This is a genomic window from Sphingobacterium griseoflavum (genome assembly GCF_014653155.1).
Lineage (GTDB): Bacteria > Bacteroidota > Bacteroidia > Sphingobacteriales > Sphingobacteriaceae > Sphingobacterium > Sphingobacterium griseoflavum.
Map to the genome: position 1 here is coordinate 57672 of NZ_BNAF01000006.1, position 57671 is coordinate 115342.

A 57671-nucleotide genomic window follows, 5' to 3' on the forward strand; every position below is an offset into this window, starting at 1 on the left:
TGGCTCAAAATAATTTATAGGATATTGTTTGCTAAAATATTTTAGCTATTTTTGTTGTGTAAAATTTATATAATATGGTTTTGTTAAGGAAAGAAGATGGGAGTGTGATAGGGGTTGACAAAAATCTTATATCAATGGTTCAACCAGGTGATAACGTTACAGAGGTTGATTTTTACGATGGCAGGATAATGACGGTTAAAGAAGATTGTGAAGTTGTTATCAAGGTAATTAAAGGTTGTTTAGATCAGGAATTGACATTATTAATGGAGCCAATGAGGTATAAACGGACAAAGTAATTTAATTTTCATAATTTAGGTTAATAATTGGTTAGTTAGTAGAAAGCTCCGTATCTCCCCGATGCGGGGCTTTTCTTTTTTTAAGCACCTAACTTTCCAAAATATATTTGATAAGCTAAAATGTTTAGCTAGATTTGTGAAAAAGTTTAGCAATTTTAGCTTATGGCATTGACAGATAAACAGCAAAGATTCGTAGATGAATACATGGTAGACCTAAACGCTACCCAAGCTGCTATTCGTGCCGGATATAGCCCAGATACCGCTAGGCAGATGGCTAGTGAGAACCTTTCAAAACCTGACATTCAAGAGGCGATCCAAATAAAGAAACAAAAGATATCCGAAGCCACCGGGATCACTGCTGAGCGCGTCCTTGCTGAGTATGCAAAGATCGCATTCAGCGACGTTCGTAACGTGCTTACTGTCGATGGTGGATTAAAGGATGCTAGCGAATGGGGTGATGATGCTGCAGGAGCGGTTGCTGCTGTTAAATCTTTCGAGGTCACTTCATCAGACGGGGAAAAGCTTGGTACCAACCGAGAAGTGAAGATGTACGATAAACTTAGGGCTTTAGAGGCTATTGGTAAGCATATCGGGTTATTTGAGAAGGATAATAAGCAAAAGCAAGCCGAGGTTATCAATCACATCAATCTTGGATCAGGCGTTAAACCACCGGAGGATGAATGATAAAGCTACTTCCGAAACAAGAGCATGCGGTTTGGTATCTCAACGATGATATAACAAACGAATTACTATACGGTGGCGCGGCCGGTGGAGGCAAATCTGCATTAGGGTGCATGTGGCTTATTGAGCAATGTCAAAAGTATGCCGGTTCTCGTTGGTTGATGGGCCGGTCGAAGCTTAAGACATTAAAAGAAACCACGCTAAACACGTTCTTTGATATATCTGCAAAATTAGGAGTCTCCGATCAGTTCACGTATAACGAAAAGGATAGCGCAATATACTGGCATAATGGGAGTGAGATCATTTTAAAGGATCTTTTCCTGTATCCGTCGGATAAGAACTTTGATAGTCTTGGTTCCTTGGAGATCACCGGCGCATTCATCGATGAGTGTAACCAGATCGTGTACAAGGCTTGGCAGATAGTTAAGTCTCGTATCCGGTATAAGCTTAACGAGTTTGGGTTGATGCCCAAAATGATGGGCAGCTGTAACCCTGCAAAGAATTGGGTGTACAGTAAGTTCTACCATCCGAGCCGCAAAAAGGAATTGCCATCTAACCGAAAATTTATCCAAGCCCTCCCAACCGATAACCCCAATCTTCCTAAATCATACCTGCAGTCATTGCTTGAGCTGGATGAAAACAGTAAGCAACGTCTTTACTACGGTAATTGGGAATATGACGACGATCCAGCGTCGCTAATCGACTTTAAGAAGATAAACGACATATTCTCTAATAAGTTCGTGTTGGGCGGTGAGCGCTTTATCACAGCCGATATCGCGCGTTTTGGTCGAGATAAAACAGTTATCGGTGTTTGGGATAGTTTCCGGCTTATAAAGATCGTCGAGTTCGAAAAAAACAAGGTCACCGAAGCAGCTGCCAAGATTGAAGAATTGTGCGAATACTATCAAGTTCCCATGTCCAATGTGGTGGTTGATGATGACGGTGTAGGTGGTGGGGTAGTGGATATACTTGGATGCAATGGATTCGTGAATAATAGCCGGCCGCTGGATAATCCGGAAACCAAGGAGCCCGAAAACTACATGAACTTGAAAAGCCAAATGTATTATGCGCTGGCTAAGCTTGTCAATGATTCAGGATTGTACATAGATTGCGAGGATGGCGGTATTCGCGATATCATCATTCAAGAAATGGAGCAAATCAAGCAGCACAATATGGATAAGGATGGTAAAAAGCAGGTGCTGCCTAAAGATCTTGTTAAAGAGTTGCTAGGGCGATCTCCCGATTATGCAGATATGATAATGATGCGGATGTGGTTTGAGTATAGGTTTAAATTTCAATTTTCAGTAGGATAATATGAATAAGGATTTATTAATAGTTTTTGCAATCAGGTTTGTCGCGGTATTGATCTGCGTTTACCTGATTTTATCCTTTGTGCTGGCCTCGTTTAGCATTTTGGATTGGGGCATATGGGGGCGATTGTCTGCTGTAGTTCTAACATCATCAATTATGGTACTATTTCACAAAATAATAGACAATGGCTAATTACATCACCAAGGCATTAGGATTGGCTCTAAGAACCGAGAAACGCCACGTAGACAATGTTCTTAACACGATCCTATACAGTAACCTAGTAGGGTTTAATAACGTTGTGTTCTACAACTACACGTGCGCCGACTACATCGTCAAGGGATACAAAGAAAGCCCAGAGATTTATACCATCGTCAACAAGATTGTGCGTAAGGCTTCGGTTGCTCCTGTTTACCTGTATGAAGAAAAACCCGACCAAAAGGCCGCTCCATACCGGAACAGCAAGAAGTCTCGTGATAAAATGGAGATCAAAAAGCACAAGATCTACGTTACTAAGGCTCTTGAGTTCGTCGATGGCGAAAACGATCTACAGAAACTACTTGACCAACCTAACAGCAAGCAAACATGGAGAGAACTGACCGAAATGGCGCGACTGTTCTATAATACCCAAGGTGAGACATTCTTTTACCGTGATACGCCTTTAGATAGCGATATAGCGATGCATTTGTATTGTGCCCCGGCCAACCTTATGATGCCGGTGTATGGTGGTGGAGACGTAAACGAGCCTATTGTGGGCTGGCAATTGAATCTACTAAACGGGAACACGCTTACACTTGATGCAAAGGACGTTCTCCAGATCAAGATGGCGAACCCTGAATACAACTCAATGGGTAGCCAAGACCGCGGAATGTCGCCTATTCAAGTTGGGCAACGGCACCTACAGCTGAATGAAGCTGCTTTAAAGTCGTGGATAAACAGCGAGGAAAACGAAGGTGCCAAGGGATTGATAAGTCCGAACCATCCGGATCCTAAGCTTTGGCTTAATCCCGAGCAAAGGCTAGAGGTTGCTAAATCAGTGGAAGATAAGATACACGGCACCGAGAACAAGAATAAAGTCGTTGTTTCAGGAATGCCGCTCCAGTACACAAGCATGGCCTTAAGCCCTGCTGCGCTCGGTACACTCGAAGCATTGAAATTCACAGGATACAAGCTGCCTTGGCTATGGGGCATAAACCCTGTGTTGTTCAGCGAAAATCCCATCCAGCATAACCTTGAAGAAGCTAAACTATCTTTCGTTACTGATGTGGTCATTCCTTATCTGTCATTAGAGGAAGATGCACTCAATAGATGGCTTGTGAAGCCGTTCAGTGATCGAGATGGCCGTGACTACAAGATCGATTATGATGTATCGGTGTACGACGAGCTGAAGCTATCTACTGACGAGGTAGACGCGCTGCTTAAGGTATGTTCAATAAATGAGGTTCGAGTAATGCTAGGTTACGACGAGCGCGACGAAGAAATGGCAAATGAGATATTTATCGACCAGGGCAAGGTGCCGCTCAGTGATTATGGTATTCCGTTAGATCTACAATCATGACACCAAAACAAAAGCTACATCGCGCACGATTACAGGAAAACCGTAAGATACTCGCCTACGAGCGCCGATACACCAAGATCATCCTTACGGCCCTAAATGAGCAGGTAAAGCAAGCCATCGATAGCCGTGGAAGCATGAGCGACCAGCCTATGTACGATGCGCTGGCCGGACTGTACCGCGTTGTAGCTTTTGATTTCGTTAAGCACCAATATAACTTGCTAGACAGGCGGCTGAAAACAAAGAACGTTTCTTTCTTCATCAACACATGGCGAACTTGGATAGAAGCATACGTATTCACAGAGCTGGCAAAAAAGGTTGCGGATATCAACGAGACCACCCGAAACAAAGTACGAGAAGCCATAAGCATAGGCTTAGATCAAGGCTTGGAATGGGATAAAATAGCCAAGTTGATACAGGATAAAGTTGGAACATTGGGAAAATCATACAGGGCATTGATGATCGCTCGCACCGAGGTTTCCCAGGCCATCAACATGGCAAAAACCAAAAGTAGCGACGATTGGGAGCAGGAGACCGGAGAACGGATGTATAAGATATGGATTCACCGATACGCCAACAGTCCGCGTGACTGGCACCTTGCCCTAGATAACAACATTGCCATTCCAAAAGAGCAAGACTTCGAAGTTGTGAACCCTAAAACAGGCACAAGAGAAATGATGGCGTTTCCCCATTCCCCAAGGGCAAGCAGAGAGAACACAATCAACTGTTCATGCACTGTAATGTACATGTCGTACAGATTTGCTAAATATTTAGCAAATAATAGCTAAAAATATGCTAAAATAACTTGCAGGTATTGCTAAAAGTATTTAGCTTTGACTAAATTTGTTAGCATGGATGAATTAGTATATAAAAACGCACCTGTATCATTCAAAGATATGGACGATTCCACCGGATTTCTGGGTGGTTATGCTAACGTGTATAACGAAAAGGATTTATCGGGAGATATTAGTAATCCAACAAGTTTTGTTAAGACGGTTGCCGAGCGAAAGGCAAAGATTAAGGTCTACAAAAACCATGATAAAAACATTCTTGTAGGAGTTCCATCTGAGTTAAACGCTCAGGATCCTTACGGCTTGTGGATGGGTGCTAAGATGATCATGAGTACTGAACATGGCCGTAACGCATACCATGAATCAAAGTTTCTTGTTGATAACGGGTTTGAAAGCGGCTTTTCAATAGGTGGAGTTATTAGGCGAAGAAACCCGAATCGTCGCCATGAGGTGATGGAGTACAAGCTTGATGAAATCTCTGTGCTCACTAAGGAGCAAGCTAATTCCGGATCAATGGTTTCCGTTATCAAATCAGTCCAAGAGATGGAAGAGGTTACTCAAGAATCTTTTTGGAAACTGATAACGAAAGCTTACGACAATCACAATTTCAGTGATAATGTCCTCAAATCATTAGAATCATTTTTAAAACTGTCACTCGAAGAAGAGCCGGGCGATATCTCTATCGAAACCACTCAGAAATCAGAGCCGACACAGATAATCAAATCTATTTATTCACAGTATTTACCATAGTCATGGCAGAACAAACAGAAGAAGAAATCAAAAAAGCGGCTCAGGAACACGTAGAGACAATTGCGAAATCGGTTGCTGAAAAGACAGCTGAAGAAAAAGCAAATGAAGCCGTAGAGAAATCCGTAAAGGACAAGAACCTTATCAGCAAGGAAGATGCTGAAAAGTTGACCGAAGAAGCTGTAACAAAAGCTTTAAAAGATCGCGAGGGAGAAGATCAAAAGAAATTTGATACTCTTTCGGCTCAGGTCAAAAAAATGGCGCAAACATCAAAAGTCGAAGAAAAAGTGGAGAAATCGTTTAATGAATATTTAGCGGAGGCTATTACAGAAAATGCTGATGCTATCCGAGGATTTAAAAAAGGTAGCCCTGAGCTTAGCATTGTGTTAAAGGCAGTAGGTGATATGTCAATCGCCAACAACTTCCCGGGCGCTACTCCGTGGGTGCAAGATGTTCGCACAGGCTTGATCGTTAACCCTTACAATCGAGTTTGGCTTTCCGATATCCTGCCTGGGGGATCGTCCTCTGGAAATTCAATCCTCTATCCAAAAGAGAATGGAGGCGAAGGTGCTCCAGGATTGTGGACTGACAAAAGTGTTGATAAGCCACAGTTCGACTATGACTTGTCAAGTCAGGCAGCATTTTTCAAATGGATCGCCGGTTATGTTGTTGTTGAGCGCGAAATGCTTGATGATATCTCTTGGTTGCAATCTTATTTGCAAGCGAAAATGTTGATCTCCTACAAGACAGCAGAGAATAACTTCATCTTGAACGGATCTACTGATGCAAACCCTGTTACAGGTATGCTAGATGCCGCTACTTCATACAATGGAGCATTCACAACTGCTGTAGATCGTGTGATCGATGCAGGTTGGGGGCAAATTGTTGAGGAGACGCACGAGTTTTATCAGCCTACGCACACAATCCTTAATCCAAGATCTGCAGTTTCGTTAGGCTTGAATAAAGCAGGTGGTTCTGGTGAATACGATTTGCCTAATGGATCTGTAGCGTTCAGCAACGGAAAGCTGTCTGTAGGCGGATTAGATGTAGTTACTACTACAGGTATGGCAGCAACAGACTTCTTGACTTTCGATAGAAATGCATTGTCATATGTCACAAGAATGGCTCCTGAGCTTCGCATGTTCGAAGATGCTGCGCTCGCTAAGCGTAACAAGGTTATGTTCCGTATCGAGGGTCGTGCTACACTAGCTATCTTCAATGATAACGCTTTGGTGTCCGGCACTTTACAAGGGGCATAAAGAGGTTTGCAATCTAGTTACTCATAGTTTTTAATATAAAAGGCGGTTGACAAGTTCGCCGCCTTTTTAATACAAAGCAATATGTCAGAATTAAAGAAAGTTAGGCTACTTAAGGATCATCACAGCGGAGCAAAGAAAGGTACAGTATCGGATGTGGCTGCTGGTCGCGCTGATTACTTGGTAAGAACCAAGCAAGCTGAATATGTTCAAGATGAACCGTCGAAAGTGGCTAAGACTTATGCTAAGGTACCAGCAAAGAAAGTAAGTAAATCAAAGTCGGAACCTTGCCCTAGCTGCTAGATATGGTAACCCTTGATCAAGTAAAAGAAGCATTAAGCATAGATTATCCGGATCAGGACAACTATCTCGACGTATTACTGAAAGGGTCGGTTTCTCGAGCGGAAAAGATCACAGGTAGGAACTATACCAATCCACTGGCTGATAATTACGAAGCTATGCCCTTTGACGTTCAGAAAGCGGTCGTTCAATTGACTGCCACCGATTACGCTGTAAGGGATGATATCGGAGCTGAGGGAGCAAATAGTACAGCTGATAACGCGGCAATTTACACACTTCGTGCTCACTGCAAAACACCAATGTTTTAATATGCTTAGAGCTGGCAAATACGATCAAAAGATAGTTTTCCTTACGTTCGGAAGTATCTCGAATGGAGCAGGAGGATACATCCCAGATACCGAAGGAGCCGAGGTGTTATCAACTTTTGCCCGTGTTATGCAGATCAGGCAATCATGGAATATTGAGCAGGTGCAAAAGGGTCTGCCAACGACGTATCGAGTAGGCGTGCAGATAAGATCTGGATTTGAGCCTGCGGTTAATATGGTGGTCCGCTGGAAAGGCCAAGACTATCAAATGATCACATCTCCAACCGTGGAGGATGTGAGGATGGGCCAAGAGTGGGTATTTGACATAACGAAAAATGGCTAGACGAGGTGCTGTCATAAATACCGTTGGTGAGGAACTAGAAAGATACCGTCGGGATAAGGTAAAGCAGATAAGAGACCTTGTTGTTGATTCTGTCACTAAGATCGAATATTTAGCAAATAGGGATATGATCGCCAATAGTGGTCCTGAATTGAATTTGAACTTTATACACGTTGATAAAAAGATATCAAATGGAGGTTTAAAAGCAGAAGTCGGTGTAATGGGGAGTAACGATTTAGCGGCGTATGTTGAATTTGGTACCGGGCTAAGTGCGGCCGATATTCTAAGTAATTATCCACAATGGGTTAGAGATATAGCGATGCAGTTCTATGTCAACGGTCAAGGTACACTAGAAGGCAGACCATATTTGTATAACAACTTTTTGTCGGTTCAAGCAGAGTTTGAAAGGGAATTACAAAAGATAATTGACAAGTGATGGGTATTTCACAAGCGGTACGAACAGCGGTATATCAGGCTATATCCAATATAACGGTAATGCAAAAGGCCTATTTAGAGAACGCAAACATTGTTCTGCCTAATGGGTATAGCCTAGCCAACTCGCAAGGTGATGTTATTGTCGTTTCGGGGATATTCCAGCAAGGCCAAAGCGCAATTATTCCGGTATTCGATGGAGTTGTAAATCCAAACGTCACTATTCCGGTGATTGAAAAGGCAAGCGTCTACATCATTATCAATGATCAGCAGGCTGACCTTTCCCCATTGCAGAACATGTGCAACGAGCGCATTACCGCTAGCTTGACAATTAAGATAGTGTCAAAGTACAAAACGGCCAATGTAACGGACAGAACGCTTGTCGAGGCTATATCGGAGCAAGTCCAGAAAGCTATCCGGCCGACGAGATATCACGCCCTAGAATCGGTAAATGTCAATATCCAAGATGTAGGATATCCAATAACAAGGGACATGGATGAGTTTGCTGCTGGGCAAACAGCGTTTAGTAAGATTTTAATTTATTCAATAACAGTAAATCAATAAGAAAATGAATAAGAATATTAAAGGACATGAGGGCACGCTTGCTAGATGGGATGCAGCAGCCGGAACCGGAGGGGCTTGGAAGCCGGTAGGGTGTTTAACATCGTCAGCCTACCAAGCAACTATGAACATGCTTGAGAAGGTTAATATGTGTACCGAAGGTCAGACAGTGCAATCACCCCAATCCATGACAAGATCCGTACAGATCGAAGGAGAGGTGATTGATACTACTGATATTGGTGGAAGTTCTATCGATGAGAGCTTTGGAGAGTTGCGCGAGTTGCAGGAAACAGAGCATGAAACAGGCAACGCTGACGTATGGAGATTGTCCCGCGGGCCATTGGGATATCTTTACTTCCCAGGGTTTATATCCGATCTGTCTGACAGCTATGCCGCCGGAGAAGATGCTACTTTCAGCGCTACATTGACAGTAAACGCAAAACCTACAGAAACCGATCCAAACGCTTAATCATGAATAGAGTAGATATTACATTTAAAGGCCAGGTGGTAACGCTGGTGTTCGGAAGCTGGGTTATGGGGCAACTAATCAAAGGTGGTTACTCTTTAGCTTCTCTTCAAGAAAACATGAAAGATAATCCTTTCGATTTCTTCTCTAAGTTAGCTTATCTGGGGGCGGTTAATGCACTGCCATCGAAAGATTTGAATGCTTATGATCATAATGATTTTTATGACTGGCTAGATAGTGCCGGAGGTATTGCCTCAGATGAAGTTACTAGAGTTATTACTTGCTTCACAAACTCATTAGGAACCGATGTATCAAAAAAAAAGCCAGTAACGTCGAAACAGATCAAGAAGTAGAAATTAACTGGGAAGATGATCATGTAGCCTTTGCGGTGGGCGAGTTAGGGTTGAGGCTACATGATTTTTACGACATGCCATGGTGTGAATATCTAATTAAGAGCAAAGCTTGGCAGAGAATGGAAACAGATAAATACCGGCACACAAGGTTTATCGCTTTCCACGCGCTAATAGGCTCCCATATGGACGGGAAACGACTACCTAAAAGTTTAGATCAATTCATGCCGCTAGACGGCAAAAAAGAGATTAAGAAAGCTTCCGACCATCTACGCAGTATTTATACTGAGGAATATAAAGAGTATCTAGAAAAATCTAAGAAATGAGTTTTACTGCAGTAATAGAAGCGCAAATACAGAACTTCCTTAGGAATATCGATAGGGCACAGGCAAGGCTTGATGAGTTCGCTGATACTGTAGGTAAGAAGCTTGAAAAGATAGGAGAAAGTTTTGATAGAGTAGGAAAGAAGATTTCGATAGGAGTTACTTTACCTCTTACAGCTTTAGCGGTAGCAGCCTTAAAAGCATTTGCCAACCTTGAATCTCTTAAAAATGGATTAAACGCTCTAACGGGTTCTGCGGAAGAGACATCTAAGCAGATGGATCGGCTTATTGCGCTGACCAACATTCCAGGACTTTCTTTAGATGCTTTAGTCAAGGGAACCATAAATCTTCAAACTATTGGTTTCAGTGCAGAGAAAGCAGAAAAGAGCATGTCAGCTCTTGGTAATGCTATAGCTTTAGTTGGCGGTGGCCAACAAGATTTTGAAGGAGCTTTATACGGACTGCAACAACTTGCAAATACTGAGTTTCCGCTAGGTGAGGATTTGAATATACTAAAAGAGCGATTGCCGCAAATAACGCCCTTACTAAAGGAGGCTTTCGGTACGGCAAGAACTGAAGATCTTCAAAAATTAAAAATAACATCTCAGCAAGTTGTTGATACCATAATCAACGGCCTTAGTGAATTGCCTCCAGTGGTAACTGGATTGAGCGGCGCGTGGAGTATTTTGCAAAATGCAATATCACTATCATTAGCTGACTTGGGTGAGGTTATTAATGATGTTTTTGACATAACAGGAGTCATACAGAAGTTAACGGATACTCTTAAAAATGTCACCACTTGGTTCAAAAATCTTGATCCGTCCATACAACGAGTTATACTGGTTATGGCATCATTGGCAGCAGCTTTAGGGCCTGCTCTAGTAGCATTAGGTGCGGTGCTCAAATTAGCTCCATTAGTCGGCACTGCTTTCGCAACTATTACAGGGCCAATAGGTATTGCGGTAGCTGCTGTGGTGGCCGCAATAACCGTAATAGTGAAAAATTGGGATGCAATAAGGGCGTACTTCACAACTGGATCCGGATCTAAAGTTTGGGGGAGCGTTATTACTAAGGCGCAGGAACTCTTTCTTAGGCTATCGAAAATATTCGGGTATATTATGGATTCCATCATATACACATGGTCTTTGATAGACAACAACGTAATATCGATAGTTCGAGACACCTTCAATACTATACTTTCGGTAGTAGAAATTACATTCACTGTAATAAACGGAATTATCGAAACATTTGCAGCCTTGTTAAGAGGGGATTTTAGTGGAGCGCTAGATAGTATCAATAATCTTTTCAAAGATGTATTTGCATCTATACTAAATGTAGCTCGTAATACTTTAAGCTCAGTATCTCATCTGTTATCAATTTTCTTAAAGAGCATTGGAGCAGACGAACTTGGTAGATCTCTAGAAGATTGGGCAAACAGCTTGATACCAGTGACCGAAGGCAATAAAGATGTTGGTGAAAAAGTAGAACAGGTTACTAGAAAAGTAGAGAGGAACACTAATGTACTCAACGTTAACACCGACGCAACTAAGAAGGCTACTAAAACTCAAGCCGAGTACAGAGCAGAGTTGAACCAAACCCTAGCAATGTGGGGGATATACGAAGCTAAATTGGCCGTTATAAACAAAAGCTTCTTAGACATAAGTGTTATAGCGAAAAGAGCTGGCGCTAGCCTATTGGAGTTTCAGACCATTGCATCTCGAAAGTGGGCAGAAACTTTTTTACTTGAATATAGTAAAATACAAGACCTATTTACCCCAAAAAGCTTGAATGGCATTACTGATAGCACATTCACGATACCTGCACAGATCAAAGTTGATGCGGATTTTTCTGCTTTAAATGAGAAACTAGGTGCTGTGAAATCGAGCTTTCAATCCATGACAATAGAATTAGAATCAACAGTTGAGTCTGCCATAAGCGAAATGGCTTCATCAATCGGAAATGCTCTTGCTAGTGGTGAAAATGTATTCTCAGCGATAGGAAGCTCTCTTATTAAAGGATTGGGAAATTTGGCTAAATCTATAGGTGAACAAATGATAGCTTTTGGTATTGCAGGTATAGCCTTGAAAAAGTTAATGCTAAACCCATATTTAGCTGTTGCGGCAGGAGCGGCGCTTGTTGCCTTAGGGTCTTTCGCCGCATCTTCCGTAGGTAATCAAACTAGCAGCTATACTGGAGGATATTCTTTGTCCTCCGGAAGTTCTACATCCACAATTAGGGACTATAGCGATATGCGAGGTGCACTTTATAACAATCAGAAACAGGTGGTAGAATTTGAAATTGCAGGAAATAAGCTTAAGGGAGTAATGAACGTAAATGACGCAGAAAGAAAGAGATTAGGGTAATGGCATACAATACCAAATATTTATTAAAGTACTGTGATAGGTATGGAGTACCGTTGCGCATCGAGCTACAGCTAGAAAACTATGTAGGCAAAGCTTTTCTTGTTGTCAACCAAGGCAAATATGTGACCGATCAAGAAGGTAGGCACGTAACCGTAAATATCGACGGTGAATATGATCCTGACCGTGACATGAACAAGATAGAAGCCAGCACAAATCCTTTCTCTTTACAATATCGCAACGATATCGGAGAGAAGGGCGGCACTATCCGAGCTACATCCGCTACCATGTCATTCTACGAAGATAGGACGTTTAACATCGATGATTTACAAACTAGCGATGAAACCGGTATCCGCTGCTTGTTTTTTTACGATGATCAAATTGAATGGATAGGTTTCGTAACACCGGATTTCTTCAATGTGGAAATCACTTCCAATCCAGTGGTAAACCTTACGGCATCCGATCGTATTGGTATCCTAAAAGACGTGGATTATGTAGTTGAGGATCTATACACAGACGAGAGAGTCTCACTTTTAAGCATCCTCATAAAATGCCTAAAGGAAACAGGATTGGAGTTGAATTTGAATATCGCCTGCCGGATGTATTGCGATCAGTTTGCGGAAATACCAGCTGGCCCCGAGTATGCCGGTGGACCTGTATTCGAAGGGTACGAGTTCAACAACTTCTTGCAGGATACTTTTGTCAGCGAACTTCGCTTTGTATCCGATGAGGAATCCGAGGAAACGCTCGACTGCTACACTATAATCAAAAATATCATGGATATGGGCAACTGCGTTATTACACAACGTAGGGGCGAATGGTGGGTCGTGAACAAAAAAGATCTTGAGGTAGGGAACTCAATCGTGCATCACTATGATACGGGCGGTGTATATATTCCAAGAACTAACAGGCAGAACTTTGGGGAAACGTATTTCAACCTGATCGATGTCGGCGGCCAGCGAACTATTATTCCTGCAGGAGCAAAGAACACCTATTTACTTGACCATGGCGATAATAGGTTGTATCCTGTAAACAGGACGTTACGAGGTGGGTTAGTAGATGTTCAAGGATGGTCGAAAGGACCGGGATTCGGTGCTTCTGTAAATGTTGATACCGTGCCAACAGAGTATGATTCTCAAGGATCAATAATTGACTATGACATCGATAGTAGATCTTGGTTTCTAAATAGAAACACTATTTATGATATTGTTTCATGGACAGGCCTCCCCAGTACTGCAATGATAAACGATCAAGGTTATTATGTTTTGCAAAGTAAATTGTTTCCCGTGCCTACATTAGATCGTAAAAGGCTCAGCTTCGACCTAACTGTTAAAGCGGTAGGGAAACCCGGCACATCCGCAGTAATTATGGTCGGATTAGAGTTTTCTGATGGATTCAGGCGATATGCAGGTTTGAGATATTACCCAAACTCAAATCGGTATGATTTTACATTTTCAAAGGTGCCTGGCGACAACGGGCCATATGATAATATCAGTACGGGGCCAACGCTCAATACAATCAATCTTGGATTTGAAAACAAGTACAACAACATAAATTTAGCTTCAGAGCAGGAATTTAAAATTTCTGTTGACGCTGCGGGAGGGGTGAATCAAGGTAATTTAGATCTTACGACCGCAAAGATGTTTATCCGTATATACCCTAACAAAGCGCAAGGACCAGCTGACCAACCAGCAATATACACATCAACCACAATTAAGGAGGTGCGTATCGAATTTAAATCCGACGATCAGACCCCTAAAGGCACAGTTTACCAAACTATTTTACAAGAAAGGTACACCAAGCCCACCGAGCGTAGAACGGTGCTTTTTGGAGATTATCAGACGGTAGGACAAAATGGCTTCTTTTACAAGTATAGAGAGGATTCGCTGAGCATCCAGTACAACAATGCAGGAGATAGGCTCAAAGATTGGTGGACACCGTTCGACCAAGAGCGGAACCCTATGCTCATGCATTCGCTTAGACAGCTCACTCAATCATACGGACGTAGCCATGACGAGTTGTCTATCGGTTTCAATGCTCCACGGATAGACCCTCTTTCGCAGTTTGCAATCCGTTGCCATTCCATTGAAAGAGTAACGGTAAACGATGGCGACTATCTAGTAGATGACGAAAACCGGTACGTCACCGCGCGTATTGGTCGATACTTGAACAACAAGCGGTTTGTGCTAGTAGAGGGCGAAGTGGATTATCTTCGAGCACATTTCAGCGGCAAGCTGGCTCAGGTGATAAATTCGAATCCGGACACACAGGAGTACATCTACTCCCAATTTAGTAATGAAGATATAATTTAAAAAAGAAAATAATAGAGAGATATGGCTACAGTTGAATTTTGGAAAGGGATGCAAAAAGCGTCCGATGTCGCTGGTTCTGATAAAATGATGTTCGGGGAGGATGCCTCCGGAGAGGTAAAATACATTGACTTCAACCAAGCCAAGGACTACCTTACCATTACCGGACAATCCCTAGATCCTATACCTAGTGGAGCGTTACCTACTCCTGAAGCAGGACAGGTGAGGACAATGGAGGTAGTAGGCCCAGATGCCAATCCTGATGGAAGTCCAGCAACAGCTACGTGGACACATCCAACGTTGCCGGGAGGACAGGCTAGTTTGGTTACTGGACAGGCTGGCGTGTTTTATTTCAATGGTACAGCTTGGGCGCTTCGTAACGTTCGAAACGTAAAAGGGGAGCCGGGGGAAGACGGCGCAAGCTTGTTGGCTCCTTGGGTTAGTGGCTATGTAAATCCGAGCACAGGCTCCGCAGGTTATCCATTAAACGCTGCTGTTGTTTTGGACGATGGAAAAACTATTGTTCGTAATACTATCGAAAGTAATACAAGCAATCCAAATGCTGGAGGCGAGGGGTGGCTACTTGTAGGTGGGAATACTGAAAATCTAAACAGTATACTGAAGAGTTTTTTACAGGGTAATACAAACCCCGATCCTTTCTTTAATGCAGATTACACGTTCACATCTGCCATTAATGGAACTATCAAGCAAACAAGTAGTGGGGTACTAAAGAGCAACAACACATTTGAATTGATCAGTGAGCCAGGCGAGACCCTCCAAACTTGGCTCAATATCCCCACCCTACTCCCTGATGGGAATAGGATCGCAAAAATAAGATTCAAAGGATTCAAATATAATGTGGCCAATGGACAGTTGTCCAATCTTATTGGCGTATCTGAAAATGGAATTACTAACTTATTGCCGTCCGCTTCAGGGTCGTCACAGGTAATTCCGATAGATGAGGAATTCAGTCTTTTGCCTTATTCCGCATTCTCTTTGTCTTTCTCATTTAGTGATGCAAATAGAAACAATATAGGGGTTGAGTTATTCGATCTTAGCGGCGAGGTTGTGGAGGATGCTGTTTTAAAAGAGATAAACAACTCCCAACAGAACACGAAGCTTGTATTGAAGAGTTTTTTGGAGAATATAACTGAATCAAAGGAAATTTCTTTAGAAAATAGGCACTTCGGATACTTGACAACAGACAACGTCGTGCATTCCGAGCCGGAGTATAATTACACACTAAAAGATATCGATATAACGGGATGGGGAGCCTTAAAATATGATTTTCTACCAATACAGACTAATGTGCCGGGTATATGTGCGGCATTGCTCATAGATGATTCAGATAATAAAACCGTATTGATAAACTCTCAACCTCAAGGAACGAACACGCCTTTATCAGGCATAGTTGATATTAGTGGGTATACGAAGCTTTCGCTATGTTGGAGTGCTACATATACCGGTGAGACTAAATTCCTACTCACTGAAGATGTAAATTATGAGGAAGCTGAAGACAGGGTATTACGGAAAATACAAGATGCCACTGGATATGTTTTGTCATTCAAAGATTTCGGCGCCGCTTGCGATGGTGTTACGAACGATACCCAAGCATTCGTAGACGGGATCAACCACTTAATCGCGTTGGGCGGTGGTAAAATATTATTGCCCGCAGGAGAAATGCTGATAAACCAGACAGCTATACCGTTCGTTCCGTCAAGTTCTTGGATGACGATACAGATCGAAGGAGAGAGTGTCGCTACTGGTGTATTCGGGAGCATTGGCGCTTTTCCGGTGAATAAAAAGAATAGCGTTATAAAGTGTCTAGATACAGATTTCGACGTTAACAAAGGTGTTATCTATACTACGGCTGGATCGGGTTATGCAAATTTTAACTGGATGACTTTCGTGCTTCGTAATATGGTCATAAGAACCTCAAACCCTTCCTCGATAAACGGTTTGAATCTACACAACTTCCAACAAGCTGTAGTTGAAAATGTCAATATAGATAATGGGGTATATGCTGGACAAGTTGATGAGCCGATGTTGAGAACACATGGTATTAAAATGCCGTCAAGAGATAATGGAGCTTATTCGTACATGAAAAACGTATCTGTAAGCGGATACTGGGACGGCATGATATTACAGGAGCATGTCATGGGTGATAATCTGATTGTCAATGGTTGCAAAACATCTTACGTTATTCAAGGTGCCGGTCATCCGGTTTATGTAACAAGGGCGCTGTCGCAAAAATGCCATAGAGTCTTGGAGGTCATCAACGATGGATTTTCATCTATTTTTGAAATTGCTCAATTGGTAGTTGAAAAATCATCAACCGGAACAATCACCCCCGGTCATGAATGGCAATTACCAGACACGTATGATGTGTATGATGACGACGCTAGTAGCGCTGGAAATATAACATATACTTGTTCCGTGGGTGGCGAAGGGTTAGGCTTTACCATCAATAAAAGCCCCCTCGCTGAAAACATTAATGTCCGAAAAGTTGGTTTTACAAACTGGAATTAACCATGACACCAAAAGAAAGAATAAAAGAGATACAGAAGCTAGTAGGCGCTAATCGCGACGGAGTGATCGGTCGGGAGACGCTTACCAAGTTTGCAGCTACGTTCGGCCGGCCGCGCGTACAGGTGATTCACTTCTTTGCCAACATCCACCATGAGAGCGGAGGATTCAGCATTGCCCGCGAAAACATGAACTATTCAGCGGGCCGTATCATGGATATATTCGGAATAGGAAAGCATTCTGCGAAGGTAACAGCAGCCGAATCTCAAGCACTGGCCGGAAAGCCCTACGATCTTGCGGAGCGCGTGTATGGACTCGGAAACCCAACAAAGGCTAAGGAACTAGGCAACCTGAAGGTAGGCGACGGCTGGAAGTACCGCGGAGGCGGCGCAATACAGATCACCGGCGGCGATGCATTCACTCGCTTCGGTGGGCAAGAGCTTTACCTTAATCCGGATCTAGTTGGCACATCGGCATACTACTTTACCACGGCTCTGAATTACTTCAATGAGCGCAAAGTATGGGCGCTGGCCAAGGACTTGACAGAGGAAAGCATTCGCGCAGTGTGCCGCCGGATAAACGGAGGATTGAACGGTATTGATGACCGCCGGGCAAAGGTCAGATATTACGATAGTATTTGGAAATAGAATGGAATTGAAAGAGCAACCAAACCAACCGGCCAAGCAGCCGACATTCTTGCAGATCGTCAAGCATCCGGTAACCTATGCTCTTATGGTAGTAGTCTCTGTGTTTTGGTTTGTCCTTTATTACATAGCCGACAGCAAAGACAACCAGCTAGACAGGGAAGGGGTTTTATACGAAAGGATTATAGAAGAGGTGAGAAAGCAAAATAAGCAGGAAATATCGGATCAGATCAAGCCGATTGCAGCCAAAGTAGACACCATAAAGGAAAAGGCCGATTCGACATTTAAGAACATCAACGATAAGTTGCCATGAAAAGAAGATTAGTATTGATATCGATGTTGTCACTTGGAGTGGCGACATCATCATACAACAGCGAGCGCTACCGGAAGGTCTCCGACATTGATGTCGGTAACCCACAAGACGATTTGAGTAAAAGCGCTGATAGCTTGGTTTTTAGTTTAGACCACATTAACACGATCCTTGATGAAAAATGTAAGTAGAATTTTGGCATTGGTGGTCATGGTGACCGCATTTTCTTCCTGTGGGGTTCTTCGGAAGTCCAAGCAGAAACAGTCGCATAAGCTCGAGGAAATATCCAAGCGAGACAGTGTCGAAGTGTCTACGGCCACCTCTTCCGGTGAGGTAAAAGAAAAGACCATTGACAAAGGCACTGTTACTACCGAGCGAGAGGTCACTACAGTAACAACCAAACCAGGCGCAAAGGTTAATGTCAAAGTCAACAATAAAGACCTGAAGCACGGGGAAAACTTCATACGTGATAGTGCTGGCTTACTGGTAAACCTTATAATAGATACGCTAAAAGGCACACTGGCCGTGCAAGTAGATCAGCCGGATGAAACATCTACCAAGACCGAGCGCGAGACAATTACGGAACAGAAGGATGTCACGAAGGAGCGGGAAAAAAAACAAGAGCAGCAACAGGAAAAGCAAGTGGCTGTTACTGTTGAGCAGCGGAGGGGCGAGAAGTCTTCAAGTTCGGTTAGCGAATCCCGGCCAAGCGGATCGGGGATCCTGTGGAACTGGATAGGCGGGGCCGCTGCCGTGATACTGGTGGTAGTTGGACTGGCTTGGTGGTTTTTTGGCAGGGGGAAGAAGTAAACAAATCCCCCTGCCAAAAGACAGAGGGACAGGATGTAGAATTTGAGCTGGCCAATTTCACCCAATGGACGGGTGCCGTTTATCCAGTGGTCATAAAGTTAGAATGCATTCTCTTCAAATAAAAATGAGTTAGCATTTATTTTATTTTTCCACGCCATAATAAGAAAATACGTTCTAGCAGGTGGCTTTTTCGTAAAAAACAATCGCCTTACTTACGAAATCGGACTTATTATCTTTCGTATCGATTATTGCTTTGGCCTTATCGCTTATCTTGTAGGCTACTTTGTGTTTGCCATCCCCTTTTCTTCCGGCTCCAGGGATAGCGCCTTCCATTCCGTTTTTCCTAGCCATGCTGTGAATCCTCCCATTTAAGATAATTTTCAAGGTATGCCCAAGCTCGGTCAATAACTACTATAGGATCGTTGCTTGTAACCTCGCAATTGTTTTGGACAAATACACCTTTCCAAGCTTCCGGTTCATCGTCAAGGTATACATAGTCCTTACTGTATCCGGTGAACTCTAAGCTATCAACGTCATTCAAGCATACAAACTCGATAAGTGACAGGCTTGGTCGATGATAGACCCACATCCGGTTATCGTTGTATGAGCCATCTTTAACCGCGATGTCGCAGAATAGGTATTCCGGCTGTGTGTAGTTGAATTTTTCCATAAAAATAAAAGAGCCCCGTATCGTGGGGCTGACGCCTGCATGAACTTGCTGGAAACACACAAGGTTTTAAAAAACTTCCTCTTCGTGAACCACATCACCAGATTCGTTGTCTACAATCTGAACGACACCGCCTTTATAATCGGCAAAGTAAGATTCTTCAGTGCCGTTGTACTGCGCAACGTAAGCCTTAGCTTCTTCCAAAGATAATTCGAAACCTTTGTCGTTACTGTTTTCATAATCGTTGAATACTACATTATAATTTTTCATTTTGCAAGTTTTTACGTAATCCCCATTGATTACATAACAAATATACAAACTATTTTTAAATTGTCAATACTTTTTTAAAAATAGTTTTAAAGGCTAGCGAATAATGCTAGCCTTCTTCCAACCAATGTGTGAAAATCATTGTAAAATTACAATGGCTGAAATATGGCTTTAGGGGCGTACGACGTGTATTTTTAATTTCCATTGTAATTTTACAATTATGACAACACGTCCATTTTTACAGATTTGCGGCCAATAACTTTTAAAACAAATCTGCGATCGTTTCTTTTAACTACCTCAACTCTGTACCCTTGCATTTCTATTTCCCTAACCATCTTTTTAGATACTTTTTTGAGAAATACATGGTAACTGTAAGAGTCAGCCTGCGCGCGATTGTTTATACTGAACTTGCGCCTGATAATCTTGATCAGTTCTTTAGGCGTGTGTGGCTTGTTGTGTTGTCGTTGGTTCACAGCTTCACCTCCAATTCTTTACCGGTAAGCGCGAAGTAAATTACTCTTCGAATTTCCATATAAATCCCTTGTATGTTTTTAAACGACCTCTTTTTATGGCGCTAAATGCCGTTGGCAAGCCATTAACTGATTTAGCTGCTTCGGATAGAGAAGTAAAGCTTTCTATAAAATCACCTTTTAGGGTGTATTTTTTAACAGTAATCCTGTTATGAGCTGGTTTTCCTTTTCTTTTTTTAACAGACATGGTCACTAATTTTGACATATCTCTACCTTTTGCGGTATTTGACATTTTATTTTTAGTATCGGCAGAATGTTTTATCATCTTGCCAAGAACATGGTGAGAGTGTATTTCATTTTGAGAATACGTGCACCATTCTAAATTTTCAACCCGATTGTCTGTTTTGATACCGTTTTTATGGTTTACGCAAGGATTGTTTTCGGCATTTTGTATAAATCTTTCAGCCACTAAACGATGTACTAAAAATTTCTTCTTTACACCGTTGTTAGACAGGACAACCGATGAGTATCCTGTTGATTGATCCTGTTTTAATACTCTTCCTGTTTTATTGTTAGTCACTTCGCCATTCTCTGAAACAGTATAATTTTCTTTAAAATGTTTATCTAAACTCATACTCTCTTATTATAAATTTCGTTAGCTAATTTGATTGCGGCCTCGGTGGCTTCTTGGCGGTATTCGTATGCTTCTGTATCTACTCCTTCAAAATATATCTTAGGGAAATGTATATCAGATTTAACTAAGCAACCTTGCCATGAATTGGTATAAGCACAATAAACATATTCAATCATAATACCAACAGTATCTAGCCACTGAATGATAAGATTATTGATTACAAGACGATGATGAATGCCGTAACTCTTATCTATACTGTCTTTTAAGACCTCAAATCGGTAGTGATTAAAGTCTTTACGCGCTTTATCTGTTAGTATCATACCTTAACAAAAACTTGAGGGTTTAACCATGAATCATCCACCTCATTATCTTTAAGAAGCGATAGACCGGATTCGGTGGCGGAATTACATGAGAGATAGCCATGCTTGGCGTAATTCTCAAAACGATCGACCAATTGAACCGTATCGCCATGGGGAGTGTCTTTTACGGTTCCAACAATCCCCTTCCAATCTTCTTCTGTTAGTTGGGAGGGGTGGCCGGCATGATATAAATTCCATTCTTCGGGTAGATCAATTAAATAATCTTTCCCTTTTGACCAAAACCGAATATATCTACCAAAGTTGTTGATGAATATTGCCGATTCAATTTCTGATCCTATGGGCAAATCTACAACGACTATCGTTGCCTTGCCTGTGGTTATTGTTACTTGTTTCATTTTCAATAATTTTAAGATAGGGCGGCCATACAACCGCCCTTAGTGATTAATTAGGGATAGGGTTTTGCCAAGGCTTCCAGTCCCAAGGAGTAGGGCCTCCTGGATAAGGGTGTGTACCTGCCGGCGGCCTCGGTGGTCTAGGTTCGTGAAAATCTGTATCACCACCTTCAGGAACACCCGCCTTTACCTCTGTTGTCGTCAACGCTGCCATTCCTAGAACGACTGCGGACATGATTAAAAATTTACGCATTGTTTATTTATTGAAAATTTGTATTTTGCATTGTGATGCTTGCTCCATTGTTCATCGGGCTTCTATTGCTAGCCATAGGCATTATCTTCGTCAGACGAAGTAAGAATCTATTAATTAGGATCCTTTTTGCTCTGGTCTTAGCTGCCGGATTATTTATTGTTGTGACCTTTTTCCTTTGGATCTTCGTGTATATGGCGTAGTCGATTCTATTTTAAGCCGCCATCCTTACTATCTCCCTAATCTGCCATTCTGCCCAAGCCTGCACCACGTGCGGCACCACACTGTTCCCGATGAATTTTTTCTGATCAGATTGATTGCCGTATAGCTTGTACTCGGCCGGAAATCCTTGTATAAGCTTCAGTTCTGATACCTTTAGCATCCGCATTTTGATATCCGATATCCCATACATGGCCATGAACTCTTTGATCTTGATCATAGTCTCAGAATCATCCTCGTATATCTCAATGCGCACGTGCTCGGACATATCATACTGGATGAAGTAAAGCGGTGACTTGTCCTGTCTAGCGATGATCGTAGCGCACGGCTGCTCTATGTGCATCGTATGGCCCCCGTGGGATGGGTTGTAGATGAAGCCGGCAGTGACCAAGTTGGCTTTCGGTACTGTCATCAAAGAGCCCATAGGTCGATCAACAGAAACTACCTGCCCGCCGCCGGATGTGAAATCGCGATTTATCCAATTGACCTGAACCTTCGTAAACCGATCCTTAGTAGTTAGTGTACCGGCCGGCTCATTGACGGATTGCACATTGTCACCATTACCGTAGTATTTCGCAAGGAAAGCAGGAGCAACAACGTAATGATGCTTACGGCTTGCCAATACAGTCGGGCATGGTTCATCAACCGATTTCGATACGCCACCGTATGACGAAGTGATTATGTAGGGCTCTACGTTTACAACTGAATTGTGGTCAACACAGGTTATCGATGATAGTGGTTTCTCAATCGACGTAATTTGCCCGAAAGGATCACCACTAAAGTATTTGGCGATGAATGATGTCTGCACGATACCTAGCCTGTTTTGACAAGCAATTGTCGGCATAGGCTCATCAGTCGAAGGGGTGCGGATCTTGCCCTCGCTATTCATGGAGTTGTATTTGAGGATGAAATTGTTTTTTCCTCCGGCAACTTCCTTGATCAATCCTGCATAGATCCTTTTCAGTGAATTTTCAACCAGCGGCTTTTTCCGACCGAAAATGCTTTCCCCTTCATCGTCGAAGTCAAGAAGGTCGCGCACCGGCATCCATTTTTTTAGACCGCTGCCGAATAGATCCTGCTTTCCATTTGCGTTCTTAGCGTGCGTGGGCTCCGGCCATACGATTGGCAATCCTTCTTTTGCGAAGCATCCGAATAGGCGATTACGGGAAGTGTAGGCACCAAAGTCTGCAGAGTTCAGTTCACGCCATTCATCACGGTACCCGAACGAATTAATGTGATTGCGCCATCTCAACCAGTCTTGGCCGGACTTCATGCTTACAGGCTTGCCTTTGTCGTTAAGAGGCCCCCAGGACATGAACTCCACGACATTCTCGATCTGCACGTAGTCGGGATTTAATGCTGTAACGTACCTGTCCAAGTGATCGGCAAGCGTGCGGCTGTCCGCATCTCGAGATTGACCGCCTTTTGCCTTGCTGAAATTGGTGCATTCCAAGGAGGCCCACAGGACAATCTTTGCCCATGGATATAACTCACGGTATTTATCAACTATTGCAGCTAATGGCGTTAGATCAAGCGTACGGATATCCTCTTCAAAGTGGTATACTTCGGGATGGTTTTCCCAATGGCTCCGGATCGCTTTATGATCGTGGTTGACACAGGCGGCAACTAAGGCGATAGAATTCCCGTAGGCATCCCTAGCTTTGGCGAATCCTGTAGTAGTTCCCCCAGCGCCGCAGAATAGATCGATCACGATATAGCGTATAGCTTGTGGATTCGCGACAATCTGAGGCGTGAAGGGTTTATGTTGTAAAATGAATGCGTTTATCATTGGTTAATTAATTAGTGCAAAACCCAGCTTGACAACCCGATCCCGTACCAAATACGAAATCCAGCTGTATTCCCATTTTGCTAATATTTAATAGTGAATTTTTATCCTTGAATGTTCTCTCCCTTATTTCCTCCATGATAGCAGCCCAAAACATTATCGGAGGGTGATTGTCGAAATTCTTTCGCAGTTGCTGTTCTAGCTTCCAAAAACAGTTTAAGCAATTGCTATCGTCAGGAAATACGACATCTTTATCTTTCCAAAACTCTTGTATCTGATAATGTATTATTCGATCGTCAACTAAAGGGAATTCACCTGCACGCCAAGCGATCTCCGCCCAACGATGGATCCATGTTCCGGATTTTTCCCTATAATCGCAATGAGTAGCATATTTCCAAGTTTCCGTAAACCGCTCCGCTCGTTCTATTTCATCCCAGCGATATCCGATCCGCATCTGAACTGGAAGCGAGTGGTACATAAAGAGAAACTCAAATATTGGTTGAATCTTCATTATAGTTGTACAGAATCGCTTGCTCATGTTAGGGATAGCCTTTTTAACATCCATCATCTGTTCCCAGCCCATTCCGCGCACCCAAGTTATTTCTCGACCGATCATTTGTTCTAGATCGAACATCGTCCAAAGAATTTGTGGATCCTCGGAAGTCGCTACAAATTCCGGCCAATGCGAACTGTATTTCTGCAGCTTATCGTTCACCCTTTGCATCATTTTATCATCCTTGAATCGCTGCCGGAAATGGGAATTAGCGTTATGGTTATCGATACAACATAAAGCAAACACATCGATATCTGCTGGGTAATTAGCAGCGATGTAGCTAGATGTTTTACCGCCCGAAAGACTGTTTACTGTTAGCATATTTATCGTTAATTATTATCAATTAAGGTCATAAAGTCAGAAATCATCGATATCGACGATATCCCAGTTTTTGCTTTGGAGGGTAATGGAAAATCCCTCGCGGCCTCGATAGCCTAAGTATTCCATATACCACCTAGAAACTGCTGGGACAGAACATTTAAGCTTTGCAGCTGCTTCGGTCAGGGTTAACCCTTCATGCAATAGCTCGATAGCCTTAGCTCGTATTTCTAGGGGATGTTTTGGACGACTCATTATGCCATCAGTTTATACTGTCCAACATTTACTCTTTCAAAGTGTCGCTGTAGCGTTTGTCTGATCTTTTCCTTGAAGTGTTGATTCTTTTTTACCTTGTCATCAGCAACCAGTTCAGCCATTGAATAGATATCCCTTAGTGATGCCTCACCATTTAGACGGATTAGGCATATGGAAACTACATTGCGCCATGAAGGGCTTTGCTTGACGATTACAATCGGAACTGAATTGATTAAGACATGCTTTCCTTTGATTCCGGATTGCTCGATCATCATAGAATCGTATTCGCTGTAAGAGATCAATACAGAAGGTGCGCCTCCATTGGCTTTAGCTTTTACTCCTTTGTTGTCAAAGAAGGTTAGGCGGCCTTTAATGAATAGTATGCTTTCGGCGTATGGAAAAACCCATTCTTGGAAAGGCTTGGTTTCGGTGCGCGCGAACATCAACGTGATTCCATTTGCATGAACAGCCATTTTTGATAGAAACTGATCGATAACAGTTCTGTCATAAGGCGGATTCATCCATACTCTGCCTTCCCACGGCATGATCAAACCGTTATCCAATTCCGTATAATGTTTCTTGGCTGTGTCCCAAGGCTTATCAATGGGCGAGCAAGGGTCTAAATCGAACTCACCTAATGATTTTATAAGTTCAGGATCAGTAAGCCATGTTTGCGTGTATCCTACGGGGTTCTGTCCACGCCCCATTCCTTTACTCACTTTCAACCTCCTCTCTCTCCGGCGCAATGTCGAACACGCCCGGCTTTACTTCCAGAGCAGGCGCTTCTACCTGCTCTAGGGATTGGATTACTTCGGGGCTATTCACTGGAAACCTCCTTCTCGTGGATGTTGCCTATGACTTGCAACTCGTCAAACTGAGCGGTACGGTAATACCTATCGAGACCTAATTGATTTTTAAGTGCTAAAACCCAACAAGATTTTGGCAGAGCGATGGTTCCGGTAAAAACTAATTCCTTACGTCTAAGGTGGGCTAGTACAGTATCACCTTCGTATATATCTACGCCATGTTTATCTTTCAGACCTGTAAACTGCCCAACGGTTCCGGGGATGATTTCATTATACGAGTACTTGAAGCTATCAGACCCTTTATCAGTATAAATACCTTCGTTAAATATTGTAGTTTCTACAATCTTATTTCCGCCGAAGAAATCACCATACACCCAAGCTTTACCATCCTTGCGCAGACCGCGGAATTTGATAACTCTATTCATGTGATCCTCCTTCCAAAGTATTCATGTCAACAGCTAGGCCGGCAGCGATTAGGCCTTGAAAATCAAAGTGCAATTCACAAAGGATTTTTACTGTCATGTATGAAATATCGATTTCGATCAATGATTCGACATATGACATAATTTCATCTTCGCTCATTTTTGATACATTGAAGCAATAAGCCTCCAAAATCCGGTGTATCGGCACAAACCGTTCACCGTTATGATCTATCTCTTTGGTTAGGTCGGATAGGGGGCGAAGGATGGGTTTGACTTCATCAATAGAAGAGTACCCATTCCTATGACATCCTTCTATAAAAACCTTGTTTCCGATAATTCCAGTGATAGTATTAACTTCACCATTGTCGATAATTTTCAACCCATACGGCAAGTACGGCGCTAGGTGTTCTAGTGTTAGCTTATCCATTGGTTGCTGATTTTATTAGAGTTTCTATTTCTTTTGCCTTACGGATCATCTTGACGTGAGTTGCTGATCCATCACCGTAATTTTCTTTTTGCAGATCAACAACTGACTGTAGCATGTCTAACATCTCAGGTGCTTTGCTGATCAGTTGTGCGTTGGCTTTTCCTTCATCAGATTTGTGCTTATTGACTTGGCACACCAATTTTGATGGTTCTAAATTTTTAACATCTGAAACTAAATCTCCATCGTCGCTGATAGACATTCGCCATCTACCTTTTGTACCTTTAAATTCGGTTGCCTTGCGCTTCCCCTCCAACCTAATCCTCTTAGCCTCCAAGTATGCCGTTACTGCTTGGCTTGGGCTGGTTGCTTCCGTTAGCGAAAGGCCGTATTGCTCATTCACCACCGATATGTCGTTCGCCGGATCGTTGAATACCGCCGAGAACCGTATAATGCTCTCTAGTTGCTTTCTAGTCATTGTTAGTAATTTTTAAAGTGATACCATTCGGTTATTTTTTCGGTTTGAAACGCTAGGATTGCCATTCATGGGGTTAGATGATAGCTCCTTGATCTCCTTATCGTTCCTTTCTCGGAAGAAAGATCTAATCTCTTCGTCAGATCGAGTGTCAGATGATTTTACGAATACAACAGTCTTTTTTGAATCGTTTAGTGACACCGCGCGCTGCAGTGATTTATCGAAAGTTCTATTCTCGAATACTCTTTCGTTCTTCTTTAACTTGACTTCTCCTTTTTCCATTCTTGAGTGATCGATGGAATTGATATCTTTCTTCCTTTTGATGTCTGAATGTTTTTTTACCTTTCTCGGAGGCCTGTTGCTTTTGAACTGAGGACGTAAAGGATGTCTACAGGTCGTGTGATCGATGTATCGAGTTGTTTTTCCGTACTTGGCAGCCACTTCTTGGAGCGTCATGGTTAATCTGTCATTGGCTATGTCGGAGTAAAGCTTGTCTAGATCTTTGTTCCGTCGCTTGTTTCGTGGGCCAATGTTCTTGTGAATTATAGTTTTCACAGTGTGGTAACTAATGCCAGTTTTTTCGGATATACCCATGTTGGTAATACCTTGATTTACCAGTTCAAGTATCTGATCAATTTTATGTTGTGGTGTCTTTTTCATAAATTCTATGTGAATAGGTACATTTCGTCCTCCTTTTCAATTGTAGCCTGAAAAGGCAGTCCGTCTGGTGGAACCTGTTTTATTTGCTCGATAAGTTTTGATGATCCGGAAAAACAGATATGCTTGGTTCCGTTATATTCTATTTGAAGGGTTAAGCATTCATTTTTGAAGTGCTTCGATGGCCCAAGTTTAAAATCATGAATGATTATAGGCCTGTTGAGTATCTTTGCAATTTTAATCTTGTCGCCTGTGAATGTCGTTTGTGTGATCTGAATGTTGAATGCTGAGAATGATTTCATTAGGTAAAACTGTTTTGATTAGATTCCGGCAGTTAGCATGCTTCAACCATCCCATATAACTTGATATGGATTCCCTTTTCGCTCCACGCTTAACTTTTGCCGCGAATCTCTTCTTGATGCTTTTTCGTAAAAGTTTGTGCTTATGAAAATGGACGTATCCTAAAAAATCAATCCCTCTAGACGCAACCGGAAACACCTGATAGTTTCCTTTGACATCCAGCTTTAGATTGTCTTGCAAGTATCCTGATATCTGCCAAAGAACTCGATGCAAATGATCTTTGCTATCGGATAGAATTACGATATCATCAGCATACCGGTAGTAGTACTTTATTTTCAACACCTCCTTAATCCAGTGATCAAAGTATGTCAGGTAAAAATTTGCAAAGTACTGACTTAGATAATTCCCGATCGGCAGGCCGTCGGCGCTGTCAATTATCTCATCAAGCAAGTTTAGTAGATCCTTATCCTTTAATTTCCTACGTAGCATAGACTTTAATGTATCGTGATCAACATTAGGGTAAAACTTCTTAATGTCGATCTTTAAGCAATACTTAGTTGATGATTCATCTCTGAGATCTACTGATAAGCGTCTGGATGCTTTGTGTAGCCCCATGCCTTTGATGCAGGAATAAGTGTCCGTTGTGAATGTTGATACGAATAAAGGTTCTAGAACGTTCATAATTGCATGATGTACAATCCGGTCTGGAAAGTATGGAAGCCGGTACACCTCTCGCTCTTTTGGCTCGAAAACCTTAAACACCTTGTAAGGAGATGTTTTGAATTTCTTATCGAGCAGGTCTTTTTGCAATGCGTAAAGGTTCATGTCTTGGTTTTTCATGTGGTTTTTGACGCTTTGCTGCTTTAACTTACCCTTGGATGCTAATTGGTCGGCGAGATACAGGTTATTGATATCGACTATTTTGTCGAAAAGGTTAGCATGTCTTTTCATAAGCCTCTGTTTTAGTCGGTAGCTTTCGGATTGAATCCTACTAACAACCTTTGTAACATGTTATTTTTTGCAGTGCTTGCAAGGTCCCACCCACGAATATTTTACAGATTGGGAGCTGACATTCGAATTCGAATTATCGTAGTTGTAGTCGTTGAACGAAAAACTGGCTGACGAACCTACAGAAAGCCTATGGGTGGCGACCTATGTCTTTACTAATCGATGACCATTAGGTCACGGTAAATATCTATATGAGTTTGACCGACATATTTGGCAATTTCCCTCGTAGGATAAACGAGGCGGGAGCCGACAAACGAAGCCGAAGCATCGCAGCCGAAGTCGTCGAACGAAAAACCGGCCGACGAACCCACAGAGTTGAACCAAGGATAATACTTGTATACATCCTCATCGGTATAGTCCATGTGTTCTCCACCGTTCAATGCTTTGGAAATAACCTTTAGTTGCTCGTAAGCATAGGTGTCTGCAGATAGACTTTTTCTTGCTTCTGCAAAAGCTTTCGGGTCGATCCCTTGTGAATCGCATGCATCCTCGAAAGTCTTGATATCTTTGAAGGAATCGAACTTCTTTGGCTTCTTAATTGGGAAAGGAAGTTCCACTATATTTTCCTTTAGGTCTTGACCGTTGATGTAGCGGTTGTAAGTATCTAAGAACTGTTTGCCTAGGTACGTGGCCTTTTCCGAATTTTCTACGCAGAGGCGGGAGCCGACACGCGAACCCGAATAAGCGCAGACGAAGACGCGGAACGAAAAACCGGCCGACGAACGAGCGGAGTTAAACCATGGGTAATACCAACGGTCACCTTCATTGTGGCCTAATTGATTTCCTTCTCGAACTGCGAGAACAATTACCTCTAGTTCTTTTTGAGCACGCTGCACATCGTCATCGAATTGTGTGCGGTTGTTGAATGACTCCAAGGATTCACCAGTGTAATCTAGCGCGTCTTGAAGGGTTTTTATATCCGCGTAGGATACTGATTTTTTCTTAGCAAGAGCGATCTGGTCAGCTGTCAATTCGATCTCAACGTCTTTTCCGTTGAATTTAATGATTTGTTTCATTTGATTTTTTTTATGGGTTATTACTTAGTCTTGAAATAGAAAGACCCAGCTTTTTGGCTAGGTCGGGGTTTTGTTCTATGTGCTGATGATGCGGCCAGCATAAGGATTTAAAGAAACGCTTGTCCGTAAGAAATGATCCTAAACGCCCTCGCGCGTGATGCAGGGTCACCTCTCTGCTTTTGCATCCTGGATACATGCAGATAGGATTCTCTTTCAGGAAAACATCGCGTATATTTCGGTAGTGTTTTAGCTGATCGAGTGACTTCTTGGAAAACTGTTTGATCGGTTTCTTAGGCTTGGATATTGGTTTCTTTTTTCTCTGCTTATCGTAGCACCATCCGCACATATTCTTTGCGTATATCTGTCGTAAATTACCACATGATACGCAGGTAGATGTTTTACGTTTTATCATGGCGCGGTGGTAGTTCAGCTTCCTTTATGTAGACGACTGTTTTTGGAGTTCCTTCAGTGTAAACTTTAGCCGACATGACATGAGATATATAACTGTCGTCCTTCCAGAATATTCCGGTAAGAGCGTCGAAAACGAACTTTTCTAAGTTGTCAATGTCCGGCTTTGAAGTGTGGTAGTTGCCTACGTTCGGCTTTAGCTTGTTTGAATTCTTACCGGTTCCATAATGGTGTTTTGGTCGAGCAAAGTAGAATGTAATCTGTACGAATAATGCGACGTTAAGGGGAACTGTAGGAGCCTTGACTTGTGCAATCTGGGCAAACGTAGCCTTGTCGCCGGCTGATGGATCGTAGTTAAACCCGCGACCCATCCGGTGACGCTTTAATGCTTTAGGATCTCCTAATACTTCGAAGTCAATCATCGGAACCTCCTACAATTAATTCGATTAGCTGATTTAGGCTTACCTCGGTAGGATGATTAACCGGACAAGCAATCATCCCAAACTTGCCTTTACGGAAAACAAGGATATCGTTTCCGTTATCGTAATTCCGATGGTAATGATCCTCAATGGTCATACGTTCGCGCTCTATTCGCTTGACTGCCTCTTGTAGCATTTCGTGTCCGTAGATTGCTACATGTACGTTTTTGAATGTTTTTTGCATAAATAATTTTTAATCGGTTAGTAAATCTGTTATTTCCGCGTCCATTTCTATCAGTTCCTTGAACCAATTTGTAAGCGCTATCTGCAGTGATTCTTTGTAAACGAGCTTTACACCATCGCTACCTTTTTCCAGATTGTTTGCCTGATCCATAATCTTGGATATTCGCTTTCTTTCATTGGGCCGCTGTATCTGTTCGTTTTTCAACTTTTCGATAGCGATTATTTTTCCTTGCTCCAGGTATTCCTTTTGTCTTTCCGGCGACAACTCGAATAGATTGAGTTTTTTGGCCGCCACCTTGTACAGGTAGTTACCGTGATCCTCATATCTACCGGATGATTTGAACTTTTCAAAAGCGGATTTCAAAAGGATCTTATCTTGCTCTAAAACTTCGGATTCCGTAGGCTCTTTGATTTCATCATGTCTGACTATAGCTTGCTTTGCTAAATTTGCCCTGTTTTGGCTTGCGTAGTGAGTTTTTATGAAATTTGTGAACGTGACTACATTTAATCCAAAATAGTCGCCGTAATCGCCTAAAATTCCTTTTTCTATTGCTATCGGTATCTCACCTATCCGAATGAATGGGCAATGCTCCAAAACCATATCGATCAAGTTGTTTACAATATGATCCATGTCGCTAGGTATAACCATCTGCCCCTTATCCTTGAAAGCTTTGTTTACACAGGTCATCAGCACGGTGTCAAGATCAATTTTTTCAACTTGCCAAATCTGGGCTGACTTCATAGCTTCAATCTGCCTGTCTATCGAGGTGGCTGGGAGATTGCTTTTGTCGTATCTAGTTATTTGATTTTGCATACTTGTCGATTAATGATTGTTGCATAGCCTCTGTTGCGTTTACCTTTTGCTCTTTGTCCGGTGGCGGCTTTGTGATTGGTGTTCGTCCTCGCCTAATTTCCGATGCTATCCAGGATGCACAGTATCTTTTAAACTCCTGTTCCGTTTCCGAATCCTTTCCGGTGGCCGACATGTGTAAGCAGAATGCATCGAGCCATTCCAAAACCTCATCAGGTTTAAGGCTGTTTTTCATCCCAATGCTTTGCAACCACGTTGCGTGACCGGCGCAACCTTCCTTTAATTTTTCAATCGGAATTTTTTTAGTATAAAAATTTTGTGTGTGTGATCGCTTATTATCACTCACACTATCATTTACATTTACACTTACATTAACACTATCATTTACATTTACATTATCATTTACAGCGATTTCTGCGATGTTCTGCGATCGCAAAGTATCAGTATGCGATGTTCTGCGACGCTCTGCGATTTTTTCCGCTTGATCTAGTGTTACGTGGTTGTCTGAAACTGATTGCCAAAGATCATTATGCCAGCGCTTTAGGTTGCCCATTCTACCAGCAATCGACTTGTTTTCTTTTGATGTTTCCCACTTCTTAAGGTCTCGCTTTAGCGTGGTTTTTATTTGAATAAACAAGATGTTGACGATGGGATCGTCTGATTTTGGATCTTCGTCGTTGACGTAAGCGAATATGTGCTTGATAAGTTTACCTGCCTTATCGTCTGGTAAGCTTTCAAAAACATCTTTCCAGTCGGCGTAGGCAAGGAATGATTTTTTGCCTTCTGCCATACGCTACTCCTTTCTTTTAATATTTGAAGGTGGGTTGTAAGCCACGAGCTTTAGCTTTATGTCTACCGGATCGATGTACGAAAGTATTGCCTGATGGCCTTGATCGGATACTGATTCGAAGTATTTATCGGCTTCTTTTTTTGTTCTTAGCCTAGCAGGTTGTGAGCTGTGGCTAGGAGCAACTATGCGATAAGGATATGAATAATCCTCTTCGGACAATTTGTTTTTTGATTTACTCATTTTCTATTTCGGTTAGTTCCTGTTCTAGTTCTTTGATTTTGGATGTGATGACCTGGCGCTTGTGGTCTTTTGACATAATAGGCTTGATGATCGTTTCGATGATCTTGTTAATACCTTCGGTGATAATCGGTAGATGTTTTCCCTCGAAAAACAACCTAGTAGTTATCAAAGGATCTCCTTTCGAGATTACGAGCTCTAAGTGATCATCCGTGAAAAAGTGAGAGTCAAGATTTATTGTTTGCTTCCTGATTGTCAGCTTCGTTTCCTTGTCTATTGGCAGGAAAAGAGGAGTATCTATGTACTCTACCGCCGGAAAAACTTCATTCTTTAGAAGTTCAACTATTTTTTCTAGTTCCTTCATGGTATCTATTTCGTTAGGGTAGGGGATGTAAATTCCAAGGTGGGCGCCTATGCACCAGATCTCTTCTAGAAATTCTAAAAACTGTTTGTTAGTAAATGATCCGGCGCTGGGCCAACCTGTAAGGGTTTTTATTATTGAGTGAGTGTCGCTATCGGATAACACCTGAAACCCTACTGACATGTTAAGGACTGTTCTTATCATTGGCAAGCATACGCCACGGTAGTACTTATGAAGTTCCCATGATGCCATCGCAAAGCCTTAAAATTGTATTCAGGTAGACAGACTTGGAAACTTCATCCGTAGCGTTTTTTAGGCGAGTAGCGTAATCCTTGATTAGCTCTGCGGCCCTACTGTCGGATATTTTAAAATCTTCCATCCTAGATGTTGTATTGCGGTTTGTCGATTGGATAGATCCCGTTGTGACTTCGGTACTCGTAAGACTTTAGCCAGCTGTTAGTGGATAGACAATCTTCAAAGTCTCCGCAAAGCCTTTTGAATTCAGACTTTCCATATTCAATAAGTGACTTCATTAGAAGATGAACGGAAACGTTCCCTTTTTTGTCTACCGCGATGATGTAGTAGTCTTTATCCTGATCGATAGCTTCCAGATACATTCCTCCTTGAAGCCACAAGCATCTACTAAGTATTTCCCTTTGAACTTTCTTAGGATCAGCGTCTGGCATTGATTTGAGATCGACGACATAATCTTCTCCCTCCGCATCAAGAAAAGACAGGAACTTAAATCCGTGTCGCTCCCAGTCTACTCGCTTTTCCTTAAAAAGAGCCGAATCAAGTAACGCCTTGCTTTGTTCGTTTGATAAAACGGAAATAGCCATTTCTACAGCTGACGTGTAAATGCTGTTGCTAACAACTGTTTTGTCTTTTGAAGATTCCAGAAAAGCATTGTATGTAGCTTTTCCATCCTTTGTCCTGCGATCGCACTCTGGAGCGATGGCATAAGTTTTATCAAAGTTTTGAGGTTCCAGAACTAAGCAGTGCAGCACCTTGCCCAAAAGAATGCTATCGGTGTCATCGGTACCAAAAAGCTTGTAGTTAACAAAGTGTTTTGGAGACTTCCGAAAATTGGAAAGGGAAGAGTAGGACAAGTATAGCTCGCCACGCTGATACTTATCCTCCATGGTAGTTACATACGCTTCCTTGATAGCTATGTAATCAGGGTTTAATTCAAATACGTTCATAACTAAGATTTGGGTTTATAGTTCTTTTCAGCGGATTGTAGCACGGTAAGTTTTGCGGGTGGGATAAAAATGTTACTTCCTTGTATTTTGGAGATAACATCTTTTTCGCCTTTGTTTATTTTAAACAAAGCACTTTCAAACTGCTTATCATTAATCGTTTTAGGCTGATTGATATTAGTGGGCTCAGGTTCTTTCGGCTTCTTGTCATCCTGATCCGTAGAGAGTGGTTTACGCTCTGGATTATCGATGTCATCCTGATCCGTAGGGATGTGGAAGTATTTCAGAATAAAATAACGCTCCCCGTATGTCATAGCGGATCCTACGCCTTTATCCCAATCGTTTTGACCGTTGGCCCCAAAACTGTTCTCATCCTTTTCACCGGTGTCGACATCAACCCAGGTGAATTTCATCATCACTTTGGATAGGATCTCGGATTTAGGCTTTTCGTAGGTTGTACCGATGCCCGTCCTGTAGTCTATCCGCTCGTTTTCGATAGAAATGATCTCCTGCTTTAGAAGTACGCCAAGATCATCCATTTTAGCGCGCACAGTGGATAGAACTTTCTCTCCGGACACATAATCATATCCGTGGCCTTTCTTGTCTTTAGCGAAGCCGCGAACCGATTTCTGAATCTCGTGTAGTTTGTTGTATATTCCCATAGCTATACCGGATTAACAATATGTTGACCTAAAACATAGCAGGCAAATGCAGCGAAGAATATTATTACAACTGCTATTGACCCACCTATGAGCATCGAAGCAAACTCTTTTTCGGCATTGTCGAGGTACATCCACCAAAGCTCTACTCGTCTTTTTGCGTTTCTAAATTTCCTTTTCATTTCGTTTAATAAATTGGTGAAAACTCTTATTAGCTAATTCTATTACCTTTTTGTGATCGAAGTAGGTAGTGCTTCGCTTTCCGTTTTGGCAAGCGGGCCTGAGCATGCCGGCCGATATCCACTTTCTAGCGCGCTCCGCTCCGTAGTACTTGTAAAGCTCGGTTCGATTTATTTGGGGCTTAGCCAGGATATCATCTATACGCTGCTCTCGGACTATCAGCATTGCAAACTCCTTGAGCTTGTCAATGTTAGATACTGTTATTTCGTCATCCATATGCTGAATTATTTTGATGTCAATAGAAAAGCCCGACTGTTCGCCGGGCTGGACTTCGGTTTCTGGTCGTAGGCACGTCAAACCGAAAAAGGTTGCCTGTCAAGTTGTGGAGAGAGCAGGATTCGAACCTGAAGTTGCGTGCTATTCGGATACTATTCACACGTCACGGGCGTTTCAACTTATAACCCTCATTGCGTCTACCAATTCCGCCATCTCTCCGCTGTTTCATTGTTTCCAAATCATCAGTATAGGTACACACCTATATACAGCTTATTTGTGCCCGTACCACTATTTCAAGGTTGAGGGTTTGAGTCGATCCTAGTATCGTGATTGTACTTGCAACAATCTGGTCGGTGCTTTAAACCTGCACACGGTTTATAAAGAGCGAGTGTTTTGGGATTGGCTAGGGAGTCGAACCCCAACTAAGCCACCTAACGGCGCCAATCTTTTGCTAAATTTTAAGGCATAGCTATCGCCTGACAGGTAGTTTTTGAACCTGTAATTGATTGATATTTATGTGGTTTTGCTTTTTAAGTTAGGACTGATGGGACGTTGTTATGTCGGGTTGCCCACTCCCTGCGCATCATGGTTTTGAATTCGTCCCAAGACCTGACATACCCCTTTTCGATATCTCTGCATGCATCGCGCTCCAGCTGCTGTAGATCTTCCTGCTGCTCAGGGGTGGCTGAGTTACGACGGTCCCGTGCATGCTCGTTGAATACTACGAAGTTCAAAATCTTACCGACCTCGCGAAAGTCGGTTTCTTTGAATCTTCCAAGTAAGGAACATAGCTTGTTGTAGAAGTCGCCTGATAGTTTACGATGCTGGATAAGTTCGTCGTAAACGAATTTGATGACATGGTACTCGAATTTCGGATTAAGCCACATTGCAAACTTGATGAAAAGGTATGGGTGCATCCATGTACCGCCGTTTTTTCCGCGTGATTTTAAATAGGCGGAATTCCGCGTATTTAATTTTTCTTCATTTAGAAGAACTTCAATAAATTCTTTGGTTTGTTTGTTTTCGAAAAAGTGCTTTATCTCCTTTTTCATACCGCTGCTTTTATTCCATTGCTTAAGTAGAGTTGTGGCATCAAACATCGAATCTTTAGTGCGCTGCACTACATCGAAGTCGTTAAGTTTCCTTACTATGTTGGCGTTAGTTTTCATTATGCAGTCCTTCCAACAAAGGTTAGTAATTCGTTGTTTTCTCCCTTTTTTGTCCAAACCCTAAATCTTTTATTTGTATGAGATTTAAAGCGGTACTGCAGCTGTCTTGCGTATGAGGGCTTTGCATCAACCTTAAATGCTTCATTTATAGACATATCGTCCATTAGCTTATTAAGGCTTTGTTTTTCTTCAATTTTTGGCATGTGTACTCTCTCCATAATAATACTAATACGTTACAATTCTATGACAAACATTAGTAATACACTTTGTACATTTGCACCACATGATGGGAATAATGTTAGTGATTTACTATCTGAACAATACAAAATTACTAACTATTAGTAATCATCCAAAATTTTAGTGCTAATAATTAGTAATTATTTTTTATATGCTTGAATATCAGGGAGAAAAATTTAGTAGTTGGATCAAAAAACATCTAAAGGAAACTGGATTAACCGCTGTTGACGCAAGGGAAAAGCTAGGAATTAGCAATACAGCATACTACAGCCTGTTTAAAAGCAAAAATTTATCAAGAGAGAGTGTAAACCGGATTGTTTCCGCTTTCAAGGTGTCCGAAGAGGAGATTTGGGGAGATGATCTATCTAAGTCGAACGCTAAGCCAGCATTATTCAAGGGTACTGGGCAACCTAACATGTGGGTGGTGCCAGTGAAAGCCCAGGGAGGGTTTTTAGAAGGATATGGAGACAGTGTTATACTGGAGCAGAACATAGAAAAGGTTTACTTTCCGTTTGTTGGGCAAGAGTGCTTTGCGTTCGAGATCGATGGGCTGAGCATGGTTACCGAATACATGCCCGGAGAATATTTTGTAGGCAGCCCTATAGAAAACTTCAAACACATGGTAAAAGGGAAGGTCTACGTGTTTCAAACAGTAGACGGAATAATTCTAAAAGAATTTGTTAAAATAGAAGAAGATAATATCTATCTTAGATCACAGAACGAAGATTATAACCCTGTTAAGCCAATTTACTTGAAAGAGGTGAAGCGGGTATATCAACGCGAAATGATCATTAAAAACTAACCAATCTATTATGAAGAAAATGTTTTTTTACTTTATAGTATTGCTAGCGGTTTCGTATTCCTGCTCTAAGGGATGTACGTACAACGGCAAACCGCTTAAAGTGGGTCCGCAAGGCGGGTGTTACTATGTTACTGATAATGGTAATAAGGAATATGTTGATAGATCAGCTTGTAATTGTGATTAATCCAAATAAAATATGAGAATCTTAACAATATTGATTTGTAGTGTTCTTTTTTCTTGTTCTAAAGACGACAAAGACATTCAAGGAACTTGGCACACTATCAACTACGGTGAAGCTACATACCCCCATGTGGTTTTTGATAGCGGGGATGTAAAAATAATAACATCGGAATCAGGATCGGGATGGTCTGGAAGCTACTCGATATCAAACAACCAAATTCTAATGAAGCAAGAAGGGAGTAGCGGTAATTACAGATTTTCTTTTGATCTTAATGGAGATAAGCTATACATGAAAAATTTAGGCGAAGTAACACTAACTTTTCCGTACCACGAATTTAATCTAGGTAGATAAATCCTGGTTAAGATCAAAACTATTTAGGGATATTCTATAAAAATAGGATTGGGTAAAAAATACTGTTTTATAAAAGATTTACATGTTTTTACGCATAATTATAAAAAACTGTAAATAAGGTCTTTATATGCTTGTTGAAAAGGGTTCGAATCCCTCTCTCTCCGCTGAAAGCTTCAATTCAAAAGATTGGAGCTTTTTTTGTGTCCAGCGTTGTTCACATGTTCGCTGAGGGATGAGAACCCTGAGGTTCGATCCGAAGGAGGTTTAGGGCCTGGTGCGGGGTAGTGGGGCTAAACCAATCCCTCTCTCTCCGCTGAAAGCTTCAATTCAAAAGATTGGAGCTTTTTTTGTCCAGCGTTGTTCACATGTTCGCTGAGGGATGAGAACCTTTGGGTTCGATCCGAAGGAGGTTTAGGGCCTGGCGCGGGGTAGTGGGGCTAAACCAATCCCTTTCTCTCCGCGATCAACTAGAAGCGTTTAGCTAAAAAGTTAGAATTTTCTTTTTCTGCTACTTACAATCCGTAAGATAATAGAATAAATTAGAATTTAAAGTCAATTGGCAGCGTTTATGCCACAGCTTTGGCAGCGCTTTGAAACGCCAATATCATAGCTCTTACTACAGTGTAGTTTTTTGTTTTTTGTGGGGTTTTAGCATTAGGGTGTTAATTCTGCGCTGGCAGAGTTATTTAAGCTCCTATTTAAAGCAAGGTATTTAGTGGGGATTGATAAAAATAATTATGACGATGTGGCAGAGAAAAAATGAGAAGGGTTTATACTACAAGTACTTTTAGCGTTTTTTGATCGCGCCGTCTCCACAGCGATCAAAATCAAATTTTTCACTTTCCAGTTCCTGCGACTAAAGTGAAAATTCTTTACCTCACATAGAAGGAATTTTTTAAATGTCTCCATATCATGAGTTGCTGGTTTGGATTATCCTGCTTCCGATTACCGGGTAAAAGCCTCCTTTAAACATTATTACTCCTTTAAAAAACATTTGTAGCATTCTGTGGGAAGCAATACCACTACTTTTATCCTAGATTTTGGATACATCTAATTGGGTTCTGAATCTATTATAAACTGAAGTAAAGGTAAACCTATAAAATTCCGACGAATGATAAGAAACAAATGGATGTATGCTATTGTACTATTATTTATGTGCATCCATTCCGGGGCGCAGCATACGGCGACTCCAAACTTTATAAACATCCAGCCAAAGGAGGGAGACATTCCGCTTGTTAGCAATAGTGTAGCGACTGCCGTTCTGTTTGATTCTCACGACCATCAGGGAGTGTTGCGGGCGATAAAGACATTGCAGGAAGATTTTAGCCGTTTGGGCGCCTCGCCGGGCGATGTACATGCACCGCATCGTATTATAATAGGTACGCTGGGATCGTCAGCGTATATAGACAAATTGATAGCATTGAAGAAGATTGATGGTGGAGAATTATTTGGGGCTACCGAAAAGTTTATTATTCAACATGTTGCTGAACCTGGCGAAGGTATTGCTTCAGCGATTGTCATTGCAGGAAGCGACAAGCGAGGTACCATCTATGGGATATATGAGCTTTCCAGACAGATGGGAATATCGCCATGGTATTACTGGGCCGATGTGCCTGTCATAAAACAGGCTAACCTCTATTTCAATCCTGGCATCTATACGGCTGGTGAGCCGAAAGTCCGTTATCGTGGTATTTTTCTTAACGACGAAGCTCCGGCCTTATCAGGCTGGAGTAAAGCAACTTTCGGCGGCTTCAATAGTCAGTTTTACGAAAAGGTGTTTGAGTTGCTGTTGCGGCTGAAAGCCAATTTTTTATGGCCCGCTATGTGGGGTAGTGCATTTTATGACGATGATCCCGCGAATGGTGCGTTAGCCGATGAGATGGGCATTGTAATAAGTACCTCTCATCATGAGCCCATGGCGCGGGCGCAGCAGGAATGGAAACGTCATGGCAACGGCGGGAGCTGGGACTACACGAATAATTCGGATGGCCTAAGATCCTTTTGGCGAGGGGGTATGGAGCGAACTAAAAACTGGGAGACAGTCGTGACCCTTGCTATGCGGGGCGATGGCGACGAGCCGATGAGCGAAGAACAAGATGTAAAGCTATTGCAACAGATTGTTAAAGATCAGAGAAAAATTATTGCAGAGGTTACCGGAAAAAAAGCAGAGCAAAAACCACAGGTATGGGCGCTTTATAAAGAGGTGCAAGACTACTACGATAAAGGTATGCGCGTTCCTGAGGATGTTACGCTTTTATTTTGCGACGACAACTGGGGTAACGTCCGTAAGCTGCCCGCGCTGGATGCAAAACCAAGAAAAGGCGGCTATGGTATGTATTACCATTTCGATTACGTCGGCGCACCACGTAATTCGAAGTGGGTAAATGTCAGTCAAATACAACGTGTTTGGGAGCAGATGAACCTGACCTACAGACATGGGGTAAATCGCATATGGGTAGTCAACGTCGGCGACTTAAAACCGATGGAATTTCCCATCTCTTTCTTCTTGGACATGGCTTGGGATCCCGATCGCTTTCATGCAACAAATCTATTATCCTATACGAAAGATTGGGCCGAACAACAATTTGGAAAAGCGCATGCGCACGAGATTGCCCGGCTTTTGGATTTATATACGAAATATAACCATCGCGTTACGCCTGAATTGCTTGATCACAGAACATTTAGCCTCAACCATTACAACGAGTTTCAACAGGTGGTGGATGCTTATAAAGACCTCCTACTGGACGCGATGCGCCTGTATAACATGCTCCCGGATGCACAGCGCGATGCTTACGACCAATTGGTTCTTTTTCCGATAAACGCATGTGCGAATTTGTACGAAATGTACCTAGCAAAAGCAAAAAATGATTGGTATTACCAACAAAAAGACCTGCGTGCCAACTACTGGGCAGATCAAGTAAAATTAGCATTTGGTCGCGATTCTTTACTGACAGATCACTTCAACAATCGCATTGCCGGTGGTAAATGGAAACATATGATGGATCAAGTTCGCATTGGCTATACGAGCTGGAACGATCCCGCTCGAAGCATTATGCCAAAGATACATTACGTAGATAGTACCCTGCACACGCGTGACAAGATTTTCATAGAAAAAGACGGAGTGGTAGCTATCGAAGCCATGAATTTCCATGATGCGAAAACGTCCAACGGTATCGTATGGACAGAGATTCCGAATCTAGGGAAAACCCATTCTGCAGTAACTACCATGCCGGTTACCCATAAGCTTGGTGATGATACTTATCTCGAGTATAAAATGGCCATATCAACCATAGGAGAGGGTAAACTTATGGTATTGACATCGCCAACGCTAAACTATAATGCCAACCAAGGTCTCCGCTATGCTGTATCGATAAATGGGGGAGCGGAGCAGGTTATCAACATTAACGGACACTACCGGGGAGAGCTCGGACAATGGCAAGCAAGAAGAATTATAGAAAATCAGAGCACACATCAATTTTCGCAAGCCGGCGAGTACAGCGTTAGGATCCGTCCGCTAGAACAGGGAATTGTGATCCAAAAGATCATATTGGACATGGGCGGACGCAAACCCTCTTATTTAGGCCCGCCGGAAAGCAAACAAAAAGATACCTTATTGAACCCAGCTAAACCATGATAACAACAAAGAGCACACAAAAAGTATCTTTCGCAGAAAAAGTAGGATACAGTCTTGGAGACGGCGCTGCCAACCTCGTTTTTCAGATGATGATGATGTTTCAGCTCTTCTTTTATACCGATGTCTTCGGTATAAAAGCGACTGCTGCTGGTATGATCTTGCTGGTTGTCCGGTTATCGGATGCATTTATCGATCCGTTAGCCGGCATACTGGCCGACCGTACCCAAACAAAATGGGGTAAATATCGGCCATGGATTCTGTGGACCTCCCTTCCATTTTCCGTTTTTTTCGTGCTATCATTTACCACACCCGACATCAATGAAAAAGCGAAGATATGGTATGCCGGTATAAGCTATACGATATTAATGGCTATGTATTCGTTCAATAATACACCCTACGCATCATTAGGCGGTGTAATGAGCAGCGATATTCGCGAGCGAACCAGTATATCATCGATTAGATTTGTAACGGCAACTATAGCCACGTTTGTCGTTCAAGGGTTAACCTTACCGTTGGTTAGCAAATTTGGACAAGGAAATGCTGAAAAAGGTTGGTTTTGGACTATTACGCTTTACGCTACAGTTGGTTTGGTCCTACTTATGATTGCTTTCTTGTCCGCTCGCGAACGAATAGCGCCGCCACCCGGCCAAAAGCCATCGGTAAAGCAAGATTTTAAGGATATCGTATCCTGCCTGCCTTGGCGATCGATGTTTGTCCTCACTTTATTTCTCTTTGTTACACTTGCCATGTGGGGCAGTGCCATGTCTTACTATTTTAACTACTACGTGGATAAAGGTGCACTTTTCGACCTATTGTCTAAAATTGGATTGACGAGTTCCTTAAATACCACGGAAGGGAGCTGGCAAAAGCTTTTGGACGCGTTTGGTCTCATTGTGTACCGAGAAGAACAGGTGTTTGCTGTAGGATTCAGCTTGTTCAACATGATCGGACAGTTGGTAACACTGGTCGCTGTTGTTGCCCTTTCTCAATTTTTAGCAGGACTATTCGGTAAAAAAAAGGTTTTCATTATTTGTTTAGCACTCACCGCATTATTTACCGCGCTATTTTTCTTTATTCCTGCCCACCGAATCGACTGGATTTTTACCGTAAATATTTTAAAAAGCCTGGCCTATGCCCCGACCATACCTTTGTTATGGGCGATGATGGGCGACGTTGCCGACTATTCCGAATGGAAAAACGGCCGTCGTGCAACCGGTTTTGTGTTCGCAGGAATTGTTTTTGCGCTTAAAGCAGGACTGGGCATTGGGGGTGCTTTATGTGGCGGCCTCATCGATGCCTTTGGTTTTTTACCCAATGTGCCCCAAAGTGAAACAAGCCTTTACGGCATTCGGCTAGTTGCAAGTTTAGTGCCTGCTACAACGTTTTTAGTAGGAGTACTAGCCCTCCTTTTTTACCCGATATCGAAGAAGTTCAACGAAGATATACAAGTCGAATTGATGCTGCGCCGCTCATCCGAAACAACTGCCAAAACACGCTTAAATGAAAATTAATATATGAATCTATCTAAAACATTAGCACTCCTAGCTGCGGCAGTCCTTGCTATAGGCTGTATGGCGACGAAACCACCGTATCGTCAAGCAGGGGCAGATCATTCGCTGAAAGAAGCTTATTCCGATAAATTTTTCATCGGCACCGCCCTCAATCTCACGCAGATTAAGGGTCGGAATCCGAAAGCGTTGGAGGTGCTGGAACGTCATTTCAATTCTATCGTTGCAGAAAATTGTATGAAAAGTATGTACTTGCAACCGAAGGAAGGTGAATTTTTCTTTGATGACGCGGATGCCTTTGTTGCACTAGGCGAGAAGAACAATATGCATATCGTCGGCCATACGCTGATCTGGCATTCCCAGACACCATCTTGGTTTTTTGTCGATAAAGATGGACAACAGGTGTCGCGCGAGGTGCTGATCGACCGCATGAAACAGCACATAACAACCGTGGTGTCTAGATATAAAGGTCGGATCCATGGATGGGACGTGGTCAATGAGGCCGTGCTTGATAACGGTGAATGGCGTAAAAGCAAATTCTATGAAATCATTGGGGAGGATTTTGTTCGTCTCGCCTTCGAGTTTGCACACGCGGCAGATCCCAATGCCGAACTGTACTACAATGATTATTCCACGGCAAACCCTACCAAGCGAAATGGTATCGCGCGTATGGTCAAACAGGTCTTGGATCAAGGCGGTCGGGTGCATGCGATTGGTATGCAGGAACACCATGGGTTAGATAACCCTCCCTTAGAAGAGGTAGAACAGACGATACTAACCTTTGCCGGTTTGGGCACCAAGGTGATGGTTACCGAGATGGACATTTCGGTGTTGCCGCACGCTAGACCGAATATGGGTGCTGAAATCAGTGAAACCTACGCATATCGCGAGGCTCTCAACCCTTATACGAAAGGTTTGCCAGACTCAGCAATGCAAGCACTGGGAGATCGATACACCGAGTTTTTTAAACTGTACCTGAAACACCAAGATAAGATTACACGGGTCACCATGTGGGGCATCAGCGATGCGGATTCCTGGAAAAATGGTTTTCCAATCCGAGGACGCACGGACTACCCGCTGTTATTTGACAGGGCGTACGAGCCTAAGCCCTTCGTCAGTGAATTAGTGACTTTAGCCAAAAATAAATGACTGTATAACGATCCAAATGATATGAGCAATTCTCATTACTTATTCCCAGCAGATTTTATGGCCGATCCATCGGCGCACGTTTTTGAAGACAAGCTATATATTTATCCATCTCATGATCGAGAAAGTGGTAAACCCGAAAACGACGACGGCGACCATTTCGATATGCGGGATTACCATGTGTTCTCGCTAGAAGAGGTGGGCGGTAAAGTGACCGATCACGGCAGCGTGCTTGCGCTGGAAGATATTCCCTGGGCAGGTCGGCAATTATGGGATTCAGACGTCGCACACTGCGATGGAAAGTATTACATGTATTTTTCCTTAAAAGATCAAACCGATATCTTCCGCCTTGGGGTAGCCGTAAGCAACACGCCTTATGGTCCATTTGTTCCCCAGGATGATCCTATTCGAGGTAGTTATAGCATAGACCCTTGTGCATTTCAAGATTCCGACGGTCGTTACTATTTGTATTTTGGTGGCATCTGGGGTGGACAATTGCAGTCTTATCGCAATAACAAGCTGTATCCCTCTGGTTTACTTCCACATTTCCATGAGCCTGCACTGACACCAAAAGTAGCGCGCCTGGGCAAAGACATGCTGCAGTTTGCTGAAGAGCCTCAGGATCTGCTGATCGTGGACGAGCAGGGCGAACCACTGAAGCAGGGCGATACAGAACGGCGGTTTTTTGAGGCTTCGTGGATGCATAAATATCAGGACAAATACTATTTTTCGTATTCTACAGGAGATACGCATCAGATCGCGTATGCCATTGGAGAGAGTCCTTACGGACCATTTACCTATCAAGGCGTTGTGCTGACTCCCGTTGTGGGCTGGACTACCCATCACAGCATCGTCGAGTACAACGGTACGTGGTATCTTTTCTACCATGATTCGGTGCCATCTGGCGGTAAAACATGGTTACGCAGCATGAAAATGGTGGAGTTAAGTTATGACGAGCAAGGACGTATTAAAACTATTGAGGGACAATAGCCTATGTTTCGAATACAGCTTTTTGTTTTTTTTCTATATGTATGGCCCTTTTCCGCTAGGTCGGAAGATGGTAGCAGGCTATGGCTTCGTTATGATCCGGTAAGCGATGTGGTCGCACAAAGGCGCACCGTTCAAGTAAATCAAAAGCACGAAACCGCGCTATTGGCACAGCATGAGCTGAACACTTACTGGAGGGGCACGTCTATCCAATTGAACGTGGATCAAAAAGAAGCGAAGCTGAAAGAAGGTTACCGTATTAGTTTTTCCGCTGGTGCTATTCGGGTTACAGCAGCAAGACCCGTAGGGTTGCTGTACGCGGCCTATCATCTTCTGCGATTGCAGGAGACAGTTGGCGAAATTGATCCATTACCAATCGAAGAGATACCCAGCTATGATATCAGGATACTGAATCATTGGGATAATCTTGATGGCTCGATCGAGCGTGGCTATGCTGGACGATCTTTGTGGAAATGGACAGAACTCCCAGACAAAATTTCGCCTCGTTATACCGAATATGCGCGTGCTAATGCGTCGATTGGGATCAATGCCACCGTGCTAAATAACGTGAATGCCTCGCCATACATTTTAAATACGGCTTATTTAGAAAAGGTGAGGGCTCTGGCCGACATTTTTCGCCCATACGGAATCCGCGTATACCTTTCCGTCAATTTTTCATCGCCGGTGATTTTGGATGGACTGAAGGATGCTGATCCCTCTAGGCTAGAGGTGCAAGACTGGTGGAAAAAAAAGGTGAAGGAAGTGTATAAACTCGTGCCAGATTTTGGTGGTTTTCTTGTGAAGGCAAATTCTGAAGGGCAACCGGGCCCCCAAGATTATGGACGTACCCATGCCGAGGGAGCGAATATGTTGGCTGATGCACTAAAACCATTCGGAGGCATAGTGATGTGGCGTGCCTTTGTGTACAGCCCAACGTCCGAAGACCGCGCGAAACAAGCCTATTTGGAGTTCGTACCACTTGATAAGGCGTTTCGGGACAATGTTATTGTACAGATCAAAAACGGTCCTATCGACTTTCAGCCTCGCGAACCCTTTAATCCGCTGTTTGGCGCTATGCAGCATACATCACAGATGGTCGAATTTCAGATTACGCAAGAGTACCTCGGATTTTCCAATCATCTCGCTTATCTAGCACCGTTATTCAAAGAAACCCTAGACAGCGATACATACGGGCGTGGAGCAGGCTCAACCGTCGCCAAGGTCACGGACGGCACATGGCACCCAAAACGGGTTAGTGCCATCGCTGCCGTCGCTAACATTGGCGAAGACCGTAACTGGACCGGACATGATTTCGCGCAGGCCAATTGGTATGCCTTTGGCCGACTTGCCTGGCGACACGAGCTATCATCCGAACAGATCGCGGAGGAATGGATCAAACTGACGTTCCATACAGATGAAACGTTCATCCGGTCGACCAAAGAGATCATGATGCCCTCCCGCGAGGCTGTAGTCAACTACATGATGCCATTGGGCCTACATCATATCTTTGCTTTCGACCATCATTATGGTCCCGAGCCTTGGGGAGACCGTAAGGGCGGCCGAGCCGACTGGATGCCTTGGTACTATCATAATGCAGACAGTATCGGCATTGGTTTTAATAGAACCGATACCGGTAGCGATGCTGCCGGCCAATACCATGCTCCAATAGCTGAAATTTATGGAGATCGAACGCTATGCCCGGAAAATCTCCTGCTTTGGTTTCATCACGTTCCTTGGGATTATCGCATGCGGAGCGGTCGGACGCTTTGGGAGGAACTATGTGAACATTATGATCGAGGCGTAAAGCAGACACGTAGATTTCAAGAAAGTTGGGATAGACTTGAGCATCACGTTGATCAACCCCGCTTTCTGGCGGTGCAATCCAAGTTGAAGATACAGGCTAAAGACGCCATGTGGTGGAAAGATGCCTGTCTCTTGTACTTCCAAACTTTCTGTAAAAAGCCGATCCCGTTTCATATCGAAAGGCCCATACATGCCTTGGATGATCTAAAAAAGATCAAGCTTCAACTGACCCATCATAATTAATCCAGACTATTCAACACATCAATTTCCATCAACATTATGCTAGAAAAAACAGACAAATTAAGAAATAAAATAGGAAAGTGGTCTTGTCTATTCGTCTTTACCTTATGCTATTCCTGCCAAGGCAGCAGCAATAATCATACAAAAATGGCCTCTGCCGTCGATAGCGATGGTCCACTTTTCAGTCATTTTAACTACGTAGGTAATGATACGGTGTACAACGCAAATCCGCTTTCCCAAGATGCGTTCTATAGCCCGATCTTACAAGGATGCTATCCCGATCCAAGTATCACCCGAAAAGGTGAAGACTATTATTTAGTGAATTCCTCGTTCGCCATGTTTCCCGGCGTGCCTATCTTTCACTCTAACGATCTAGTCAATTGGACGCAGATAGGTCACGTACTTGACCGCGAATCACAACTCCAAGTAGCCACTGCCGGTATTAGTGAAGGGATCTATGCACCAGATATCAGTTACAATAAGCATAACGACACCTTCTATATGATTACGACACAGATCGCTTCTGGCATAGGAAATATGGTGGTCAAAACCAACGATCCAAAAAGAGGAAATTGGTCGGATCCCATCAAACTGAATTTTGGAGGCATTGACCCCTCGTTGTTTTTCGATGAGGATGGTAAAGCTTACGTTGTACACAACGATGCACCAGATGATGGCGAAGAGCAATATAAGGGACACCGGGTCATCAAAATTTGGGAATACGATCTAGCGAAAGATCAGGTAGTTGCAGGTAGCGATAAAATTGTCGTGAATGGCGGCGTTGATATTCGTAAGCAACCTATTTGGATTGAGGCACCACATATCTACAAGAAAAACGGAAAATACTACCTGATGTGTGCCGAAGGAGGAACTGGTGCTAACCATAGCGAGGTGATATTTATAAGTGATCAGGTAAGTGGTCCCTATTCGCCAGCGCCGAACAACCCGATTCTTTCCCAGCGCCATCTGGACAAAGGTAGGCCAAACCCTGTGGAATGGGCGGGGCACGCCGATCTCGTACAGCAGCATAATGGGGAATGGTATGGTGTATTTTTAGCGGTAAGGCCTAATACAGCACAACGGGTGAATACGGGTCGGGAAACGTTTATCCTACCTGTGGATTGGTCCGGTAAGTGGCCGACTTTTGAAGGGGGCATGGATCCGCTCAAACCAGCTATTCGTATGCCCAACGGCGTCAAGAATAAACAAAATACGGAATCATTCTTTCCAAATGGAAACTTTACCTTCTTTGATCGACTAACAGCAGGCAAACTGGATGATCGTTGGGTGGCGCTTCGCGGACCTCGGGAAAATTTTGTGCAGATAACCGAAAACGGAGCGAAGTTTAAGTCATATTCCGTAGATATAACCGAAAAAAAGCCTATATCAGCACTGTTTTACAGGCAGCAGCATCGTACCTTTTCAGCGGAAGTGGAGATGAGGTTTGTTCCGCGCGCTTCGCAGGATCTCGCCGGTCTGACATGTATGCAAAGTGAGCGTTTTCATTATATGCTTGGCCTTACCGCAGCGGATGATAAAACTTATATCGTTTTGACGCGGACGGATAACGGCGATACGAAGGTAATTGCTAAGGATCAACTTGAGAAAGGAGGGCTTGTGAAATTACGGGTCTCTGCCGATGGTGACGATTACCAGTTTGCTTACGCACAAGGCGACGATGCGTATCAAAATATTGGGGGTACGGTTTCTGGCGATATTTTGTCAACGGATGTAGCAGGTGGTTTTACGGGGGCTCTCGTCGGGATATACAGTACCGTGGCAAACAAGGCCGAGCTATAGCCTAAAGGAAGATTGTTATCGGGATTGTGAGGCAAGCGGTGCGATAGCTACATCCTGACTAGTTTAATTATCAACAAAACCTTTTAATGCATTGACTTATGAAACCAGAGACTTGACAAGAAGCATATGCAGTATACCATAAACAATCGTTCCCTTATCTCAGCAAGGGTACAATATTATAAACCATCTTTTCATAAAAATTAAGAGCGATGAGCAATATGAATTTTACATTGTTCCGGGCTGTACGATCAGCTATGATGGCGATCCTGCCATTCATTTTGATAGCATTCGTCTATGTACTGATGCCTACGACCGTGAACGCACAAGATCAACTAATCCGCGGAGCCGTCTCAGCACGAGGGGATGTTCCGCTTTCTGGCGTTACCGTCCGCATAAAGGGCAATAGCGCGGCAACCTCCACCGATGCGAAGGGAGAATATGCCATTACAGCACCCTTGGGATCCATTTTGGTATTTTCCAACCTTGGGTATAAGACGAAGGAGGTCGCCGTTCGAGATGCGAAATTTTTGACCGTACTTTTAGACGCAAACGACATTGATATGGAGGAGGTTGTAGTCATTGGATACGGAACGCAACGAAAGGAAGCAGTGACGGGTTCCGTAGCATCAATTGGCGGCGCAGAAATGAATGAGGTGCCAGCTGCCAATATCAGCAGAGCGCTCCAAGGACGTATCGCTGGGGTGAATATGAGCCAAAACTCATCTAAGCCCGGATCACCGATGCAGATTCGGATTCGCGGCACGCGATCGCTGACGGCGAGCAATGATCCATTGATTGTCTTGGACGGCATTCCTTTCGCCGGATCGCTGGCCGATATCAACCCGACAGATATAAAAAGTGTCGACGTTCTGAAAGATGCTTCGTCGACGGCAATCTATGGTTCACGTGGCGCAAACGGCGTTATCTTGGTAACCACCAACAAAGGCCGCGCAGGTCAAGCTGCTCGTGTCGATTACAATGCGTTTCAAGGTCTCCGTACGCCTTTTTCGAAATACCCCATGATGTCAGGTCCTGAATTTGCGGAAATGCGTCGTTTCGTCGGCCAATTTCAGAATACGTTGGACGAGTCCGACGAAACCGACACCGACTGGCAGGACTTATTTTACAAAACGGGCATGGTGACCAATCACGATGTAAGTGTCAATGGCGGTACCGAAAATGGTAGCTTCAATTTTGGTGCGGGCTATTTCCGAGATGAGGCTGTTATTCCGTTACAGAATTTTAATCGCTATAACGTTCGCGCAGCGTTGGATCAGGCGGTTGGGCAGATTTTTAAATTCGGTTTTAACATCAACCAAAACTATTCGGTAACCAATGGAAACAGCTTGAATGCAGGTGCTGTATTGGGTGCATCTCCGATAGCAAATCCGTATAATACCGATGGCACGCTTAAAACCTACATCCAACAACAAACTTCCGGTCAGCAATGGGTCCATACACGTGATTCTTACGAAGCGTTGGGTGATCGATTTATAAATCAGTCACGCGTTTTGGGTTCCTATAATACCATGTATGGCGAGATCAAAGTGCCAGGCATTGACGGGCTTTCCTATCGCATGAATCTAGGCATGAATTTCAGACAGAGCTATGACGGAAGTTACACAGGACAGGGCGTTTTTAGTGCGACGCCAGATAACCAGTCTACGGCATCGACAAATGCGGGAAGAACATTCCAGTGGGTGATGGAAAATTTGGTTTCGTATGACCGGACTATCGCAGAAAAACATAACATTAATATTGTCGGCCTTTACTCTGCTGAACAGAACAACTTCAATAGTACCGTTATTTCTGGACGCGATATTCCGCTAGATGCCTTTCAATTTTATAACATTGGCCGGTCTGAAGGAGAAATTGTTGTCAACCCCGACCTACAGATCTATCAAAAAAGTAGTTTAATGTCATTGATGGGACGTTTTATGTACCAGTATGATAACAAATATATGCTAACCGCCACCATGCGCAGTGATGGCTCATCCCGACTGGCTCCTGGACACAAATGGCATACCTATCCTGCTCTATCGGTAGGCTGGAATTTAGGGAATGAACAGTTTATGGAATCTGCCGCATGGGTGAATCAATTAAAACTCCGGGTAGGCTACGGACAAACTTCAAACCAAGCGGTCGATCCTTATAAAACGTTGGGCCTGTTGGGCACTAGACCCTACAACTTTGGGAGCCAGTTTGCAACCGGTTACCTAGTTTCGGAGCTACCTAGTCCACAACTTGGTTGGGAGTATTCGGAAACCTATAACTACGGTGTTGATTTCGCATTTTTGAACAATAGATTGACCGGTACCGCTGAATATTACGTGCAGAAAACGACGGACATCTTGTTAAGCGTCGGGTTGCCAGCGACCAATGGCGTACGAAGTTATATGGCAAATATGGGTAAATCCCAAAACAAAGGAATAGAGCTTTCGTTGAATGGGTTACTGGTGGATGATGTAAACGGATGGACTTGGGAAGCGGGCATCAATATCTATGCGAACCGGAATAAACTGACAGAGCTATCTTCCGGACGGACGCGAGACGAAGGTAACCAATGGTTCGTGGGGTATCCAATAGACGTCATCTTCGACTATGAAAAAATTGGCCTTTGGCAGGAAGGTGATCCATATTTGGACATACTCGAGCCCGGAGGAAATCCTGGCATGATAAAGGTGAAGTATACCGGCGAGTATGATGCCGAAGGTGTGCCGACGCGACAGATAGGACCTGAAGATCGTCAAATCCTTAATTTGCAACCCAATTTTCTTGGCGGATTCAATAGCCGAGTGGCTTACAAGTCCTTTGATATCGGAATTATTGGAGCCTTTCAGAATGGCGGGACACTCATCAGCTCCTTATATGGTGGAACAGGTTACCTAAATACGTTAAATACCCGCGCCGGGAATAATGTCAGCGTAGATTATTGGACACCAGAGAATACGGGTGCCAAATATCCTATGCCCGGAGGTATACAGTCTGGGGATAATCCAAAATATGCGTCAACGTTAGGCTATTTTGACGCATCCTATTTAAAAGTTCGGACGATCACGTTGGGTTATAATGTCAATCAAAAATGGTTATCAGGTATCGGCGTCAACCGATTCCGGATCTACGCGACGGTTGAAAATCCGTTTGTTATGTTCTCGCCTTACCATCGCGAATCGGGCGGCGACCCTGAGCCAAATTCCTTCGGCGATGAAAATGTAGCTGTCGCGGGTTTGCGGCGGGTATTAATAGTGGGTAGTAATACGCCCACAGCGCGGAGTTATATGGTTGGCCTAAATGTTACCTTTTAAAAAAATGAAGATGAAAAGATTAAAATTAACTTTTGCTATCGGTGCTTCTGCGTTGGCATTGGCATTGTCTTTCGGAAGTTGTTCCGATTTTTTGGATGAGCAGCCAAGAAGCATTTTTACACCGGATGACTTCAAAACTGCTAATGGTATAAATGGAGGGATTACTTCTATGTATGCACATTTACGTTACATTTACGGACAGGCGTATTATTATAATGCATGTTTGACAGGCACCGACGAGGTGACCTATGCGCAAAGCGCCGACGGTAATTTCCGCGACATGGACTTTTCTGGCGTAGGAAATGTGACTTCCGTAACCAGTAGGGCTGATGTGGTATGGGGGGAAACATACCCGAATATCAATACCGCATCGGGAATCATTGAGAATGCGGCACTCGCAGAGGGAATATCGCCTTCTTTGGTGGCTGAAGCATACTTCTTCCGTGCATTCGATTACTTTCTTCTTGTGCAGACTTTCGGCGGCGTTCCGTTGGATTTAGGATCTGGGGAGTTAAAGTTCAATATATCGCCCATCTTGACTTCCGTTAGGAATACGGTGCCCGAGGTTTATACAAGAGCTATCTTTCCAGATCTACTCAAGGCCATTGACGATCTGCCTGACGCTCCTCGGCTAACAGGAGCGGTAACGAAAACCGTCGCTAAGCTCTATTTGGCAAAAGCTTATCTTACCTATGCGTGGTGGTTGCAGAACCCAAATAATATCCCCACCTATCCAGAAACCAATCGCACGGACCCCGATGGGCAAACAAGTGCCTGGTATTTTCAGCAGGCATACAACATCGCGACGGAAGCAATAGACAATCCAGGACCTTATGGTTTACAGCCAACCTTTTATGATGTAAATGTCGCTACAAACGACCGCAACGCAGAGCTGCTGTTATATGCTGACCATACCGAAGATAGCGAGTTGTACAATGGCGGTAGTTTGACCTGGGGTAGTGGCGGGGCACCCGATAATTTCGCCGGCTGGATGATGACTTGGAATTACACCACCATGACCAGTTCCAGAAGTACAAACTGGACGAGCGATAACTTGGTGAATTCGGTGCAGCGAGAGGCCGTCCAAGCACTAGGACGACCTTGGACAAGAATGGCGCCGACGATTAACGTAGTAACCGAAACATTCGCTGACAAAACCAATGATTCTCGATACGATGGCACTTTTACTACCGTGTATCGTGGGAATTGGAATAAAGCAGGGGTTGCTGATGCGACGCTTTACAACGCTAACAATTTAGCCATTCAACCGGGCGATGCGGTGCTGACCTTTCTGAACGAGGAGCCAAGCGATCCTATTGATTATTCAAATACCAGTTATCGAAGCAGCATAGGCGTGGGGGTATTGCCTGGCCGGGCCGACTTTGTTGTCTCGCCACAAGGTATCAGCAGAAGGGTGTATCCAGGACTTTGGAAGTTAGGTCCTTATCGAACAGATAGCGGTACGGGCTTAGGCCAACCCAACGCTGGAAGCACACGGCCCTTTAACATCGCTAAGTTTTCTGAATTGTATTTTATAGCAGCGGAAGCTGCCGTAAAAGGAGCTGCAGTCCAAGCTGGTAAATCAGCGCATGACCTGATCAATGTAATCCGTGCGCGTGCCGGGATGTGGCGTTGGGACAATAACGGCAATGTGGAGAAGGTGGAAGATAATAGTGGAGCCATGGTGGCCGCTACCCCAGCGCAAATAACTATAGCGTATCTTTTGGCAGAACGTTCGCGCGAGTACTATGGGGAAGGATACCGCTGGTATGACTTGGTACGAACGCAGACTTGGTCAGATTTGGCAAAAACCTATCGGATTGCCGGGATGGATGTGGGTGATCATACGGCAGCCACATACACCAGGAATATCCAACCTTTTCATTACCTAAGACCTATACCGCAAGGACAGCTTGACGCGATGAACATGAATGCCGCAGAAAAGCAAGCCTATCAAAACCCAGGATACGACTAGATCAAGTATTGGTTTCCAGAATCAACGATCGAAATGGCGGGAATACATCAAATTCCCGCCATTTTTATTTCGTCCGGTCTAGCTGCATAAGTGTAAAAGCATAATTTTTTCCCAATTGCCGATAGCCAGCTGGGCTAAAATGAATAAGATCTGCTATGCCTTCGCAATCTTTCGAAGAAACAATATGCGCCGTGGGAATAACTTGAGGAATGGTCCGTATAATTTCGTTCATACCCGCACATTTGCCCCATTCTTCTGCTGCAAGCATTTCCCCTACGAGGAGTGGTGTCTGCTCTGCCTTCAGCGATAAATCCGACAATATATGCTCATACACGCGTTTGACTTTATAGGGCCAGAATTTGTCACCCACGTTGGATTCTCCTTGATGAAGTAATATACCGCGAATAACACCGTCTTTTTGTGCCACTTTAGCCATTTCAATTAATCGTCCATAGGGGTCGTCATCATATGCAGCCAGCATGTCTTTCATCCACTTGGGAGCCTTCTGCACATAACTCGAGGTACTGTCTTTATCAAATAACTGGATGTGGCAGCCCCCAACAGAAACGTTGATAATGCCCACCTGAATGCTGTCGGCAAGATTGGCGAGCAACGTTTTTCCGAAATAGTCTGCAGGCGTCAGCCCGGTATGGCAACGGGAAAGGGGAGGGACGGCCTTGTACCATTCGCCTTTGACCCGATTGATGTCGGGACAATCGACTGCAGCTAAAACCCTAAAACGAGGATCGGCGATCGTGTCCTGCGGTTCAAATTGGCCGTGTCCTTCCATGTTCGACTGGCCAAAACAAAGGTAGATATGAAAATTTGGATCCTGAGCGTAGCATAGCTGTAAGCTTATCATGCTAAGTATGCTGACTAAAAATAATGCGACTTTCTTGTTCATCGTATGTTGTTTAATTAATAATATTATACAAACGGGATTGCCTTTGCAATCCCGTTTGTATCTATGTCGTTTATGTCGGGGATTATTGCTGAAGACCTTCGATGACCCCTAAATATGCTGGTTTACGTTGGTATCCACCCGAGTTGGTCCAAAGTCCAACAGGTTGGTTTGGGCGCCAAGTCGATCCGGATAACCTGTCTACAGGACTTCGGAAGGTCATGCCGCCACGTTGTGCTTTGGGAATAATGTCGTGGTACGCTTCGACAAACCAGCGATGCATCTCTTTTTGTTGCTGATGCAATATGTTCGTCATTTGATTGATTGATGTGCCCGTTCCAATATCAAACGATACTTTGACTAGCTTGTTTGTCTCTGCCAGCTTTTGTAAGGTGAAGACTATTTTTTCCTTGCTATCGCCGACGTTCATAGACATTTCTGCTACAATGCCGTCTACCGATGCACCTTTACTTTCTGTGTAAGCAATCAAATCGATTAAACCCTCAATTTTTGCAGGATTGTCAATCAGGTTGTTTTCGGTAAAAAAAATCTGATCATCAGCGTTTGCGTACTGTTTGATCATCTTAACCGCGATGCTGGCATAGTCTTTCCCCAGAAAATCTTGCCAGAAGAACATATTTGCCGGCAAGTCTGCCCTTTCACCGCCACTTCGAATCTCGGATGGCGATTCTTCGTCGATCGGCTGGTAGACCACGCTCCAAGACTTCACGGATTCTTTTCCCGCCTCTGCGATCGTTTTGATCCACTTATCTAATTCTGCCGTGAATATTTCCCTCTTTTCGTCGGCTGTTTTGATGATGGTTTGTCCTGTTTTTTCCCAGTGTAGGGTAATATTGTCAATTAGATAATCAGCGCCCCCCGTCGCGGAGCCAATCGTTAATACAAAGTTGGTGAGTTGCTTTTGGGCCGAGCTCAGGTTAAGGTTTGCAAACGTCAGGTCAATGCCATTCCTGAACCACTGATTATCGGGAGCACCATAGCTCGACGGACTTCCATAGTTGACAAGGGAAACAGCACCCAAAGAATTGCTTACCGCCATACGCATCCCTGCACCATATAATCCGCAGCATCCTGCACCCTTGAAATCAATGGTGATCGATTTACAGTCTCCTAACTTTAAATCATCGGGTAAAGAGATTTCGAATTGGGGGAAGGTTTGGGGTCCCAGAACGTTTAGCGCCTTGCCACTTACCCCATCCGGATCGCTTTTAACACGTGTACTACCGGCTCCTATCACAGGATAAGATTGGTCTAGGGCATCATCCTCGAAGTTCTGTAACAATATTGTACCAGACTCTCCGGGGATATTAACGTCGGCGACCAAGTTATTTAAATAGTTTGCTGCTTGTGCTTCGTGCCACAATAGATGGCCTAAATGCGTTGCCATTCCCGACGCAGCGTGCTTTTCTAAAGCATCTTGTAGATCGGAGATATTGATTTGACCATCTTCGCCAACGGCTTTGATATGAAGGAGTTCGCTCGTTAAACTTATTTCATCTACGTGTGCCTGCATCAGTCTATACAACGTGGAATTGCTACGCAAATCGGTCCAATTCATTTCGACGCCTAGTTTGAAATGAGCTTGTTCACTGTAGTTTACGTATGTCTTTAGGGGGGCATAGGCGTCCAATGCCTCTTGATCAATCACTTGCTGGGGTTTCTCCGTTTCAAAATTTCTATTTTCAAATTTTGCGCAACTGCCGAGTGCTATGGAGGCTGCGATGCCTATTGCTAGTCTTATTTTGCAAATTTTGTTCATGTTCATTTTTGCTTGGTTGAATTTATCGAGTCTGGGGTACAAAATATTCTGGCGATACACCTCGATCGCGTGATACTAAGGTATCTTTGCTTGAAATATTACCTGTTATTGATCTGGCATTGGTTCCACTGCCGACAGCGATATTGGAATAGGCTATTTGATAGTCTAAATAGAGGGCATCTCGATCTCGATTTCCCCAGCTATTCTTTTCACCATGGGCAATGAAAACACCACCACCTGTTGCGGTATAGCCAGGAGTATCGGTCGAGACAGTACATCTGCCCGAGTCATCGAAATTCAGTAATAACCTGCAGGAAAAGATGTTGCCGGCGTCCGCATCTCTAAATTGAACCGGAAACA

63 protein-coding genes and 1 tRNA gene (2 of these 64 cut by a window edge) are annotated in these 57671 nt (G+C 43.4%); 31 read left to right on the forward strand and 33 right to left on the reverse strand.

Annotation, left to right across the window (positions count from 1 at the left end):
• The 20 genes from IE165_RS08985 to IE165_RS09085 all read left to right on the forward strand — a co-directional run.
• On the forward strand, positions 1 to 20 hold the end of the coding sequence (locus IE165_RS08985) for a phage integrase SAM-like domain-containing protein (RefSeq protein WP_189626283.1). The gene continues 1219 nt to the left of window position 1, outside the view; only the last 20 of its 1239 coding nucleotides appear in the window; the start codon falls outside the window, past its left edge; the stop codon is at positions 18 to 20.
• 438 nt (positions 21 to 458) lie between these two features.
• Entirely contained in the window at positions 459 to 980 is a 522-nt protein-coding gene (locus IE165_RS08990; protein ID WP_189626284.1) for a terminase small subunit, read from the forward strand.
• Positions 977 to 2290 carry a phage terminase large subunit gene (locus IE165_RS08995; protein ID WP_189626285.1) on the forward strand — a complete coding sequence of 438 codons (1314 nt, stop codon included), beginning with the start codon at positions 977 to 979 and terminating at the stop codon, positions 2288 to 2290. Before IE165_RS08990 ends, IE165_RS08995 begins: the two co-directional genes overlap by 4 nt.
• 182 nt (positions 2291 to 2472) lie before the next feature.
• The gene (locus IE165_RS09000; RefSeq protein WP_189626286.1) at positions 2473 to 3843 is read left to right on the forward strand and encodes a phage portal protein; all 1371 of its coding nucleotides are present in this window, start codon (positions 2473 to 2475) and stop codon (positions 3841 to 3843) included.
• The gene (locus IE165_RS09005) at positions 3840 to 4628 is read left to right on the forward strand and encodes a phage minor head protein (RefSeq protein ID WP_189626287.1); all 789 of its coding nucleotides are present in this window, start codon (positions 3840 to 3842) and stop codon (positions 4626 to 4628) included. The genes IE165_RS09000 and IE165_RS09005 overlap by 4 nt, the downstream gene beginning before the upstream one ends.
• A 63-nt stretch (positions 4629 to 4691) precedes the next feature.
• Positions 4692 to 5381, forward strand: coding sequence for an HK97 family phage prohead protease (locus IE165_RS09010; protein WP_189626288.1), 690 nt, complete (start codon positions 4692 to 4694; stop codon positions 5379 to 5381).
• 2 nt (positions 5382 to 5383) lie between these two features.
• A complete protein-coding gene (locus tag IE165_RS09015) occupies positions 5384 to 6637 on the forward strand; it encodes a phage major capsid family protein (protein WP_189626289.1) in 1254 nt (417 codons plus the stop codon).
• Positions 6638 to 6939: 302 nt separating this feature from the next.
• Complete coding sequence (locus IE165_RS09025; RefSeq protein ID WP_189626291.1) at positions 6940 to 7242, forward strand: head-tail connector protein; 303 nt, start codon at positions 6940 to 6942, stop codon at positions 7240 to 7242.
• A gap of 1 nt (position 7243) precedes the next feature.
• Positions 7244 to 7582 carry a head-tail adaptor protein gene (locus IE165_RS09030; protein WP_189626292.1) on the forward strand — a complete coding sequence of 113 codons (339 nt, stop codon included), beginning with the start codon at positions 7244 to 7246 and terminating at the stop codon, positions 7580 to 7582.
• Positions 7575 to 8015, forward strand: coding sequence for a hypothetical protein (locus IE165_RS09035; RefSeq protein ID WP_189626293.1), 441 nt, complete (start codon positions 7575 to 7577; stop codon positions 8013 to 8015). Before IE165_RS09030 ends, IE165_RS09035 begins: the two co-directional genes overlap by 8 nt.
• Entirely contained in the window at positions 8015 to 8575 is a 561-nt protein-coding gene (locus IE165_RS09040; protein ID WP_189626294.1) for a hypothetical protein, read from the forward strand. Before IE165_RS09035 ends, IE165_RS09040 begins: the two co-directional genes overlap by 1 nt.
• A 4-nt stretch (positions 8576 to 8579) precedes the next feature.
• Positions 8580 to 9041 (forward strand): hypothetical protein, encoded by a 462-nt coding sequence (locus IE165_RS09045; RefSeq protein WP_189626295.1) that lies wholly within the window; start codon positions 8580 to 8582, stop codon positions 9039 to 9041.
• 2 nt (positions 9042 to 9043) lie between these two features.
• Positions 9044 to 9391 (forward strand): hypothetical protein, encoded by a 348-nt coding sequence (locus IE165_RS09050; RefSeq protein WP_189626296.1) that lies wholly within the window; start codon positions 9044 to 9046, stop codon positions 9389 to 9391.
• A gap of 319 nt (positions 9392 to 9710) precedes the next feature.
• Complete coding sequence (locus IE165_RS09055; RefSeq protein WP_189626297.1) at positions 9711 to 12074, forward strand: tape measure protein; 2364 nt, start codon at positions 9711 to 9713, stop codon at positions 12072 to 12074.
• The gene (locus tag IE165_RS09060; RefSeq protein ID WP_189626298.1) at positions 12074 to 14383 is read left to right on the forward strand and encodes a hypothetical protein; all 2310 of its coding nucleotides are present in this window, start codon (positions 12074 to 12076) and stop codon (positions 14381 to 14383) included. Before IE165_RS09055 ends, IE165_RS09060 begins: the two co-directional genes overlap by 1 nt.
• Positions 14384 to 14404: 21 nt before the next feature.
• Complete coding sequence (locus IE165_RS09065) at positions 14405 to 16909, forward strand: glycosyl hydrolase family 28-related protein (protein ID WP_189626299.1); 2505 nt, start codon at positions 14405 to 14407, stop codon at positions 16907 to 16909.
• Positions 16910 to 16911: 2 nt separating this feature from the next.
• Positions 16912 to 17553 (forward strand): glycoside hydrolase family 19 protein, encoded by a 642-nt coding sequence (locus tag IE165_RS09070; RefSeq protein WP_189626300.1) that lies wholly within the window; start codon positions 16912 to 16914, stop codon positions 17551 to 17553.
• A gap of 1 nt (position 17554) precedes the next feature.
• Entirely contained in the window at positions 17555 to 17863 is a 309-nt protein-coding gene (locus tag IE165_RS09075; protein ID WP_189626301.1) for a hypothetical protein, read from the forward strand.
• Complete coding sequence (locus tag IE165_RS09080; protein WP_189626302.1) at positions 17860 to 18051, forward strand: hypothetical protein; 192 nt, start codon at positions 17860 to 17862, stop codon at positions 18049 to 18051. The genes IE165_RS09075 and IE165_RS09080 overlap by 4 nt, the downstream gene beginning before the upstream one ends.
• Complete coding sequence (locus IE165_RS09085; RefSeq protein ID WP_189626303.1) at positions 18035 to 18670, forward strand: hypothetical protein; 636 nt, start codon at positions 18035 to 18037, stop codon at positions 18668 to 18670. The genes IE165_RS09080 and IE165_RS09085 overlap by 17 nt, the downstream gene beginning before the upstream one ends.
• Positions 18671 to 18844: 174 nt before the next feature.
• On the opposite strand, the gene IE165_RS09090 is transcribed toward IE165_RS09085, so the two are convergent.
• The 27 genes from IE165_RS09090 to IE165_RS09215 form a co-directional block, all read right to left on the reverse strand.
• Complete coding sequence (locus IE165_RS09090; RefSeq protein WP_189626304.1) at positions 18845 to 19021, reverse strand: hypothetical protein; 177 nt, start codon at positions 19019 to 19021, stop codon at positions 18845 to 18847.
• A complete protein-coding gene (locus IE165_RS09095) occupies positions 19014 to 19340 on the reverse strand; it encodes a hypothetical protein (protein WP_189626305.1) in 327 nt (108 codons plus the stop codon). Before IE165_RS09095 ends, IE165_RS09090 begins: the two co-directional genes overlap by 8 nt.
• Before the next feature lie 66 nt (positions 19341 to 19406).
• Positions 19407 to 19607 carry a hypothetical protein gene (locus tag IE165_RS09100; protein ID WP_189626306.1) on the reverse strand — a complete coding sequence of 67 codons (201 nt, stop codon included), beginning with the start codon at positions 19605 to 19607 and terminating at the stop codon, positions 19407 to 19409.
• 510 nt (positions 19608 to 20117) lie between these two features.
• Complete coding sequence (locus IE165_RS09105; RefSeq protein ID WP_189626307.1) at positions 20118 to 20708, reverse strand: HNH endonuclease; 591 nt, start codon at positions 20706 to 20708, stop codon at positions 20118 to 20120.
• Entirely contained in the window at positions 20705 to 21028 is a 324-nt protein-coding gene (locus IE165_RS09110) for a hypothetical protein (protein ID WP_189626308.1), read from the reverse strand. The genes IE165_RS09105 and IE165_RS09110 overlap by 4 nt, the downstream gene beginning before the upstream one ends.
• A complete protein-coding gene (locus tag IE165_RS09115) occupies positions 21025 to 21423 on the reverse strand; it encodes a hypothetical protein (RefSeq protein ID WP_189626309.1) in 399 nt (132 codons plus the stop codon). The genes IE165_RS09110 and IE165_RS09115 overlap by 4 nt, the downstream gene beginning before the upstream one ends.
• Before the next feature lie 46 nt (positions 21424 to 21469).
• The gene (locus IE165_RS09120) at positions 21470 to 21673 is read right to left on the reverse strand and encodes a hypothetical protein (RefSeq protein WP_189626310.1); all 204 of its coding nucleotides are present in this window, start codon (positions 21671 to 21673) and stop codon (positions 21470 to 21472) included.
• Between the two features lie 211 nt (positions 21674 to 21884).
• Positions 21885 to 23678 (reverse strand): DNA cytosine methyltransferase, encoded by a 1794-nt coding sequence (locus IE165_RS09125; RefSeq protein WP_189626311.1) that lies wholly within the window; start codon positions 23676 to 23678, stop codon positions 21885 to 21887.
• Between the two features lie 7 nt (positions 23679 to 23685).
• Complete coding sequence (locus tag IE165_RS09130; RefSeq protein WP_189626312.1) at positions 23686 to 24549, reverse strand: hypothetical protein; 864 nt, start codon at positions 24547 to 24549, stop codon at positions 23686 to 23688.
• 36 nt (positions 24550 to 24585) lie between these two features.
• Positions 24586 to 24801, reverse strand: coding sequence for a helix-turn-helix domain-containing protein (locus IE165_RS09135; RefSeq protein WP_189626313.1), 216 nt, complete (start codon positions 24799 to 24801; stop codon positions 24586 to 24588).
• Entirely contained in the window at positions 24801 to 25520 is a 720-nt protein-coding gene (locus tag IE165_RS09140) for a DNA N-6-adenine-methyltransferase (RefSeq protein WP_189626314.1), read from the reverse strand. The genes IE165_RS09135 and IE165_RS09140 overlap by 1 nt, the downstream gene beginning before the upstream one ends.
• Before the next feature lie 98 nt (positions 25521 to 25618).
• Positions 25619 to 26032 (reverse strand): YopX family protein, encoded by a 414-nt coding sequence (locus tag IE165_RS09145; protein ID WP_189626315.1) that lies wholly within the window; start codon positions 26030 to 26032, stop codon positions 25619 to 25621.
• The gene (locus IE165_RS09150; protein WP_189626316.1) at positions 26025 to 26456 is read right to left on the reverse strand and encodes a hypothetical protein; all 432 of its coding nucleotides are present in this window, start codon (positions 26454 to 26456) and stop codon (positions 26025 to 26027) included. The genes IE165_RS09145 and IE165_RS09150 overlap by 8 nt, the downstream gene beginning before the upstream one ends.
• Positions 26449 to 26931: an XkdD/Y8K6 family phage-associated protein gene (locus IE165_RS09155; RefSeq protein ID WP_189626317.1), complete on the reverse strand. Its 483-nt coding sequence runs from the start codon at positions 26929 to 26931 to the stop codon at positions 26449 to 26451. Before IE165_RS09155 ends, IE165_RS09150 begins: the two co-directional genes overlap by 8 nt.
• A 12-nt stretch (positions 26932 to 26943) precedes the next feature.
• Entirely contained in the window at positions 26944 to 27588 is a 645-nt protein-coding gene (locus IE165_RS09160; protein WP_189626318.1) for a hypothetical protein, read from the reverse strand.
• A 5-nt stretch (positions 27589 to 27593) separates the two neighbouring features.
• Positions 27594 to 27887: a DUF8468 domain-containing protein gene (locus IE165_RS18655; RefSeq protein ID WP_506004872.1), complete on the reverse strand. Its 294-nt coding sequence runs from the start codon at positions 27885 to 27887 to the stop codon at positions 27594 to 27596.
• On the reverse strand, positions 27823 to 28836 hold the full coding sequence (locus IE165_RS09165; RefSeq protein ID WP_189626319.1) for an RNA-directed DNA polymerase: 1014 nt from the start codon (positions 28834 to 28836) through the stop codon (positions 27823 to 27825). Before IE165_RS09165 ends, IE165_RS18655 begins: the two co-directional genes overlap by 65 nt.
• Positions 28837 to 29048: 212 nt before the next feature.
• Positions 29049 to 29909 carry a hypothetical protein gene (locus IE165_RS09170; RefSeq protein WP_189626320.1) on the reverse strand — a complete coding sequence of 287 codons (861 nt, stop codon included), beginning with the start codon at positions 29907 to 29909 and terminating at the stop codon, positions 29049 to 29051.
• A gap of 398 nt (positions 29910 to 30307) precedes the next feature.
• Positions 30308 to 30739 (reverse strand): RusA family crossover junction endodeoxyribonuclease, encoded by a 432-nt coding sequence (locus IE165_RS09175; protein WP_189626321.1) that lies wholly within the window; start codon positions 30737 to 30739, stop codon positions 30308 to 30310.
• The gene (locus tag IE165_RS09180) at positions 30732 to 30980 is read right to left on the reverse strand and encodes a hypothetical protein (RefSeq protein ID WP_189626322.1); all 249 of its coding nucleotides are present in this window, start codon (positions 30978 to 30980) and stop codon (positions 30732 to 30734) included. The genes IE165_RS09175 and IE165_RS09180 overlap by 8 nt, the downstream gene beginning before the upstream one ends.
• A gap of 9 nt (positions 30981 to 30989) precedes the next feature.
• A complete protein-coding gene (locus IE165_RS09185) occupies positions 30990 to 31793 on the reverse strand; it encodes a hypothetical protein (RefSeq protein WP_189626323.1) in 804 nt (267 codons plus the stop codon).
• The gene (locus tag IE165_RS09190) at positions 31774 to 32580 is read right to left on the reverse strand and encodes a DUF6291 domain-containing protein (RefSeq protein ID WP_189626324.1); all 807 of its coding nucleotides are present in this window, start codon (positions 32578 to 32580) and stop codon (positions 31774 to 31776) included. Before IE165_RS09190 ends, IE165_RS09185 begins: the two co-directional genes overlap by 20 nt.
• 3 nt (positions 32581 to 32583) lie before the next feature.
• Positions 32584 to 32820 carry a hypothetical protein gene (locus IE165_RS09195; protein WP_189626325.1) on the reverse strand — a complete coding sequence of 79 codons (237 nt, stop codon included), beginning with the start codon at positions 32818 to 32820 and terminating at the stop codon, positions 32584 to 32586.
• Complete coding sequence (locus tag IE165_RS09200) at positions 32813 to 33430, reverse strand: hypothetical protein (RefSeq protein WP_189626326.1); 618 nt, start codon at positions 33428 to 33430, stop codon at positions 32813 to 32815. Before IE165_RS09200 ends, IE165_RS09195 begins: the two co-directional genes overlap by 8 nt.
• A complete protein-coding gene (locus tag IE165_RS09205; protein WP_189626327.1) occupies positions 33408 to 33557 on the reverse strand; it encodes a hypothetical protein in 150 nt (49 codons plus the stop codon). The genes IE165_RS09200 and IE165_RS09205 overlap by 23 nt, the downstream gene beginning before the upstream one ends.
• A gap of 1 nt (position 33558) precedes the next feature.
• Positions 33559 to 34380, reverse strand: coding sequence for a PD-(D/E)XK nuclease-like domain-containing protein (locus IE165_RS09210; RefSeq protein WP_189626328.1), 822 nt, complete (start codon positions 34378 to 34380; stop codon positions 33559 to 33561).
• 2 nt (positions 34381 to 34382) lie between these two features.
• Positions 34383 to 35039, reverse strand: coding sequence for an ERF family protein (locus tag IE165_RS09215; RefSeq protein WP_189626329.1), 657 nt, complete (start codon positions 35037 to 35039; stop codon positions 34383 to 34385).
• Between the two features lie 231 nt (positions 35040 to 35270).
• Between IE165_RS09215 and IE165_RS09220 the strand changes: the two genes are divergently transcribed.
• Complete coding sequence (locus tag IE165_RS09220; protein WP_189626330.1) at positions 35271 to 35564, forward strand: hypothetical protein; 294 nt, start codon at positions 35271 to 35273, stop codon at positions 35562 to 35564.
• Positions 35565 to 35599: 35 nt separating this feature from the next.
• Here IE165_RS09220 and IE165_RS09225 read toward each other — a convergent pair.
• The 3 genes from IE165_RS09225 to IE165_RS09235 form a co-directional block, all read right to left on the reverse strand.
• Positions 35600 to 35711 (reverse strand) — tRNA-OTHER (locus IE165_RS09225).
• Between the two features lie 311 nt (positions 35712 to 36022).
• Positions 36023 to 36661, reverse strand: a complete 639-nt coding sequence (locus IE165_RS09230) for a KilA-N domain-containing protein (RefSeq protein WP_262891177.1) — start codon at positions 36659 to 36661, stop codon at positions 36023 to 36025.
• On the reverse strand, positions 36661 to 36879 hold the full coding sequence (locus IE165_RS09235; RefSeq protein WP_189626331.1) for a hypothetical protein: 219 nt from the start codon (positions 36877 to 36879) through the stop codon (positions 36661 to 36663). Before IE165_RS09235 ends, IE165_RS09230 begins: the two co-directional genes overlap by 1 nt.
• A 170-nt stretch (positions 36880 to 37049) precedes the next feature.
• On the opposite strand from IE165_RS09235, the gene IE165_RS09240 reads away from it, so the two are divergent.
• From IE165_RS09240 to IE165_RS09285, 10 genes are all read left to right on the forward strand, one after another.
• Positions 37050 to 37700, forward strand: a complete 651-nt coding sequence (locus tag IE165_RS09240; protein ID WP_189626332.1) for a S24 family peptidase — start codon at positions 37050 to 37052, stop codon at positions 37698 to 37700.
• A 196-nt stretch (positions 37701 to 37896) separates the two neighbouring features.
• Positions 37897 to 38232, forward strand: a complete 336-nt coding sequence (locus IE165_RS09245) for a hypothetical protein (protein ID WP_189626333.1) — start codon at positions 37897 to 37899, stop codon at positions 38230 to 38232.
• A gap of 1111 nt (positions 38233 to 39343) precedes the next feature.
• Entirely contained in the window at positions 39344 to 41866 is a 2523-nt protein-coding gene (locus IE165_RS09250) for a glycosyl hydrolase 115 family protein (RefSeq protein ID WP_189626334.1), read from the forward strand.
• Positions 41863 to 43377, forward strand: coding sequence for an MFS transporter (locus IE165_RS09255; RefSeq protein ID WP_189626335.1), 1515 nt, complete (start codon positions 41863 to 41865; stop codon positions 43375 to 43377). Before IE165_RS09250 ends, IE165_RS09255 begins: the two co-directional genes overlap by 4 nt.
• A 3-nt stretch (positions 43378 to 43380) precedes the next feature.
• Positions 43381 to 44523, forward strand: coding sequence for an endo-1,4-beta-xylanase (locus IE165_RS09260; RefSeq protein WP_189626336.1), 1143 nt, complete (start codon positions 43381 to 43383; stop codon positions 44521 to 44523).
• 21 nt (positions 44524 to 44544) lie between these two features.
• Entirely contained in the window at positions 44545 to 45510 is a 966-nt protein-coding gene (locus tag IE165_RS09265) for a glycoside hydrolase family 43 protein (protein WP_189626337.1), read from the forward strand.
• 3 nt (positions 45511 to 45513) lie between these two features.
• On the forward strand, positions 45514 to 47553 hold the full coding sequence (locus IE165_RS09270; protein ID WP_189626338.1) for an alpha-glucuronidase: 2040 nt from the start codon (positions 45514 to 45516) through the stop codon (positions 47551 to 47553).
• A gap of 36 nt (positions 47554 to 47589) precedes the next feature.
• The gene (locus IE165_RS09275; protein ID WP_189626339.1) at positions 47590 to 49350 is read left to right on the forward strand and encodes a glycoside hydrolase family 43 protein; all 1761 of its coding nucleotides are present in this window, start codon (positions 47590 to 47592) and stop codon (positions 49348 to 49350) included.
• Between the two features lie 209 nt (positions 49351 to 49559).
• Positions 49560 to 52655 carry a SusC/RagA family TonB-linked outer membrane protein gene (locus IE165_RS09280; protein WP_229826479.1) on the forward strand — a complete coding sequence of 1032 codons (3096 nt, stop codon included), beginning with the start codon at positions 49560 to 49562 and terminating at the stop codon, positions 52653 to 52655.
• Positions 52656 to 52665: 10 nt separating this feature from the next.
• Positions 52666 to 54630: a RagB/SusD family nutrient uptake outer membrane protein gene (locus IE165_RS09285; RefSeq protein ID WP_189626340.1), complete on the forward strand. Its 1965-nt coding sequence runs from the start codon at positions 52666 to 52668 to the stop codon at positions 54628 to 54630.
• 64 nt (positions 54631 to 54694) lie between these two features.
• Here the strand turns inward: IE165_RS09285 and IE165_RS09290 are convergent, their stop codons facing one another.
• The 3 genes from IE165_RS09290 to IE165_RS09300 all read right to left on the reverse strand — a co-directional run.
• Positions 54695 to 55534 (reverse strand): sialate O-acetylesterase, encoded by an 840-nt coding sequence (locus tag IE165_RS09290; RefSeq protein ID WP_189626341.1) that lies wholly within the window; start codon positions 55532 to 55534, stop codon positions 54695 to 54697.
• 82 nt (positions 55535 to 55616) lie between these two features.
• Complete coding sequence (locus IE165_RS09295) at positions 55617 to 57311, reverse strand: endo-1,4-beta-xylanase (RefSeq protein ID WP_189626342.1); 1695 nt, start codon at positions 57309 to 57311, stop codon at positions 55617 to 55619.
• 22 nt (positions 57312 to 57333) lie between these two features.
• Positions 57334 to 57671: the end of a DUF5627 domain-containing protein gene (locus tag IE165_RS09300; protein WP_189626343.1), read on the reverse strand. It continues 670 nt past the right edge of the window; the window shows 338 of its 1008 coding nt (coding positions 671-1008); its start codon lies off the right edge, out of view — the gene reads right to left on this strand; its stop codon occupies positions 57334 to 57336.

Coding starts and splice junctions, on each gene's coding strand:
- IE165_RS09130 (WP_189626312.1), bottom strand. CDS start 24,549: ATGCTAACAGTAAACAGTCTTTCGGGCGGTAAAACATCTAGCTACATC.
- IE165_RS09030 (WP_189626292.1), top strand. CDS start 7,244: ATGCTTAGAGCTGGCAAATACGATCAAAAGATAGTTTTCCTTACGTTC.
- IE165_RS09270 (WP_189626338.1), top strand. CDS start 45,514: ATGTTTCGAATACAGCTTTTTGTTTTTTTTCTATATGTATGGCCCTTT.
- IE165_RS09125 (WP_189626311.1), bottom strand. CDS start 23,678: ATGATAAACGCATTCATTTTACAACATAAACCCTTCACGCCTCAGATT.
- IE165_RS09100 (WP_189626306.1), bottom strand. CDS start 19,607: ATGAAAAATTATAATGTAGTATTCAACGATTATGAAAACAGTAACGAC.
- IE165_RS09035 (WP_189626293.1), top strand. CDS start 7,575: ATGGCTAGACGAGGTGCTGTCATAAATACCGTTGGTGAGGAACTAGAA.
- IE165_RS09165 (WP_189626319.1), bottom strand. CDS start 28,836: ATGAAAAGACATGCTAACCTTTTCGACAAAATAGTCGATATCAATAAC.
- IE165_RS09000 (WP_189626286.1), top strand. CDS start 2,473: ATGGCTAATTACATCACCAAGGCATTAGGATTGGCTCTAAGAACCGAG.
- IE165_RS08990 (WP_189626284.1), top strand. CDS start 459: ATGGCATTGACAGATAAACAGCAAAGATTCGTAGATGAATACATGGTA.
- IE165_RS09240 (WP_189626332.1), top strand. CDS start 37,050: ATGCTTGAATATCAGGGAGAAAAATTTAGTAGTTGGATCAAAAAACAT.
- IE165_RS09150 (WP_189626316.1), bottom strand. CDS start 26,456: ATGGATAAGCTAACACTAGAACACCTAGCGCCGTACTTGCCGTATGGG.
- IE165_RS09070 (WP_189626300.1), top strand. CDS start 16,912: ATGACACCAAAAGAAAGAATAAAAGAGATACAGAAGCTAGTAGGCGCT.
- IE165_RS09185 (WP_189626323.1), bottom strand. CDS start 31,793: ATGCAAAATCAAATAACTAGATACGACAAAAGCAATCTCCCAGCCACC.
- IE165_RS09010 (WP_189626288.1), top strand. CDS start 4,692: ATGGATGAATTAGTATATAAAAACGCACCTGTATCATTCAAAGATATG.
- IE165_RS09060 (WP_189626298.1), top strand. CDS start 12,074: ATGGCATACAATACCAAATATTTATTAAAGTACTGTGATAGGTATGGA.
- IE165_RS09180 (WP_189626322.1), bottom strand. CDS start 30,980: ATGCAAAAAACATTCAAAAACGTACATGTAGCAATCTACGGACACGAA.
- IE165_RS09090 (WP_189626304.1), bottom strand. CDS start 19,021: ATGGCTAGGAAAAACGGAATGGAAGGCGCTATCCCTGGAGCCGGAAGA.
- IE165_RS09145 (WP_189626315.1), bottom strand. CDS start 26,032: ATGAATAGAGTTATCAAATTCCGCGGTCTGCGCAAGGATGGTAAAGCT.
- IE165_RS09200 (WP_189626326.1), bottom strand. CDS start 33,430: ATGGCATCATGGGAACTTCATAAGTACTACCGTGGCGTATGCTTGCCA.
- IE165_RS09040 (WP_189626294.1), top strand. CDS start 8,015: ATGGGTATTTCACAAGCGGTACGAACAGCGGTATATCAGGCTATATCC.
- IE165_RS09290 (WP_189626341.1), bottom strand. CDS start 55,534: ATGAACAAGAAAGTCGCATTATTTTTAGTCAGCATACTTAGCATGATA.
- IE165_RS09280 (WP_229826479.1), top strand. CDS start 49,560: ATGAGCAATATGAATTTTACATTGTTCCGGGCTGTACGATCAGCTATG.
- IE165_RS09175 (WP_189626321.1), bottom strand. CDS start 30,739: ATGATTGACTTCGAAGTATTAGGAGATCCTAAAGCATTAAAGCGTCAC.
- IE165_RS09190 (WP_189626324.1), bottom strand. CDS start 32,580: ATGGCAGAAGGCAAAAAATCATTCCTTGCCTACGCCGACTGGAAAGAT.
- IE165_RS09285 (WP_189626340.1), top strand. CDS start 52,666: ATGAAAAGATTAAAATTAACTTTTGCTATCGGTGCTTCTGCGTTGGCA.
- IE165_RS09170 (WP_189626320.1), bottom strand. CDS start 29,909: ATGAAACAAATCATTAAATTCAACGGAAAAGACGTTGAGATCGAATTG.
- IE165_RS09215 (WP_189626329.1), bottom strand. CDS start 35,039: ATGGGAATATACAACAAACTACACGAGATTCAGAAATCGGTTCGCGGC.
- IE165_RS09115 (WP_189626309.1), bottom strand. CDS start 21,423: ATGAAACAAGTAACAATAACCACAGGCAAGGCAACGATAGTCGTTGTA.
- IE165_RS09245 (WP_189626333.1), top strand. CDS start 37,897: ATGAGAATCTTAACAATATTGATTTGTAGTGTTCTTTTTTCTTGTTCT.
- IE165_RS09105 (WP_189626307.1), bottom strand. CDS start 20,708: ATGAGTTTAGATAAACATTTTAAAGAAAATTATACTGTTTCAGAGAAT.
- IE165_RS09120 (WP_189626310.1), bottom strand. CDS start 21,673: ATGCGTAAATTTTTAATCATGTCCGCAGTCGTTCTAGGAATGGCAGCG.
- IE165_RS09135 (WP_189626313.1), bottom strand. CDS start 24,801: ATGAGTCGTCCAAAACATCCCCTAGAAATACGAGCTAAGGCTATCGAG.
- IE165_RS09025 (WP_189626291.1), top strand. CDS start 6,940: ATGGTAACCCTTGATCAAGTAAAAGAAGCATTAAGCATAGATTATCCG.
- IE165_RS09250 (WP_189626334.1), top strand. CDS start 39,344: ATGATAAGAAACAAATGGATGTATGCTATTGTACTATTATTTATGTGC.
- IE165_RS09160 (WP_189626318.1), bottom strand. CDS start 27,588: ATGAAAAAGACACCACAACATAAAATTGATCAGATACTTGAACTGGTA.
- IE165_RS09110 (WP_189626308.1), bottom strand. CDS start 21,028: ATGATACTAACAGATAAAGCGCGTAAAGACTTTAATCACTACCGATTT.
- IE165_RS09095 (WP_189626305.1), bottom strand. CDS start 19,340: ATGGAAAAATTCAACTACACACAGCCGGAATACCTATTCTGCGACATC.
- IE165_RS09045 (WP_189626295.1), top strand. CDS start 8,580: ATGAATAAGAATATTAAAGGACATGAGGGCACGCTTGCTAGATGGGAT.
- IE165_RS09085 (WP_189626303.1), top strand. CDS start 18,035: ATGAAAAATGTAAGTAGAATTTTGGCATTGGTGGTCATGGTGACCGCA.
- IE165_RS09265 (WP_189626337.1), top strand. CDS start 44,545: ATGAGCAATTCTCATTACTTATTCCCAGCAGATTTTATGGCCGATCCA.
- IE165_RS09235 (WP_189626331.1), bottom strand. CDS start 36,879: ATGGAGAGAGTACACATGCCAAAAATTGAAGAAAAACAAAGCCTTAAT.
- IE165_RS09155 (WP_189626317.1), bottom strand. CDS start 26,931: ATGACTAGAAAGCAACTAGAGAGCATTATACGGTTCTCGGCGGTATTC.
- IE165_RS09075 (WP_189626301.1), top strand. CDS start 17,555: ATGGAATTGAAAGAGCAACCAAACCAACCGGCCAAGCAGCCGACATTC.
- IE165_RS09295 (WP_189626342.1), bottom strand. CDS start 57,311: ATGAACAAAATTTGCAAAATAAGACTAGCAATAGGCATCGCAGCCTCC.
- IE165_RS09230 (WP_262891177.1), bottom strand. CDS start 36,661: ATGAAAACTAACGCCAACATAGTAAGGAAACTTAACGACTTCGATGTA.
- IE165_RS09055 (WP_189626297.1), top strand. CDS start 9,711: ATGAGTTTTACTGCAGTAATAGAAGCGCAAATACAGAACTTCCTTAGG.
- IE165_RS09210 (WP_189626328.1), bottom strand. CDS start 34,380: ATGAACGTATTTGAATTAAACCCTGATTACATAGCTATCAAGGAAGCG.
- IE165_RS09195 (WP_189626325.1), bottom strand. CDS start 32,820: ATGAGTAAATCAAAAAACAAATTGTCCGAAGAGGATTATTCATATCCT.
- IE165_RS09255 (WP_189626335.1), top strand. CDS start 41,863: ATGATAACAACAAAGAGCACACAAAAAGTATCTTTCGCAGAAAAAGTA.
- IE165_RS09205 (WP_189626327.1), bottom strand. CDS start 33,557: ATGGAAGATTTTAAAATATCCGACAGTAGGGCCGCAGAGCTAATCAAG.
- IE165_RS09065 (WP_189626299.1), top strand. CDS start 14,405: ATGGCTACAGTTGAATTTTGGAAAGGGATGCAAAAAGCGTCCGATGTC.
- IE165_RS09080 (WP_189626302.1), top strand. CDS start 17,860: ATGAAAAGAAGATTAGTATTGATATCGATGTTGTCACTTGGAGTGGCG.
- IE165_RS09005 (WP_189626287.1), top strand. CDS start 3,840: ATGACACCAAAACAAAAGCTACATCGCGCACGATTACAGGAAAACCGT.
- IE165_RS08995 (WP_189626285.1), top strand. CDS start 977: ATGATAAAGCTACTTCCGAAACAAGAGCATGCGGTTTGGTATCTCAAC.
- IE165_RS09260 (WP_189626336.1), top strand. CDS start 43,381: ATGAATCTATCTAAAACATTAGCACTCCTAGCTGCGGCAGTCCTTGCT.
- IE165_RS09015 (WP_189626289.1), top strand. CDS start 5,384: ATGGCAGAACAAACAGAAGAAGAAATCAAAAAAGCGGCTCAGGAACAC.
- IE165_RS09050 (WP_189626296.1), top strand. CDS start 9,044: ATGAATAGAGTAGATATTACATTTAAAGGCCAGGTGGTAACGCTGGTG.
- IE165_RS18655 (WP_506004872.1), bottom strand. CDS start 27,887: ATGAAATCATTCTCAGCATTCAACATTCAGATCACACAAACGACATTC.
- IE165_RS09275 (WP_189626339.1), top strand. CDS start 47,590: ATGCTAGAAAAAACAGACAAATTAAGAAATAAAATAGGAAAGTGGTCT.